Below are 57,047 nucleotides of genomic sequence, written 5' to 3'. Positions count from 1 at the left end.
CGATATGGCCGGGCGTGAGCCGGGTAAGCCCAAATAGGTTAAACCAGCCAGCTCTTGGGATTGGGAATCGGGCGTTTGTGGAAGACGTGGTTGAAGCCCACGGTGCAACGCCCCACGATCCACAGGAACAGGGCGAAGACGAGGATCAGCACGATACCGCCCAGCACCACGCTCGACATCACCGGTGAGGTCAGCAGCACAACCAGCGGCACAAAGGCCCCGATGCCCACCCAGAAGGTCCTTTTCTGAAAGGCATAGTGGGTTTTCAGCCAGTCGGGGGCGTCGTCCTGAAACAAATAGATCAGGGTGATGGCGAGGACGCCCGAAATGCCACCGACGATCAGGAAAAACAGCAGCAGATAGTTGACGATTGGGATGATCGTCGTGTCGCTGAGTTTGGTGCGGGTGGCGGGCGTGTTCATAAGTGGTCCAGATCGAGTTCGGGTACCAGAACAAGCACGTCCGTCACCCCGATATCAAGCCCCATCTGCGACAAAAGCGTCGTAATCTGTCCGCGGTGGTGGGTTTGGTGATTGAACACGTGGCTCAGCACCAGCCCCAGCGGTTTAGTATGGGCGTCGCCATTGACGCGGCGATAGGTCAGAGGCATGTCGAGATCGGCCTCGCTCAGGCCCTCGATATAGCTCAGCCACAGATCATCCAGTTCCCTGCGCACCGGCGCGAAGGCGCTCAGTTCGCTATACAGCGTATCATTCAGGCCCGTGGGTTGCGGCAGGGCCTTGGCGGCCGACAGCGCGGCACCCGTCGCATGGCCCCTCAAACGGCCCATCCACAGCAGGTCCGCCACGATCAGGTGGTTGAGCGTCCCCCAAACCGAACCGAAAAAGGCCCCTGTATCGGCGTGGAAATCGGCGTCGGGATGCGCGGCCATCACCTCCAGCAGTTTGGCGTTCATCCACTGGTTATAGCGGGCCATCAGGCCCAGATGCGCCAGATGGCTCATTTGCGCATCACCACGGTGCAGCCGGAGCGGTCGGCATCGGCCAGGGCTTCGGGTTTGGAGATGCGGATACGCACCTCTTCGGCCTGCGGCAGGGCCAGTACGGCCTCGGCCAGGTCCTCGGCCAGGGTTTCGACCAGCTTGATATGGCCGCGCGCGATCAGGTCACGCGCCAGATTGCCGACCATTTCGTAGTTCAGCGTGTCTTTCAGGCCCTTGATCTCATGCAGGCCGATGCGGATATCGGCGTCGATGATCAGGGGTTGGGTGCGGCCGTGTTCGTAGTCATAGACGCCAATGGCGGCCTCGACTTTCAGGCCTTCGACAAAGACGTGGCGGCTGATCAGAGGCATGGGTCGCTCTTTTTCTGCCAATCTTCAGGCGGCAGGAGATCGTTGATCGACAGATCGGCCCGATGGCACCAGTCGGCCAGATGCGGGCCGTGGCTAAGGTCTTCGGGCGTCAGTATGACCGTATTGGTCGGGGTTTCTTCGATTTCAAAGCGCACGCACGCAAAATCCGGCACGTGGGCGGACAAGATGGCGTTCAGCTTGTGATAGAGGGCGAGTGCTACGGCTTCGGTCGTCGGATCGCCCGGAATGATCAGCAGACGCGGCAGAAGATCGGGCTCATGCGCCTGAAAAAAGCCGATCAGCGGGTCATCGGCCCCCAGTTGAAAGGCGTGATCCAGAGCGTCATCGACAAAGCGGTGCCAGTCGCGCTTGAGCGCATCAAAACTCTGGGCGTAGTTGGATTGCCCCCACTTCACCGTATCCGGCGATTTGGCCTTCAGCGTCACGCGCACGAATTCATTATGCCCATGCGGGGTCGCGCACTTCGACGAACGGTCGGCGCGCAAACGGTGAGCCATGGAAAAACGACGGGTGAACTGAATCTGCACGGACAGGGGCCTTTTCTTGTGCGGCAGCTAAAAGCGCAAAAGCCCGCGTGAGTCAAATCACGCGCAGTGTCTGGGGGGCTTGGCCACGAAAAACACGAAAATCGCGAAAAGCGTAACATCGGGCGGTGCTTGCCCGAAGGGCTGTTAGCCTCGTTTGTGAGCGACTATCAAGGACGCTTCGCGCAAGGCTTCAATATAACGGATTTCGTGCTTTTCGTGTTTTTCGTGGCTAAAACCTGCGGCCAAATCTTACCAAGCGCCGATCTTGGCATCCTGACGGTGATGATCCTCTTCGGCCAGCAGGCGGATGGCCTCCAGCGCCGCCATGCAGCCCATACCGGCCGCCGTGACCGCCTGACGGTAGACGTCGTCCGTCACATCGCCCGCCGCAAAGACGCCCTTGATGGCGGTTTTCGGCGTGCCGGGTTCGACCTTCAGATAGCCGCCGGCATTGGTTTCAAGCTGCCCCTGGAACAGTTGCGACGACGGCGCGTGTCCGATGGCGATAAACACGCCGTCGAGCGGCAGTTCGTGGGTATCGCCCGTATGGACGTTTTTCAGGCGCACGCCGGTGACGCTGGCCCCGCCGAATTCATTGGTTTCGCCCAGAATTTCGTCAATGGCCGAATTCCACACCGGCTGAATCTTCGGCTCGGCATACATGCGCTCGGCCAGAATCTTTTCCGAACGCACCGAGTCGCGGCGGTGGATCAGATAGACCTTTGAGGCGAACTTGGTGAGGAACAGGGCCTCTTCGACCGCCGTATTGCCGCCGCCGACCACGGCCACCGTCTTGTTGCGGTAGAAGAAGCCGTCACAGGTGGCGCAGGCCGACACACCGAAGCCCTGATAGGTCTTTTCCGACTCAAGGCCCAGCCACTTGGCCTGAGCGCCGGTCGAAATGATGACGGTTTCGGCCAGATAGACGTTCCCGGCATCGGTTTCGAGGCGGAAGGGCCGCTGGCTGAGGTCGGCCTTGACCACGATGTCGGTGATGACCTCGGTGCCCATATGTTCGGCCTGCGCCTTCATCTGATCCATCAGCCACGGGCCCTGAATGACCTCGGCAAAGCCCGGATAGTTTTCGACGTCCGTGGTGATGGTGAGCTGACCACCCGTCTGCGGGCCGGTGAACACCACCGGGTGCAGCAGGCCCCGCGCGGCATAGATGGCCGCTGTCCAGCCCGCCGGGCCGGAACCGATGATGGCGCAACGAACAGTACGGGGCGTGGTCATGGCAGATTCGATTCTATCTTGGGGTAAACTGGCCCCTTAGATAATGACCGGCCGCGGCCTTGTCATCCCTCCGTTAAGGGCTGTTAACGTTTTTCGTCGGGATGCGTTTGATTATAGAGCGCCAGTACGGCCTCGGCGGCGCGCTGCGTCTCGTTCAGCGGCGTATATTTCCACGTCCGCAGCTCACCCGACCACGGCCGCGCGGCGCCGTATTCCTGAAGCCCCTGATGGAAGCGCCCGAACTTGGTCCCACTGCTGCGCGCATCCATGGGCAGGACGTGCACCGGCTTGCCCGTGGCGGCGGCTTCGGTGGCCATATTCACCGAATCCTCGGTGACGAGGATGTGGTCGGCGGCGTTAAGGAAGGCGAAATAGGGATTGTCGCCCTTGCCGTCATAGATGATGCCGTCGAGGTCTTTCAGTCCCTCGGTCAGGATGGCGCGGGCGGCTTCGGGGGTGCGGCGCGACACGCTGAGCAGCAGGGTGGCCTTCTTGCCTTTGACCGCGGCGCGAATCTGCTGGACGAGGGTTTCGGCGCGCGCCGGCGATATGTCGTGGCTTTTGGAGCGCCCGCCGATCAGGGCGGCGATAAACGGGCCGCTGAACTTCGACAGGCTTTCAGCCCACGGGGCGGCCTCACGGCTGAGGCGTTCCGGCGTGACGCGATGGGTGGAGCCCAGAAGCGGTAGCACATTGTCGCCCTTCACCTCGTCGTGCTTCGGTGCAATGACCATGTCGAAGCGGGCGGACGGCAGGCGGGGGTCCTGAAGCTGCACCACCAGCGTCTTGCCCTGAGAGCGGCGGCGCATGCGCAGCGAATGGGCCAGGGTGGCGCGTCCGGCGGCGATCCAGATGTCGGGATAGGGCGGGCCAATGAGGTCGGAATCGCGCTTCAGCATCACATCGGGCCACAGACGCAGCGCTGTGGGCCAGCGGTCGAACAGACGGCGATAGCGGATATGGCGCACGACGATCTGGGTCGGGGTGAGGGCGGCAATGGCTTCGGCCAGCCCCAGAACCTGATTGTGGATACCGGCGCGACCGTCCGACACCGCCCAGACGATCAGCGGGCGGTCCGAGGGAATCTTCAGCGACTCTTCGGTTGTGACGGGTGCATTGAGCACAGCGGACACCTTCCTCGCCAAAGGCGAGGTATGAAAAAAGCCAAAGACTTGCGACGGGCCGTCCCGAGCAAGTCTTTGACCTTATTGAGTGCCATCATCCGGCAGGCGCAGCCTGTCGGATGATGAGAGCTAGATCCACTCGACCTTGAGGATTTCGTAGGCCTTGACGCCGGCGGGGGTGTTGACCTCCACCACATCGCCCACTTCCTTGCCGATCATGGCGCGCGACAAAGGCGAGCTGAGCGAGATACGGCCCGCCTTGACGTCGGCTTCGTGCTCGCCCACGACCTGATAGCGGCCTTCTTCCTCAGTGTCCTCATCGACCACGGTGACGGTCGCGCCGAACTTGATCTGATTGCCGGACAGCTTCGAAACGTCGATCACCTGGGCGCGGCTGATCTTGTCCTCGATCTCGGCGATCTGACCTTCGATCCAGCCCTGACGTTCCTTAGCCGCGTGATATTCGGCGTTTTCCGACAGGTCACCATGCGAACGCGCTTCGGCAATCGCCGCAATAACGGCGGGACGTTCCACCGATTTCAAACGCTTGAGTTCGTCGTCAAGGCTTTGGTAGCCCGCGACGGTCATCGGCACTTTTTCCATGTGCGATTGTTTCTGAAACGCCCTGAGTGAAAGACAATAGAGCCGACGACGGTCGAGGGCGCCTGCGACCGGCCGGAAAACCTGTGTTGGAACTTAAGCCGCGCGCCGGACGCTATTTGCAGAGCACCCTTGCAGGACGGGGCACGCTTCATAGCGCAAAACGCGCGAAAAAACAAACTGTGTTTCAGATAGGCACTCAAGAGGCGGTAAACAGCCCCAGTTGAGAAATTTTCAGTCGCTTCATACCCTGCGGGATCGGCTCTGCCGGGGGCGCCTGATCTTTGATGACAAAGCGGACCTGTAGCGGTCCCCGCGTGCCTGAGGTCACCGGAAGAGGTACGGTGATCTCTTTGACCTTTTTTGACATTTCATAATCCTGAGCCACCTGTCCGTTGATCAGTACCGACACGCGTGCCGGGCGGGCGGTATTCAGGGTGAACCGCAGTTCTGAGCCGGGGGCAATGGTCACTGAGTCGGGTAGGGTCAGACTGGCTTCGGCCCCACGGGTCCAGACACCGCCTTCTTCGCCCAGAGCCCAGTCGCCATCCAGCAGGCAGGCGGCGGGCTTGTCGCGCGCCACAGGCTGCATGACGTTTTGCGGGAAGGGATGCGGGGCCGGGACGCGCCCAATCGAGGCATCCGCTCTGACGGGTGGCAGGAACCAGATGCCGTCAAGCTCTCGCAACTGCCCCCTCAGCGAAGGGTGCGGCAGGCAGGGATTGATATACACATAGAGCTGGTCCGGATGTCGCACGCCCTGCAAAAAGTGCTGGTAATCCGAAAACTCCAGAGCTTCCTGTTTGGGGTTCGGGCGTGCCGCGTACATGGTATTGATGGGCACCTTAGCTGAAACGGCGCGATAGGTCATTTCATAGAAGACGGGCTGATTGGCCAGGGCATTGGGGGGGACGAAATTGACCTGCGAACTGGCGGCGATCAGTTGGCTCCATTGCGGGCTTTGGGCGACCTTGACAACGGCGCGGTCCGAGGCCCGCGCGGTCAGACTCTTGACATGGCTGGAGAAGGCGCCGAGGTCCATAAGCTGAAGCCCGACGATCACCCCCAGCCACAGGTTACGTCTGGGGGTGCGATAGATAACCAGCAAGCTCAGGAATACCAGCGTATAAGCCACCGGCCAGAACAGGCGGCCTGAGGCGCGGATCACGCCAGCCACGGAGAGGGCTGCCTCCGGCAAGGGGATATCGATCAGGGTCTTGCCGAAAATCTGGATCTTGGTCGAGATGGCCAGCACGGTGAGTAAAATCAGTACCCATTTGAGTCCACGCGCCCGCTCGAAGGCCTGTGTGGTCACTTCGCGCGTATCGCGCTCGTCGCTTGCCGCCTCTGGCTGTGGTTGCGGCTGAGGGCTCAGCTTGCGGGCGCGGCGGGTCAGCCACCACGCGGCGCCGATCAGCACCAGTACGCCTGCTCCCAGATACTGGAAGCCCTCAAAGGCCTGACGGGGCTCCTGCTTCGGTAAAAAGGACAGGAAGGACGGCAGACCGGACGGATTGAACGGTCCGTCCAGCCCCATGGAATAGATACCGAAGCCATCACCCGCCGGGCTGGTTCCGGAAAACGCGCCCCCCGCCCACAGGGCTATCAGACACAGTGTGGCACTGATACCCGCAGCGCCGGCCAGCCCGATCAGGGCCTTCGGGTCGCGCGTGCGGCGGATAGTCTGTAAGGCCTGCCACTGATCGGCGGCCCAGATAAACAGGCACATGATCAGCAGATAGGGATGGATCAGCGAGGCTAGGGTCAGGTTGGCGGCCCAGCCTATGGCCTTGCCGCGAGGGGTTTCGACCGCGAAGAAGATGTATAGCGACCACAGGATCAGCCAGTGCGCAAACAGCGTGTCGTGCCCGATGCGGTTATACAGTGTGGGCAGCAGGCACAGAAGCAGGGCACCGCCCAGAGCGCTCCACGCCGTCGGTGCGTAGCGTTCCATCAGACGCAGGGCAAAGACGTACTGCAAACACAGGCACAGCAGGAACCACAGTCCAATGAACTGAAAATTCGCCGGCAAAAGCGGGCTGATCAGCTTCAGAGGCAGTGAAAGGAGCGGGTTGGAGTCGGTGTAAAGCACACTCAGACCGGTGGGGTGCGCCAGAAGGTCCTGATGGTTGAAGCCATCTGCCCCGTTACGATAGGCGTGCCAGCCGAGAAAATGCTGTGCCCAGTCGCCGTGCATCACCCAGCCGATATTGGTCGGGTCCACAATCGCCGGGTTAAAAAAGGCCAGAAACAGCAGAACGGGCGCGCCAAACAGTGCCAAACGATAATGGGTGCGTTGTGTCGTGTCTGGCATATGCCTCTCTCGGTCTGTCAACGGGAGGCCATTGCACGCTTAGCAACGCGCGTAATGTCTTGTCAGTCCGGACATGACCGCCCCCTTCGGCACTGCACACCTTAAAGAGGGGTTTGGCTGAAAACAAGCACGGCAGTGCAAAAAAAGCCCGGCCGAAGCCGGGCTTTCAAGGAGACGATTAGGGTTTCTGAGGGGCCTGCTGGCCGGCGGTGACGCCGACCGGTTGGGCTTTGACCGCAGCTTGGGCTTCGGCGATTTTGGCCTTCTTCTCGGCCTCTTCCTTCTCACGCACAGCGGCGTCTTCGATGGTCAGGCGGAACAGCTTCATGCCCCACTGGCGTTCATCGTCGCCCTGACCCAGCTCCTTGAGCGACAGCGGGTCGCGCACGATGAAGGACACCTTCATGTCGGGGCGGTTGAACACCGACGGCGGCAGGGGAATATCCTGATAGGAGCGGATTTTTTCCAGCTCCATCGTGGCACGCTTGCGCCCATTGATCAGCACATCGACCGTCATCGGGCGGAAGAAGCTCTTGGCCACCAGCCGGATCGACGGCTTGACCGGGCGTTCGCCGCTTTCGAACTGCACCTCCTGAATGGGGATGACCAGCTCAGAACGTTTGCCCAGCGTCCATGCCCCGTCGGCCTCAGGCGCCGCCCAGTTCTTGTCGAGCAGGCACGAGCCCTGATTGAGATACCCAAAGCCCATGCGCGCCTTGATCGGCTTCCATTCGGGCAGGGCCAGCGGCAGGTTGCGCATTGACTGCGGCGGGATGATCCACACGCCGTCCACCTCACGCATCAGCGGCTGAAGATTGGCCGGGGCGATGCACTGGTTGAGGAAGACGTACAGGTTGTCGTTATTGATAGTGCCGTTGAGATAGGCTTCGCGGCCTTTCAGCTCGATGGCGCGCTGTTCATAGTTTTCGCGCGCCATATACATGGTGTTGACGTAGCGCTGCTTCGACACAGCGCGCCAGGCGATTTCATAGAACAGCTTGTCGTTCAGGTGCACCTGCGCCGGATAGAAGTCTACGCCCTTCGCTCCGGAAATCAGCTTGTCCCACATTGGATCCGGGGCCTGATCGAAGATGACCGGGCTGGTGGCCAGTTCGGTCTGTTTGCGCATGGCGGCGATAAAGCCCTGAAGGTCGATCAGTTGCACGATAATGACCAGCGGCAGAGCCACCTTCATCACCTTGGGCCGCGACTTATAGACAATGACCAGCGCGATCAGGATCAGGGTGTAGGCGATGGGCCAGAAGAAGCGGCCGGAAGCCCGCAGTACCGCCAGCTTATCCAGCAGGTATTTCGGCAGCGGCAGCTTGAACAACACGATGTCGTAGAACTGCACATGGTGCGAAACGGCGATGACGAACAGGCAGATAAAGGGGATGATCAGCGGCTTGGCGCTATCGATAAAGGGACGCGCCTGACGGGCCGAGAAGGTTATCTGATAGAGCAGAAGCGCCCCCAGCAGCAGGCCCAGAATGCCGAGGCCCATATACTGATAGCCCTCGAAATACTGCCCCATGTCCTGCGGGTGGGCCTTGATGAAGAAGGAGAAGTCGGGCTGAACCGGGTTGAACGGCGCATCCAGTCCCATCGAGTAGAAGCCGAAGCCGCGCGCCTGCGCCGATGAGCCCGAATAGGCCCCTGAGATGCCAAGCGTAATAAACGGGCAGATAAACACCAGCGCTGCATCGCGCAGGATCAGCAGCACCCGCTTGCGGTCCATGGCCTTCGCCGCCGGCACGAAAATGCGCAACACGTCTGCGCCCCACACCGCGGCCATCATGAACAGCATGTAGGGGTGCAGGAAGCCGGTCAGGCCCAGCGCCGTCGCGTACCAGATGTTCTTTTTGCGCTCATCCTTGACGTTGAAGAAGATCCACAGCGTCCACAGGATAAGAAAGTGCGCCACCAGCGTGTCGTGGCGCATCCGGTAATAGAGGGCGGGCAGCAGCGACATGATGATCGCCCCGGCCAGAGCCGACCACGGCCCCGGCGCGTGCGGGCGCACCAGCTTCCACGCAAAGAAGAACTGCATCACCACGCACAGCAGGAACCACGGCCCGATGAACTGGAAATTATCGGGCAGGAGCGGACTGAGTGCCTTGAAGATAAAGGAAAAGAACGGATTGGAGTCCGTGTAGATGATACTGACGCCCGTCGGCCACGCCAGCAGGTTCTGATAGTTGAACGGCCACGCCCACGGCACGTTGCGGAAGGCGTGCCAGCCCAGCACGTGCTGCCCCCAGTCCTCATCCAGCAGCCAGCCGATGCGGGTCGGGTCGAGGATCTCGATATGGAAGAACAGGCTGAACAGCAGGAACGGCGTTGCCACGATCAGCAGACGACGGGCCCAGGTCACAACATGCGGCAGGTAGGACGGGATACGAATGGGAGGGCTCTATCGATAAAGACGAGGATAGGGTCAGTTCTGGTGCGGCGCATCATAGCGAAAACGCCGCACATCACAAGTTGCGTGATCAAGCCCTAAAAATAGGCAAATTTCGGGCACGATCCCGCAAAATTGTTTCCGTTTCCTGTCGTACACGGATGCGTGTCCGATTGACAGAAGGGCGTTCCGGTCGTTTCCTGACACGCGGGAGGATGTGACCATGACTGTGAACCAGGGTTTGCGTTTGCCGCTGATGGCTGTGGGGATCATGCTGCTGCTGACGGCCTGTGCAACGCAGGGGGCGGCACCCGAACCGTCCGTGCCGGGCTTCTGGATGGGGCTGATCCACGGGGCCATCGCGCCCTTTGCCCTGATCGGGCATATTTTCGATCACAGCATCCGCATCTATGCCGTGCCCAATTCGGGCGGCTGGTACGATTTCGGCTTCCTGCTGGGCCTGTCCTTTATCTGGGGCGGCGGCAGTGCCGGGGCCGCCAGTCGCCGAAGCAAGGCCGACTAAGTATTGCCGGATTTGCAGAAAACCATTTTGCGAAACCGGCGGCAGGACGGAAAATAAGAAAGATTTTCTCGACCTTCGGGGGGATCATCTTTCTTGAAGAGGACCCGTCATGCCCGTTGACCTGCCCCCGGCTACGCCTTTGATGCCCGCTGAGATCGCGGCCCTGCCGCAGCGTCTGCCGTTGTGGACGCGCGAGGCGGGGGACAAGGCCATAGAGCGCCATCTGCGCTTTGCGGATTTCACCGCGGCATTTGGTTTTATGAGCGCTGTGGCTCAGGCGGCGGAGGGTCTGGACCACCATCCGGAATGGTCCAATGTCTATAACCGCGTGTCGATCCGCCTGACGACCCACGACACGGGCGGGCTCAGCGATCGCGATGTGGCGCTGGCCGAAGCGATCGACGCCGCAGCCACCCGTTTTAACGCGGCTAGAGCGAGGTAAGGGATGGATACGCAAACACAGCCTGCGCGCCACGGTATTGTCGGTGGCTATGTGCCTGACCGTCCCGACTGGACCATCCCGCAAAACTGGGACGCCTATACGCCGAGCGAGCACGCCACCTGGCGCACCCTGTTCGAGCGGCAGATGCAGACCATCCGCGGTCGGGCCTGCGCCGAATATATGGACGGCCTGAGCCAGTTGCCGATCACAGCCGAAGCCATCCCCGATTTCGACGCCCTGAGCGAGGTCCTCTACCGCCGCACCGGCTGGACGGTGGTGGCCGTGCCCGGCATGGTGCCCAATGACGTCTTTTTCGACCATCTGGCCAACCGGCGCTTCCCGGCGGGGCAGTTTATCCGCGACGGGCGCGAACTGGACTATCTGGTCGAGCCCGATGTTTTTCATGACCTGTTCGGCCATGTGCCGATGATGATGAATCCGGTCATGGCCGACTTCATGCAGGCCTATGGCGAAGGCGGGTTGCGCGCCGAAAAGCTGGGCGTGCTCGACCGGCTGGCGCGGCTCTACTGGTACACGGTGGAGTTCGGACTGGTCGAAGAGGGTGGCGGCGTGCGCATCTTCGGTGCCGGCATATTGTCGTCCTTTACCGAGACGCAGTTTGCGCTGGAAAGCCCGTCCCCGAACCGTATCGGCTTCGATCTGGAGCGCGTCATGCGCACCGTCTATCGCATCGACGATTTTCAGGAGGGTTATTTCGTCCTGCCGTCGATAGATACGCTTCTGGGGCTGGCGCAAAAGGACTTCGGGCCGATCTATGAGGCGCTGGCCGGGCTGCCCGACCTGACGCCGGGCCGCATCGAAGCCACCGACCGCGTATTTCACCGCGGCACGGGCGACTATCACCGATAGAGCCTCCCCCTATAGCGGAATGATTTCTTTTAAATCATTCCGCTCAAGCCGCCATTGAGGCGGCGGCCAAGGTGGCGAAGCCACCGCCCGGCGAGGGGCTAAACAAAAATCCAGATCATTATGTTTCCACCAGAAATCATAATGATCTAGGATCAGGGTAGGCGCTTTTCCGTTTATTTCCGCTGATCGGCGGAGGTATCGCGGGCGGTTTTGAACTCCGAGGTGGCGCGCCATTGCGGCCATTCGCGCGAATGGGCCAGCTTCGCCCCGATTTGGTAATAAAGCGTCACGTCCTCGACCATGCCCGCCATATCCCAGTCCGCCGACCATTCGTCATCGGCCTGATGGTAGCGCTTGTCGCGGTAGTCGGCTTCCTTGGCCGTGCCCGCTGCGATGCCGCCCTTGATCAGGTCCTTGCCCCCCTTGGCATAGAGCATGGGCACGCCGCGTTTGACGAAGGGGAAGTGGTCCGAACGGAAGAAGTACCCCGCTTCGGGTTTTTCGTCGGGCGACAGGATACGGTTCTGCGCCCTAGCGAAGGTGCCGAGATCGTCCTCCAGCGACGACTGACCATTGCCGACCACCACGATGTTTTTCGTCGCGCCAAACACATTGAGCGCGTCCATATTGATGCCCGCCACCGTCTTTTCCAGCGGATAGACCGGGTTTGAGGCGTAGTATTCCGAGCCCAGAAGGCCGCTTTCTTCGCCGGTAAAAGCGATCATCACCACGCTGCGGTCGGGTTTGGGGGCCTTGCCAAAGGCACGCGCCAGCTCCAGCAGGGCCGCAATCCCGGTGCCATTATCGACCGCACCATTGAAGATCTTATCGCCATTGGCGTCGGGGGCCCCGATGCCGATATGGTCCCAGTGTCCACCATAGACGACCGTCTCATCCGGGTGTTTCGTGCCGGGCAGGCGCGCGATGACATTGTGCGAGACGATTTCCTTCGCTGTCACCTGATAGCCGCCGCTGAGCGTGGTCTTCAGGTCCACCGGCCGGAAGTCTTTGGTGCGCGCCGCGACCTTCAGCGCCGCCAGGTCAAGGCCTGCCTGAGCAAACAGGCTCTGTGCCGTTTCGGCCGACAGCCAGCCTTCGAGGCCGGTAAACTGTTTTGACGGGTCAGGGCGCACGATGTCGAACTGCGGCCCGGTCCACGAATTTTTCACCGTGCCCCAGCCATAGGAGGCCGCCGCCGTGTCGTGGATGATCAGCACGCCCGCCGCACCGTGCCGGGCGGCCTCTTCGTACTTGTAGGTCCAGCGTCCGTAATAGGTCATTGCCTTGCCGCCGAAGGTGTTGGCCTCAGGCGCATAAAAGTCCGGATCGTTGATCAGCACGACCACGATCTTGCCCTTCACATCGACGCCCTTGAAATCGTCCCAGCCGCGTTCCGGGGCCGTGACGCCATAGCCGACAAAGACCAGCGGCGTGTCCTTGAAACTGACATCCCCCAGCGCGCCGCGCGTCGAAACCACGATGTCCGTGCCCGGCGTCAGCGCCGTCGCCTTGCCGCCGCTGCTGAGCGAGAGGGTGGGGTTTTGTACCGTGAACTGGCGCAGCTTTACGGCCTGCGTCCACTGACCGTCTGGGCCGCCCGGTTGAAAGCCCGCCGCGGCAAAACCCTTCGATAGATAGTCGATCACCTTGGGTTCGGCGGGCGTGTTGATGCCACGGCCTTCGAAGCTGTCGTCAGACAAGGCCTTAACATCGGCGGACATGCGCGCACCGGAAATCTCAGGCGTCTTGGGGGCGGCCAGCGCCGGAACGGACAAGGTGAGGGCCAGCAGGCTGGCGGCCATAACGGGTCGGAAAGACATGCGGGGCTCCTTCGGGGATCAGTTTCAAATGAAGCTAAATCCCTCAGAGCCGGTGTCAAGATCATGTCCGGTTTATGGCGGCTTTCGCTTTCCTGACTGCATCTTTATCCGTTAGCGGCCCATTGTGAGGTTCTGCGGACGGATCGTCCCACGCCTTATTCTTTTCCGACCTGTGATTTTCAGCAGCCTTCCGGCGGTATTTTGCGCCGGAGCCGATCCGCCGACGCTGGTTTTTTTCGCGAAGGGTTCGCCATGCTTCAGGATAAGCATTTTGCCGTCGAAACCGAGGCCCACAGCCTTGATGATATTCTCAGCCGTGCCCGTCTCAAACCCGAAGCGGGCCTGTCGCGCGTCGCCGTGCTCGGCAATTTCCCGCCGCGTCAGTGCGGTCTGGCCACCTTTACCCGCGATATCTATAAATGCCTGCACGAAGCCCTGCCGTCGGCGCGCTTTGAGGTGATCGCCATGGACGATCACGCCGGGCCCTATGCCTACCCGCCCGAAGTGACGCGCCACCTGCCGCAGGACGACGCAGCGGCCTATCGGCAACTGGCCGCCGATCTCACTGCCGCCCGCATGCAGGTGCTGTTCGTGCAGCACGAATACGGCATTTTCGGCGGCCCGTCCGGCGCACACCTGCTGGAATGCCTTGAGCGCGTCGATATGCCGGTCATCACCACCCTGCACACGGTGCTCGAAACCCCCAATGCGGATCAGCGCCGCGTGATGGACGGGCTGATCCGCCTGTCTTCGACCCTGATCACCATGGCCCATAAGGGCGCGGACATCCTCAAGCGCGTCTATGGCGTGCCGGACTCGCAGATATTGGTGGTGCCGCACGGGGCCCCGGCACGGGCCTTGCGCCCCACGGCTGACTTCAAGGCCGGGCTGGACGCCGAAGGGCGGCGGGTGCTGTCCACCTTCGGGCTGCTGTCGCCAAATAAAGGGATCGAGACGATCATCGAAGCCCTGCCGGCCATTTCCGAGGCCTGCCCCGACGTGCTGTACTTTGTCGTGGGGGCCACCCACCCCAATCTGATCCTGCATGAGGGCGAAGCCTACCGCGAGCGTCTGATGGCGCGCGCTGAGGCGCTGGGCGTCGAAGACCATATCCGCTTCATCAACCGCTTCATGTCCGATGACGACCTTATCGACGTGCTTCAGGCCACCGACGTCTATGTGACGCCCTATCTGACCGAAACGCAGATCACGTCGGGCACGCTGAGCTATGCGCTGGCCGTGGGCAAGCCGGTAGTCTCGGCGCCTTACTGGCACGCGGTTGAGGCTCTGGCCGACGGGGTGGGTGTCGTTTGCCCCTTCCGTGACAGCGCGGCCTTTGCCGAGGCGATTATCGACCTTTTGACCGATGAAGCCAAACGGGAAGCCATGAGCGAACGCGCCTATGAGGCCGCCCTGCCGTCGCGCTGGAGCGCGGTGGCCGCCGCCTATACCGGGCGCGCCCGCGCCGACATCACGACGAAGGGCAGGGTGCTGTCTGTGGTCCCGTCTATCGGATCGGCCCCGGCCTGGCGCGCCGTTTTGCGGCTGTCGGACGATTGCGGCATGGCCCAGCACAGCCGCTACCGCCTGCCCGATCGCGCGCATGGCTATTGCACCGACGACAATGCCCGCGCCCTGATGCTGATGGCGCGGCGGGCGAAGTTCGAGCGCTTTGACGAGCAGCGCACAGACCTCGCCTACCGCTATGCGGGCTTTGTCAACCACGCCTGGAACCCTGAGATGGGGCGTTTTCGCAACTTTATGAGCTTTGCCCGGCAGTGGCTGGACGAGGGCGGGTCGGACGATTGCTGCGCCCGTGCCTTTGAGGCCCTGATCGAGGTGGTGCGTTCTCCCCTGCCGGACGATCTGCGGCAGTGGGCGCGTGAACTTAGCCAGCGCGTCCTGCCGCACGTCGCCGACTGGCCGTCGCAGCGCGCCCGCGCCGTGAGCCTGCGCGCGCTGGATGCCGCGGTCGATCATGTGGGCGAGGCGGCGGAGGTCCTGCGGTTGATGGAGGTGCTGGCCGAACCGCTGCACGCCGCCTATTGCCACAACGCCCCGGCGCATGGGTGGTTTGAGCCCGCCCTGTCCTACGACAATGCGCGCCTCCCCGAAGGTCTGTTGCTGGCCGGGAAGCGCCTCGGCAATGCCCGGATGGTCCAAAATGCCCTGAGCGCCAGCGTGCGCATCATGGCCCTGCAAACCGCTGAGGCCGGTCATTTCCGCCCTATCCCGACCCGCAGTTTCGCCGCCGGGCAATCGCACGCCGGCGGGCGGGAAGCCCTGTTCGATCAGCAGCCGCTGGAGGCGCAGGCCTCCATCGAAGCCTGCCTGACGGCATGGCGCGTGACGGGCGAAGCGAGCTGGAAGGCGCAGGCCTTGCGCGTCTGGCAATGGTTCCGCGGTGACAATGATCACGGCCTCAGCCTGATGAGCGAGGACGGCGGCTGCTGCGACGGTCTTACGTTGCATGGGCTCAACGAAAATCAGGGGGCGGAGTCGGTGCTGGCCTTGCACCTGAGCTGGTGCGCCCTGAAAGATGCCGGTCTTTAATTTGCTTTATCGCGCATTTGGGTCCGAAAACCGCTTCACACTTTTCGGAATGCGCTTTTGACAGTGTGCCTATGAAAGAGATCAAGTACAGCGACATCGTGCTGCGCGCCGACCCTGAGCGCGTCGTGCTACGCCCCTTCACCATTTCGGTGGAACCCTACAATACGGCTTTGGGGACCATGTCGCGGGCCGAGCGCATCTGCCGCTCGCTCCTTAAGTTGACGCACGAGGAATGTTGCGCCGAACTCGACAGCGTCAGCCGCGATTTCAGTGGTCGCCACCTACAGGCGCGCGCCATCTTCCTCGATCGTTTCAGGGCGATAAAGGCGATGATCGGCCGTGGCATCGACGGCATGGACGAGATCGACGAAGACCATGCGGCGCTGATCGGGGCCTATTTCTGTCAGGAATATTCCTTCGAAGCGGCGGCGATCATGAACCCGTCCGTCGTTGTCCACCCCGAACAGACACATGTGCCGCAAGGGGCGGTGCGTTTCCTGATGTCGGTGCGCACGGTCGGGGAGGGGCATATCTCGACCATCTCCTTCCGCGAAGGCGTGTTCCATGCCGACGGCGCGGTCGATCTTGAGCCCGACTCCGACTTTATCGTCGCCGCCAAACCGGCGCAGGGGGCGACCGACGGGCCCGTCACCCTGATGCGGCATAAGGCCTGTTCCGTGTCGGGCACGGTCATTTTTCCGGTAACTCGTGCCCAGTCGAACGGCCTCGAAGACCTGCGTCTGGTGCAGTTTACGGAAGACGACGGCGACACCACCTATCTTGGGACCTACACCGCCTATTCGGGGCGTGAAATCGGCTGCGAACTGTTCGAAACCGAGGATTTTGATACCATCTATCTGGCCCCGTTGCGCGGGCTGGCGGCGACGCACAAGGGGCTGGCCCTGTTCCCGCGCCGCATCAACGGCCGCTATGCGGCCATCGGGCGGCTGGACCACGAGAGCCTGTTCTATCTCGAAAGCGAAGACCGCATGGTGTGGAACTATGGCGACCGCATCGTCTCGCCCAAACACCCGTGGGAAATGGTGCAGATGGGCAATTGCGGCTCGCCTATTGAGCTGGACGCCGGGTGGCTGGTCTTTACCCACGGCGTCGGGGCGATGCGCCGCTACTGTCTGGGGGCGGTGCTGCTCGACAAGGCCGATCCGCGTCAGGTGATCGGCCGGTCGCGCACGCCCATTCTGGCCCCCGGCGAAGACACGCGGGAAGGCTATGTGCCCAATGTCGTCTATAGCTGCGGTGCGCTGAAACACGGCGACTGGATCCTGCTGCCCTATGGCGTGGCCGATTCCTCGATCCGCTTCGCCTCGCTGCACGTCGATGACATCCTTCAGCACCTGCGGCCCTTCTGATGGACGGCAGCCTGCCCGTCATGGAGGCTGCGGCGGACGCTGCGGAACAGGCGAAGGCCTGTGGCCTGCGCTACGTTAATGACCGGCGACCCGGCTTTACGCGCCGGCGCTATGGTCGCCGCTTCGTCTATTTCGACACCAGGGGTGTCCGGATCGACGACGAAAAGGCGCGCGCCCGCATCGACCGGCTGGCCATTCCCCCGGCGTGGAAAGACGTATGGATTTGCCCCTTCGCCAATGGCCATGTTCAGGCGACCGGCACGGACGCCAAAGGCCGCAAGCAGTACCGCTATCACGCCGACTGGCGCAGCGTGCGCGACGCCACCAAGTTCAGCCATATCCTGCGCTTCGGCGAAGTGCTGCCGCGCATCCGCGCTGCTGTGCGCGCCGACATGGCCAGACGGAGCTTAAGCCGTGAAAAGGTGCTGGCCACCGTCGTTTATCTGCTGGAAAAGACGCTGATCCGCGTCGGCAATGACGAATATGCCCGCACCAACAAATCCTATGGCCTGACGACGCTGAAGGACGAGCATGTTTCGGTCGAAGGCCAGAGCGTGCGTTTTCGCTTTATGGGCAAGTCGGGCAAGGCGTGGAACCTCAAACTAAGCGACCGCCGTGCTGCCGCCGTCATCCGCCGCCTTCAGGACCTGGGCGAGCAGGAATTGTTCGCCTGGGTCGATGAGGCCGGGCGGGTGCACGATGTCACCTCGTCGGACGTCAATGCCTATCTGAAAGAGATCAGCGGCGAGGTCGTCACCGCCAAGGACTTCCGCACCTTTACGGGGACGGTGCTGGCGGCGCTGGCGCTTCAGGCCTTTGATGCCTTTGAGACCCAGACAGAGGCCAAGCGCAATCTCAAGGCCGCCATCGAAGACGTGGCGCGTCGGCTCGGCAATACGCCCGCCGTCTGCCGCAAGGGCTATGTGCATCCGGAGGTGATCAGCGCCTATCTGGACGGGGCTTTGAGCCAGCAGATTGTGGACGAGATCGACGCCGAACTGAGCGAGGCGGCGGAACTGGACCCCGATGAGGTGATGGTACTCGGCTTCCTGAAAAAGCGCCTGAAGGCTTAGGCCCGGATATCGGCCAGCAGGCGGCTGAGGCTGTCGAGATTGACCGGCTTGGTCAGGTGGTGGTTGAAGCCCGCCTCAAACGCCGCCTGACGGTCGCTGTCCTGCCCCCAGCCGGTCTGGGCGATCACCACCGTGTCCTGCAATTGCGGCCGTTTGCGCAGTTCGCGGCAGACCTCATAGCCATTCATGCCGGGCATACCGATATCGAGCAGGATGACGTCCGGCGTCTCGCTGTCGGCGGCGGCCAGAGCCGCGGCCCCATCGTGCACGGTGCGCGTATGGTGGCCGATCAGGTCGAGCATCCAGCTGGTCGTTTCGGCCGATTCGCGGTTGTCATCGACCACCAGCACGTTCAGTGACCGCGCCGCCTGCGCCTCAGTCAGACCGTCCGCCGTGGCGTGCGGCGCGTCTGCCAGAGGCAAACGCAGTTCAAAGGTCGAGCCCCTGTTGGCTCCGGCGCTTTCGGCATGGATCGAGCCGCCATGCAGGGCCACCAGCTTTTGCGCCAGCGCCAGACCGATCCCCAGCCCGCCCTGCGCGCGGTGGATGTTGCGGTCCACCTGCGTGAACAGTTCAAACACCTTGGGCAGCATGTCGGCGTCGATGCCCAGCCCGGTATCGCTCACGCGGATCACGGCCTGCGCGCCATCGCGGCGCAGGCTGAGGCCGATGCGACCGCGTTCGGGCGTATATTTGGCGGCATTGTTGAGCAGGTTGGCGACGATCTGCGCCAGCCGCGTCAGGTCGCCATCGACCCACAACTCCTCCGCCGGAAGATCGAGCGTAAAGGCGTGCCCGGCGAGGTCGATGACGGGACGCGCGGTTTCCACCGCCGCCTCGACCACCGAACGCATCGTCAGGTGATCGCGCTTCAACTCTATCTTGCCCTGACTGACGCGCGACACGTCCAGCAGATCATCGACAAGGCGCACCAGATGCGTCATCTGACGGTCCATCATGTCGCGTACCTGCGCCGCCATCGGGCTGTCCGGAGCCATGCGCAGAATCTGGAGCCCGTTGCGGATCGGGGCCATCGGATTGCGCAGTTCGTGCGCCAGGGTGGCCAGGAAGACGTCCTTGCGGTGATCGGCCTCGCGCAGGGCCTCGGCCGCGCGCTGAATCTCGTCCCGCTGGGCCTGAAGCGCGTCGCGCTGATGCGCGATCTGACGACGCTGGGCGTAGAGTTCGACGAAGACCTCGACCTTGGATTTGAGGATATCGCCGTCGATAGGCTTTTGCAGGAAATCGACGGCCCCGGCCTCATAGCCGCGGAAACGGCGATCGCGGTCGGTGGTCCCGGCGGTCAGGAAGATGATGGGGATGCGCCGCGTGCGTTCGGCACCGCGCAGGGTTTCGGCCAGCTCAAAGCCGTCCATCTCCGGCATCTGCACGTCGAGCAGGGCCAGCGCCACCTCCTGCCGCAGCAGGATTTCCAGCGCCTCAACGCCTGAGCGCGCCTTGAGGATGGTCAGGCCGTCACGGCGCAAAAGGGCTTCGAGCGCCAGCAGGTTTTCTTCGAGATCATCGACCAGCAGGATGGGGGCGGGCGTGTTCATCAGGCGGCCTCCACCAGTAGTTCGGCGGCCAAGTCCTCAAGCGGGCACACCTCCGCCGCCGGGCACAGGGACAGGGCGGTTTCCGGCATCAGGCGCGCATAGGCCGTCTCCGGCGACTGGATCAGGCCACGCCCGCCCTGCGCCATAACGGCGCGCAGGCCCTCCGCGCCATCCTCATTGGCGCCGGTCAGGATGACACCGGTCAGACCTGGCCCATAGGCATCCGCGGCCGTTTCAAACAGCACGTCGATCGACGGGCGCGAAAACCATACCGGCGCTTCGTTCGATAGGGCAACGGTGAAGTCGGTTTCGACCATGAGGTGATAATCCGGCGGGGCGAAGTAGATGGTGCCAGCATCAATTGGGGCCTTATCTTCGGCTTCGACAACCTTCATGAGGCATTTGTCCCTGAACAGGTCGGCCAGAACGCTGTGCCGGTTCGACGGCAGGTGGATGACCACCAAAACCGGGCAATGGTCGGGCGGCAGGTGCGGCAGGACGGCCGACAGGGCTTCTACGCCGCCGGCCGAAGCCCCTATGACTACCGCTTTGCGGGGAAGGGTGCTCATGCGGCCTCCCGCTTCTGATAGAGGCGTTCATCGCGGGCAAATTCGTCGAATGTGGCGTGATGATCGGTGAAGCGCAGCGTTTCCTTGGCCCCCAGCCCCAGAAAGCCCTTGCGCGACAAAGAGTCGGCAAACAGGGCCACGGCGCGGTTTTGAAGGTCCCGGTTGAAATAGATCAGCACATTGCGGCACGACACAAACTGCGTTTCGGCAAACACGGCGTCCGTGACCAGCGAATGGTCGGAAAACACCACGTGCTTACGCAAAGATTTGTCGAAGGTGGCCGCGCCATAGGCGGCGGTGTAGTAGTCCGACAAAGAGGTCTTGCCGCCCGACAGGCGGTGGTTTTCGGTAAACAGACGCATCCGGTCGAGATCATAGACCCCGGCCTCGGCCTTGCGCAGCGAGTCCTGATTGATGTCGGTGGCGTAGAAGAGGGTGCGCTCTTCAAGGCCTTCTTCTCGGAACAGAATGGCGAAGGAATAAAGTTCCTCACCGGTCGAACAGCCGGCGATCCACACCTTCAAAGAGGGGTAGGTTTTAAGGTGCGGCACCACCTTTTCGCGGATGGCGCGGAAATAGGCCGGGTCGCGAAACAGCTCCGATACCTGCACCGTCAGATAGCTCATCAGGGCCCCCAGCATGGCCTCATCGTGCAGGACCATGTCCTGAAGCATCGAAATCGAGCGGCAGCCGAAATGGTCGCGCGCCTGCAACAGGCGGCGTTTGATCGAGGCCATGGCGTAGCCTCTGAAATCATAGTGATATTTGAGATATATCGCCTCAAGGAAAAGGCGGACTTCTATATCCTCGATCTTGTTATGCACAACACGTCACGCACGCCAGCCGCTAAAAGGAAAGTCACTCTAGGGTTATCGCGTATAAAAATAAAATCAGTAACTGCATCGGCAACAAATTAGGTTGAACCGTTAGTTACCTCGGTACCCAGACGCGCACCAGCGACACCAGCTTTTCGACATCCAGCGGTTTGGCCATATAGTCATTGGCCCCTGCGTCGAGGCAGCGTTCCTGATCGTCCTTCATCGCCTTGGCGGTCAGCATGATAACGGGCAGCTTCTTCCATTCCGGCCGCTTGCGGATCTCGCGCGTGGCGGTCAGGCCGTCCATTTCCGGCATCATGACGTCCATCAGAACCAGGTCGATGGCGGTGTCGGCTGAGGCCTGCGCCACCTCCAGCGCGTCGAGCGCTTCGCGGCCATTGCGGGCGATCTGGACGATGGCCCCCAGAGGCTCGAAGATGTTGGTGACGGCATAGACGTTGCGCACATCGTCTTCGACGACCAGCAGACGCCGCCCTTCCAGCATGTTGTCGCGCCCCTTGGCCCGGTGCAGCATCTTCTGCTGTTCGGGAGACAGGTCCGACACCATCTGATGCAGGAACAGGGTCACTTCGTCGAGCAGGCGCTCCGGCGACTTGGCCCCCTTGATGATGATGGACTTGGAATAGCGGCGCAGCTTCTGTTCGTCCGCCGCCGAGATGTCGCGGCCCGTATAGACGATGACCGGGGGGAAGGCGTAGTCCTGCTCAGTCGAAAGCGTTTCCAGCAGCGAATAGCCGCTGGCATCGGGCAGGCTTAAGTCCAGCACCATGCAGTCATAGGTCTGCGCCTTCAGTTCCGCCAGACACTCTGCCGCCGTGCCGACGGCTACCGTCTCCACGTCCTGCGTCTTCAACAGCGCCATCACCGAATCGCGCTGCACGGCGTCGTCTTCGACGATCAGTACACGGCGCATCCGCTTTTCGAGACGCGTCTCAAGCTGGGTGAAGGCTTCGACCAGCTCGTCGCGCTTGACGGGTTTCAGCATGTAGCCGATGGCCCCCATCGACAGGGCGGCGTGCATGTAATCATTGGCCGACACGACGTGCACGGGGATGTGCCGCGTCTTTGGGTCGCGCTTGAGACGGTCGAGCACCGACAGGCCGGAATGATCGGGCAGGCCGAGATCCAGCACCACGGCGGAGGGCACGTACTGACGCACCATCAGCATGGCGTCTTCGGCCGTGCTGGCGATCAGGCATTGAAAGCCCAGATCCTGCGCCAGTTCGTAGAGGATGCGCGCAAAGGACGGGTCGTCCTCGACGGCCAGCAGCAGGCGCTTGTCGCCGCTGAGGCGGTCGCGGTCGTCAGGAACACGCGTGCGGGTCGGCAGGATCGGGGCCGCCGGTGTATCCGCAAAGGTTTCGATGATCTGCGGTTCAGGGCTGCGCGGCGTTTCGCGTGGGGCGACCTGCTGCGGGTCATAGATCAGCGGCAGGATAAGGGTAAAGGTCGAGCCTTCGCCGGGTTCGCTTTTCAGCTCGATATGCCCGCCCAGCAGGCGCGACAGTTCGCGCGAAATCGACAGGCCCAGACCCGTGCCGCCGTACTTGCGCGAAATGGTCGAATCCGCCTGCCGGAAGGCTTCGAAAATGCTCTGTTGCTGCTCGGCGGAAATGCCGATGCCCGTATCGCTGACGGCAAAGTGGACCTTGTTATCAGCCGCTGACATGCGCAGCACCACCGAACCGCTTTCGGTGAATTTCAGGGCGTTGGACAACAGGTTTTTCAGTACCTGCTCCAGACGCTGACGGTCGGAATCGAACAGGTCGGGCAGGGTTTCATCGGCTTCGACGCGGAAGGTCAGGCCCTTTTCGCCGGCCAGAGGCTCGAACATGCGCGTCATATCGCTGGCCAGACGGCGGAAGGAGACGGGCTCGGCATTGATGTCCATCTGACCCGCCTCGATCTTCGACAGGTCCAGAATGTCGTTGATCAAGGCCAGAAGGTCGTTGCCCGACGACTGGATGGTGCGGGCGAATTTGACCTGCTCTTCGCTTAGATTGCCGTCGCGGTTGTCGGCCAGCAGCTTGGCCAGAATCAGCGACGAATTGAGCGGCGTACGCAGTTCGTGGCTCATATTGGCCAGAAAATCCGACTTGTAACGGCTGGCCTGTTCCAACTCCTGCGCCTTCAGCGCGATGTCGGCGGCGCTGCGGTTCAGGTCGTCCTTCTGCTGCTCCAGTACGCGCGCCTGCTCGGACAGTTGCACATTGGTCTGCTCCAGCTCGGCCTGTTGCTGCTCCAGACGCAAATGCGATTCCTTGAGCGCGCGGCTCTGTTCCTCAAGTTCTTCGTTATTGACGCGCAACTCCTCGGCCTGGGTCTGAAGCTCCTCGGATTGCCGCTGGGTTTCTTCCAGCAGGTTCTGCTGCGTGGCGCGGTAATTGGCCGAACGCACGGCAACGCTGATGATGTCGGAAGAACGCTCAAGCAAGGTCATCGTGGCCGGATCGACCGTGGCCATAAAGCCCAGCTCGATCACGGCATCAACCTGCGCGTCCGTGGCGGCGGGGGCCACGACCACGTGGCGCGGCTGCCATTGCCCCAGCGCCGTGCCGACGCTCAGCAGGGGGGCGGGCAGGTCGGACAGGACGGCGATCTTGCCTTCGGCCGCCACCTGACCCACCACGCCCTCATTGAGTTTGAGCGTCAGGGGCAGGGCGGTCTCGGCGGGCACACCGTGCGTGGCGGCCTGTTTCAGTATGCCGCCGTCGCGCGCATAGAAGGCGGCACTCTGGGCGCCCAGATAGTCGCACAGGAAGGACAGGGCGCGCTTACCCACCTCATCGAGCGCCGGATCGCCCGACAGGGCGGCCCCCAGACCCACCTCGCCATTGGACAGCCAGTTTTGCAGGGCCTGTCTTTCGGTCGAACGGCGCACAATGACGGCGATGATCACGGTCAGGATAATGCCCAGAATGGCGGTCGCCGTGGTGGACAGGATGGCCGTATTGAAGGCTTCGGCGCGTTGACGGATACCCGCCTGACGCCGCGCGTTTTCCGCGGCCTCAATCTCTTTGATCTCGCGGCGAATGATGTCCATATGGTTCTTGCCGAGGTGGCGGCTGACCTCGGCTGCAGCCGCCTCCATCCCCTGGGTGCGGCGGATGTCGATCGTGCGATGCAGTTCCGCCATCTTGAGATTGATGCGTTCTTCGATGGCATCGACTTGTGGCTTCAGCTCGGGCGACTGGGCCAGCAGCGTTTGCAGGACCTTCGCGCGCTCCTTGAGGACGAAGGTGGCGTTATCATAGGGCACCAGATAGGCCTCGTCGCCCGTGATGATATAGCCACGCTGCCCCGTTTCGGCGTCGGTCAGGGTGGCGATCAGTTCGCTCAGGCCCAGTATGGTCTTGTGCGTCTCGGTCACCTCTTCGCTGTTTTTCCGCAGCGTGCTGATATTGGTGTAGGAGATGAAGCCGCTGATCAGGAAGAAGGCGGCAACGAAGATCAGTGACAACAGCACGCCCAGACTGCTGCCGGCGGCATGGCTTTTTCCGGGAAACAGAAAGACCTTCAAAGCGTGAAGCGGACCATTCGAAGACATAAGCAGGCGGCCTTGGGGTAAGCGTGGAGGATCAGACGCGCATGTCCGCCGCAATGGCGTTCAGCACGGATTCGAGGGTCTGAAGATCGACCGGCTTGGTCAGGTGGTGGACGAAGCCGGCCTCTGCCGACTGTTCTCGGTGCTCACGCTCGTCCCAGCCGGTCTGCGCCACGAAGATGGCGTTGGCGTGGGCGGGCTTCTGACGCATTTCACGGCACAGGTCATAGCCGCTCATGCCCGGCAGGCCGATATCCATCATCACCACGTCAGGGGCATAGGCTTCACCCTCGGTCAGCGCCGCCTGCGGCGTCAGGCTGATGCGATAGTCATAGCCCAGCATCTCGATGATCCAGCCGGTCGTCTGGGCCAGAGCTTCGTTATCCTCGACGATCAAAATCTTCATATGTGTCTCTGAGGCTTACAGGGAGCGTCGTCTGAGGGCCGCCGCAAAGGCGGGTGGCCTGTGCCAAAAGTCGGCACGGTACGCGGAAAGCGGCCGACGCTGGCTGCGCCGTCCGGCAAAACAATAGGTCCTTTTTTATGGCAAGGCAACCGAAAGCCGTTGTGTTTTGAAATATAGAAACAATGACGGTGGGTAAAAATGATATAGATTGACGTTTACGGATTATTTATATTCCTATTTCAGATAAAATTCAAAATTAAATTCAGCTATTATCAATTTTTATTGTTTAGAAGTAACGAGAATAAATTTAATTAATTTCGATAAAAGCAACTATCTATACTAATAGAATTGTTTTCTGGCTTCGTTTATTGAAAATATTTTAAGATTCGCTCCTAGCCCTTCAATAGGTGCTGGGTGGGTCAGAAGCCGGAAAGGTGTCTTCGACCATGGTATCTACCTGATCTTCGCCCAGATTATCGCGCACGGCGCGGTCTTCGCGCTGACAGCGTTTCAATGAGCGTGTCGGGTGCAGGAAACCGTCACAGAAAGCCCTGACAATGCGTATGGTCTGGATCATGGGTCACCTCCGTTGAAGCCCGACCCTAACCCCGCACGGGTAAAGACGAGAGAGGCAAGGGCCGTCGCCACGCAAAGAGGGAATAAGCGTGATCCTTGATATTGGGCCGCGTTTGCCATAGATGCAGGCCCCTATACCAAGGGTCATTGGAAATGACGCTTGGTATTCGTGTCTTCAACGGCCGGGTGCGGTCAGCACCTTCGGACGTTGGCATTATTCAGTACAAGGGATTCCCCATGAACGCGCTCGCTGAGGTCAATTCGTCACGCCTGTCGGAGGTCAACGCCTTTGTCGCGCGTTACCGCCGTGAGCGCGCGGCCGCGGCTTCGGTGGCTTTTGAGGCCTATCCCCTGCCGCAACTGGAAAAGCGCATCACCGACGCCCTGTCGGCCAAGGTGGGCTATGCGCTCGATATCAAGTTCGATCTGATCGACCGCGCCAAGATGGGCGGTGATATTGCCCTGCGCTTTCCGCAACTGCTGAAGGACGGCGGACCGAAGGGCTTTATGGCCAACCACCTGCCGTGGATCGTGGACATCCTCAACGGGCCGGACTTTGCTGACGCCATTGCCAAACTCGAAACCAAGGGCATGTATATCAACCTGACCCTGTCGGACGGCTGGATGCTCAGCGGGGCACAGGCCGTGACCGCGATTGGCGCGCATTTCGGCGATTCCGACGCGCTCAAGGGGCGTTCGGCGGTGGTCGATTATTCGTCACCCAATGTCGCCAAGACGCTGCACGCCGGGCATATCCGCTCGACCATTGTGGGGCACGTGCTGTCGAACCTGTGGGAGCGGTCGGGGGCGGATACCTTTCGCGTCAACCATATCAATGACTTCGGCGGTTTCGGTTTCATGCTGGAAGGCTATCGCCGGTTTGGCTCGGTCTTCCCGGCGGATTTCGGGGATAACGACAAGCTGCTGGAAATCTACAAGATCCGTCGCTCGGTCGAACGCATCCTCGAAGGCGGCAAGTCGCCCGATGAATGGGACGCCGAAGACGCCGCCATTGCCGGGCGGTATTTCCCTGATGCGAAAAATCTCGAACTCTTGAAATATGCCTTCACCGACTATGTGGCGGCCTCGGATGCGCGCTTCCGGGCGCTGGAGCAGGGCGACGCCGAAGAGGTCGCCCTGTGGATTGACATGGTCAAGTGGAGCCTTCAGTCGTTTGAAGGTTTCTACGACGCCTTGAACATCCATTTCGACCTCGTCCTGGGCGAAAGCTTCTACTATCAGGCGGGCGACGCCGTGGTCGAAGCGGCGCTGGCGTCGGGTAAGGCTGTGGTGTTCAGTGAGGCCGATGCCGAAGCCGCCATCGCCATCGAAGAGGCGCGTTTTGCCGCCGGCGACATCGGGGAAATCGAACGCGACACCCTCATAAAGTCGATCCGCAAGGATATCGGCGCGGCGGTGGTCCTGCTCGATAATAATGAGCGCTTCGTGGTGCGTCGTGCCGACGGGCAGAGCATCTATTCGACGCGCGATATGGGCGCCATCCAACTGCGCGCGCAGATGTTCGACCCCACCGACGTCTTTTACGTTGTGGGTCAGGAGCAGCAGGTGCACTTCAACCGCCTGTTCCGCTCGGCCTATGCGACGGGGATTGCCGATGCCGCAAAGACTGCGTTTCAGCACGTCTATTTCGGCTTCTATGTCGATGCGAAGACCGGCAAGAAGCTGTCGTCGCGTCAGTCGGTCTCAAACGTCATCGGGCTGTTGTCGGCGGCGCAGGTCTATTTCCGTAACCGCCTGTCTGACCGGGTGGATTCGGATGAGGCCGAACTGAGCCGCGCGGCGCAGGAACTGGCCATCGGCTCCATCGTGTTTAATGACCTCAAGCAGGACCTGAAAGGCGCGGTGGAAATCGATGCCTCAGATATGGATGCCACCATCGCCGGGTTTGAACGCTCAGGCGGGGCCTACGTCGTTTATGCGGCGTGTCGGGCGCGCAGCATTTTGCGCAAAAACGGCGGTGGCACGGCGAATATCGACGGTGTGACCTATGAGATCGACGCGCAGGAAGCCGACCTGCTCCTGAAGGTGCAGCAGATCCCGCAGAAGGTGGTGGCCGCGGCCAAAGCGGCCAATCCGTCGCTGCTGGTGCGTCACCTGATGGACGTCGCGGCGATCTACAATTCTTACTACACCCGCGTGCCGGTGATCAGCGACGGCGTGGCCAACCCGGCGCGCCTGATCATCACGCAAGCCGTTCAGGTGGCCCTGACCCGTGCCCTGTCGATCTGCCATATCGAGTGCCCGGAAGCGATCTGATCGCGCTTGTTTGCAATTTTTGAGTGTGGCACTCTCTTCAAAAAGGAGGGGGTATGCTCAGACGTTATCTTTTGGCAGTGTTGTTTGTTTGGGCAGGCGGTGCTTCAGCACAGCCGCCTCAGGCCGAGCATATCAATCCTGATTTGTTTAAGCCTCAGTTGACCGATGTCGGTGGCGGTCGCAGGCTGCACATGGCCTGTGAGGGGGGCGGTTATCCGACCGTCGTCTTTCAGCAGGGCGGAGAAGGGGCCATTCCGAACTGGCGACAGGTTCAGCCGGTCATCGCCAAACTAACGCGGACCTGCGTTTATGATCGCGCTGGCTTCGGCCTCAGCGATGCGCCCGACGGACCTGTGACCGGCACGGCAACGACGGATGATTTGCGCGCGCTTCTTAAGGCGAGAGGCGAAACCCTGCCCGTGGTGTTCGCTGGGCATTCCATTGGCGGTTTCTATGCGACTCTCTACGCCAATCGCTTTCCGCAAGACGTCGCGGGTATGGTGCTGGTCGATCCGGGGTTCGCAATGCAGAATAATCCCACCCATCCAGAAGACCGAAAACTATTGCTTGCCAGCTTGGATAGAGGCAATCAGGAATTGGCCGATTGTGCGAAAAAAGCCCGTGAGGGACAGCTTTCAAATGATGACCTCAAGGGGTGTTTCAAGCTGCCGGGTGGTTGGTCGGACTTTGAACGTACCTACATGTTGCAGGCATTGATCAGGGCCGCTTGGTATGAAGCTGAGCTTAGCCAGTCCTTAAATTATTTTCCTTCTGCGCAAGCGCCAGAGAGCGTGATATGGCGGGAGGAGCGGTTAACGCGAAGACATTACGGAGACACCCCCCTCATTGTCTTGTCCGGAGGCAGGCTCTATCGTGACGTGTCTCAGACGGATCGGGGTTTTGCGGAGTTTAGTGCTGACTGGCGCAAGGGGCACGAACTTCTGGCCAATCGTTCCAACCGCGGCGAGTTTCACTATCTTCCCGATGCAGGACATTTCATCCAGCGCAACCGACCGGATGTAGTTATCGACGCCATTACGCGCGTGGTCGAAACTGTGCGGGCCGAGCGCAAGGCGCAATAAAAAAGCCGCCGGAGTAAATCCGGCGGCTTTTTAGGCCGTAAACTCATAAAACGGGTTTTCAATCTGTCTTACGCGTGATTCAAGGCTTCCATTGATTTGGAGGCCTTTTTGATGACCCGTCGCCGCTATGAGCTGACCGAGACAGAATGGGAAATTATTTCGCCGCTACTGCCGAACAAGCCTCGCGGCGTCCCTCGTGTTGATGATCGCCGCGTCATCAACGGCATCTTATGGAGGTTTCGGGCAGGCTCGCCATGGGCGGATATTCCGGAGCGGTACGGGCCTTCGACCACCTGCTATAATCGCTTCGTCCGGTGGCGCAAAGCTGGCGTTTGGGATCGGATTTTAGCAGATATATCAAAGGCCTTTGACGGCGATATCATCATGATTGACTCCTCCTGCGTCCGCGTGCACCAACATGGTGCGACGGCAAAAAAGGGGGCCTTGACGATGGCTGCATGGGACGTTCCCGTGGCGGGTTGACGACCAAGATCCATGCCGTCGTCGATGCCGAAGGGCGACCTATCGCCCTCGAACTGACTGCCGGGCAGGCTCATGATAGCCAAATGGCTTTGACCATGCTGAGCGCCATGAGGGAAGGCACCATTGTGCTGGGCGACAAAGCTTACGACACAAACGCCTTGCGTGCTGCCGCCAGCGAAAAGAAGGCCTGGGCCAATATCCCGGCCAAGAGCAATCGAAAGGACGGTTTTGCCTTCAGTGGCTGGGTCTATAGGCAAAGAAATCTGGTCGAACGCTTCTTCAATAAGCTCAAGCAGTTCCGGGGAATTGCCACGCGATATGACAAAAATCCCCTCAACTTCCTAGGCGCCGTCAAGATCGTAGCCTCTCGCATCTGGATCAGAGCGTTATGAGTCTACGGCCTAGTGTGCGGGTGGCAGGCTCTAAGCAGCGATTACGTCGGCCGGGGCCGTGCTGCGGATCAGGTGATCAAAGGCCGACAGCGAGGCCTTGGAGCCTTCGCCCATGGCGATGATGATCTGCTTATACGGCACGGTGGTGCAGTCGCCCGCCGCGAAGACGCCCGGCAGTGAGGTTTCGCCCTTGGCATTGACCTCGACCTCGCCATGCTTCGACAGGGCCAGCGTCCCTTTCAGCCATTCGGTGTTGGGCACCAGACCGATCTGCACAAAGATGCCTTCCAGTTCGATATCGTGCGTCACGTCGTGCAGGCGGTCCTTATAGCTCAAGCCCGTCACCTTGCTGCCGTCGCCCTTGACCTCGGTCGTCTGGGCATTGGTCAACACCTTGATGTTCGGCAGGCTGTAGAGCTTGCGTTGCAGAACCGCGTCGGCGCGCAGTTCGGCCGCGAACTCCAGCAGGGTCACCTCGGCAACGATGCCGGCCAGATCAATGGCCGCTTCGACGCCCGAATTGCCGCCACCGATGACCGCCACGCGCTTGCCCTTGAACAGCGGGCCGTCGCAGTGCGGGCAGTAGGCCACGCCCTTGTTCTTGTACTCGGTTTCGCCGGGCACATTCATGTTGCGCCAGCGGGCCCCGGTCGAAAGGATGACGGTGCGCGACTTCACCGAAGCCCCGCTTTGCAGCCTGACCTCGATCAGGCCGCCGGGGGTCGCCGCCGGGATCAGTTGCGTCGCGGTCTGGAGGTTCATGATATCGACCTCATAGTCCTTGACGTGCTGCTCCAGCGCGGTGGCGAGCTTCGGGCCTTCGGTGTGCGGCACCGAGATGAAGTTCTCGATATCCATGGTGTCGAGCACCTGACCGCCGAAGCGTTCGGCCACGACGCCAGTGCGGATGCCTTTGCGCGCCGCGTAGATGGCGGCCGAGGCTCCGGCGGGGCCACCGCCGACGACCAGCACGTCGAATTCCGACTTGGCGCTGATCTTTTCGGCTTCACGCGATTGCGCACCGGTGTCGAGCTTGGCCAGAATCTGCTCCAGACCCATGCGGCCCTGACCGAAGGGCTGACCGTTCAGCAGGATGGTCGGCACGGCCATGACCTGACGCTGCTCGACCTCGTCCTTGAACAGGGCGCCGTCGATGGCGACGTGTGTGATCTTGGGGTTCAGGACGCTCATCAGGCTCAGCGCCTGCACCACGTCGGGGCAGTTCTGGCACGACAGGGAGAAGTAGGTTTCAAAGCGCAGTTCGCCGTCGATATCGAGCGCCTTGACCTGCTCGATTACTTCGGCCTCAACCTTGGGCGGGTGGCCGCCAACCCACAGGAGCGCCAGCACCAGCGAAGTGAACTCATGGCCCATGGGCAGGCCGGCAAAGGTCACGGCGACCTCCGGGCTGCCGCTGCGCACGATGTCGAACGACGGCACGCGCTCACCGCCAGACGAGACGGTCAGGGTCACCTTGGGCGAGGCGGCCACGATGTCTTCGAGCAGATCGACCAGTTCACGCGACTTGGGCTGATCATCGGTGTGCGCCACCAGTTCGATCGGCGTGCGCAGGTTTTCGAGATAGGCCTTCAGTTGGGCCTTCATGCCGTCGTCAAGCATGGCGTACTCCGTATATTGTCGTGAAAATCATTGTCTATATGCGGGCTCCGCAAAGCCCGGATATGGAAAATAATGCTGGCGCAGGCCCTGTGAGGGTACCTTGGGGGGACATGGGGGGAGGCGGGCCTCCCCCCATGCGCGGAGTTAGATCTTCCCAACGAGGTCCAGCGACGGGGCCAGGGTCTTTTCACCCTCTTCCCACTTGGCCGGGCAGACTTCGCCGGGGTGCGACGCGACGTATTGAGCCGCCTTCACCTTACGGAACAGTTCGGTGGCGTTGCGGCCCACGCCTTCCGAGGTGATTTCCATGAACTGGATGATGCCTTCCGGATCGACGAGGAAGGTGGCGCGGTCGGCCAGGCCGACGCCCGGACGCATCACGTCGAAATTGTTGGTGATGGTGCCCGACTGGTCGCCGACCATGTAGTAGTTGATCTTGCCGATGGCGGGTGAGGTGTCGTGCCAGGCCTTGTGCGAGAAGTGCGTGTCGGTCGAGACCGAATAGACTTCGACGTTCAGCTTTTGCAGGTCGGGATAGATACCGGCCAGGTCTTCCAGCTCGGTCGGGCAGACGAAGGTGAAGTCGGCCGGGTAGAAGAAGAAGATCGACCACTTGCCCTTGGTGTCGGCATCCGAAATATCAACGAACTTGCCTTCCTTGTACGCGGTGGCTTTGAAGGGCTTGATCGGGGTATTGATGAGGGCCATTGGGGAAATCCTTTCATGAAATGGACGATGCTGTATTCCCCATTTCGGCGCACAAGACAAATCTATAATATTTATAGTCTGGATAAATTTAAATTATGGGCGGCTGTAATCTGGCGTCAGGCGCCTAGTCCGTGTGGCGCATTTGTGGCAATAAGGCCACGAGCTTGTCCTCTTTGAAAAAATATGTAAAAGATCGATAGCGCGGACAGCGTTGTCATGTTAGCGCTATCGCACAATAAGCGACTCAAGTCGCAAACAGGGAAAAACGCGTAGGGTTTCAAACCTTGCCGATAACTGAGCCGGTCCTGCCCCAAAGGCGGAGTCGCGCCGCTATGTGTCACTCAGTACCGTGTTTCGACCGCAAAAGGGAAACCCGACGGCGAATTCATGCACTCAAAAAGCGTTTTTATTAGTAAAAAAGATCCAACTTCTGGGAGGAAATCATGACTTCACCGATTAACGGTGTGTCTTCGCGTGGCGCGCGCCGCGTGATCCGTAACATGGTCCTGTGCAGCGCGTCGGGTATGGCGATGCTGGCCGGTGCCGCCTACGCACAGGACGCTGCGCCGGCTTCGGGCGACAATATCGAAACCGTGGTCATCACGGGTGTGCGTGGCTCGCTGCAACGTTCGATGAATATCAAGCGCAACGCCACGGGTGTGGTGGATGCCATCACGTCGGAAGACATCGGTAAGTATCCGGACACCAACCTGGCCGAATCGGTTCAGCGCATTCCGGGCGTGTCGATCGACCGCACCAACGGCGAAGGTTCGACCGTAACGGTGCGCGGCTTTGGTCCGGGCTTCAACCTTGTGACCCTGAACGGCCGCGTCATGCCGGCGGCGCAAATCAACGCCGTGGGTTCGGGTAACGGCACCGCCGGCGGTGGTTCGCGTAACTTTGACTTCTCCAGCATCGCTTCGGATGGCGTGTCGGGCTTTGAAGTCTACAAGACCGGTAAGGCCAATGTCGCTTCGGGCGGTATCGGCGCGACGCTGAACATCAAGACCCTGCGTCCGATTGGCAAGGCCGGGGCTTCGGGCTCGATCTCGGCCAAGGCGGTGCACGGTGAAAACCTGATCGACGGCAAGGACTGGACGCCGGAAATCGCGGGTACCTACAAGTGGACCAACGAAGACAACACCTTCGGCGTGGCCCTGTTCGGTCAGTTTGCTGAAAAGGACGTCGCGACCCGTCAGGCGACCCAGAACAGCTGGAACCTTGACACCCGCGACCAGTTCTACAGCCCGTCGAGCGGTCGTCTGCGTTATGCTTCCAACCAGACCACGCTGCTGACGCAAATCACCAATGCGCCGCCCGCCGGTGCGCTGGTTGCCTACCCGAACGACAGCCGTTACGCCCTGTCCGAAACGCACAATGAGCGCAGCAACCTTGTGGCTACGGCGCAATGGCGTCCGGTCGAAAACTGGCTGTTCACGGCGGATGCCCTGTACGTCAAGAACGAAGCGACCGAACTGCGCGCCGAACAGACCAACTGGTTCAACCGTCCGTTCGATCAGATCATCTTCGAAAAGGGCGCTTCGGGCATCTATAATGCCGTCTTCCTGCAGGAAAACCTGTCGGGCGTGAAGGACATCGGCTTCGAACAGCAACTGGTCAGCCTCAAGAGCACCCTGAAGTCGCTGGGCTTTAATGCCAAGTGGGACATCAATGACAAGATGAGCCTGACCTTCGACGCGCATTCGTCCGAAGGCGAGGTTCTGCCGAACAACCCGGATGGTTCGACCACGGTTGCCATCTCCATCGGTGCGCCGGTCATTTCGTCGCACTCGGTGGACTTCCGCAGCGACATTCCGCTCCAGAAGTACACCATCAATGACGCGCTGCGCGGCAATAACAATGGCCGTCTGGATGCCGGCGATCTGGGCTCTCAGGTTGGTCGTACCTGGACCAATAGCCAGACCAACAAGATCGACGAATTCAAGGTCGATTTTGCCTATGACTTCGACGGTGAAAGCCGCTTCGACGGGGGTATCGACCTGCTGAAGTCGGAAATGACGACGACGACGGGTTCGACCTATCAGGCGCTGGGTGACTGGGGTATCTCGCGTCCGGGTGACGTGGCGCAATACGCACCGGGCATGATCACCACCTATGATCTGGGTGGCCTGTTCCAGGACTTCACGCCGGGTCAGTCGAATGTCGCTTTCCGTGGCAACGCGCTCGACATCTACCGCGCTCTGGCCAAGGGCTACAACCAGTCGCTGCCGACCACCTCTTTGACGGCCAACACCATCGAAGAAGAAATCAAGGCGATCTATGGTCAGTTGACCCTGAAGGGCGACTTCCTGGGCAAGCCGGTCGGCATCGTGGCCGGTCTGCGCTATGAAAAGACCAATGTCACGGCTTCGGCCCTGCAAAGCGTCCCGACGGCCATCCGCTGGACCGCTGACAACGACTTCGCCACCGATTTCGGCACCGGCGTCGCCACGCTCAGCAGCCAGGCGGACTACGACAACTGGCTGCCGAACCTCGACATCTCGTGGAATGTGCGTGATGACGTGACGGTGCGGGCGTCCTACTCCAAGACCATCGCGCGTGCGGCCTATGGCAACATGTTCGCCACGACGACGGTCAACACGCCGCCGCGTCCGACCGCCAACGGCACCAACCCGACCGCCTCTTCGGGCAACCCGGCCCTGCTGCCGCTGGAATCGTCGAACATCGACTTCTCGGCGGAATGGTACTACGGCCCGGCCAACTACGTGTCGCTCGGCTTCTACAACAAGGACGTGGCCAACTTCATCGGCACCGGCCGTGTAACGCAGAACCTGTTCAGCCTGCGTGACCCGACCGCCGCTACGGCAGGCTCGCGCTCCGGTACGGCCAAGACCGCGCTGGGCGAACTGGGTCAGTCGCCGACCGACGTCAACCTGTTCACCATGACCGCCCTGGTCATCAAGAACAACGGCAACACCACGGCGGCCAAGAACGAGTACACGGCCAACTCGACCAACGGTAACCTCAATCAGGCTTTCGTGGATCAGATCCTCGCCGCCTATGACATCACCGCCAATTCGAGCGATCCGCTGTTCAACTTCGACACCGCCATTCCGGTCAATAACAAGACCGCGAACATTCACGGTTTCGAACTGGCCTTCCAGCACTTCTTCGGTGATAGCGGCTGGGGTGTGTCGGGCAGCATGACGACGGTTGAAGGCGACATCGGCTTCGACAATTCGGCGGCGCCGGGTACGCTTCAGTTCCCACTGCTGGGTCTGTCGGATACCTACAACGTCACCCTGATCTACGATAAGGGTCCGCTGTCGGGTCGTCTGGCCTATAACTGGCGCGACAAGTACATCGCCAACACCAATGTTGGCGCGCAGGGTGACCCGCAGTACTTCGAAGCCTTCGGCGTTCTGGACGCTTCGGTCAACTACTCTGTGACGCCGAACATTCAGATCACCTTCGAAGGTCTGAACCTGACCAAGGAGCACATCCGTCAGTACGGACGTGACACCTCCAACATCTACTTCGCTCAGGAACTGGATACCCGTTATCAGATCGGTGTCCGCTACAAGTTCTGATCCTTTAGTAGAGTGTAAAGGGGAAGGGCCGCGGGCAACCGCGGCCCTTCCTGCCTTCTGCCTGTCTTGCCGTTTGAGACAGGTGGGGTAAGTTCTCCGTGTCTCTGTGAAAGTTGTTCCATGCCCAACGCCGTCCTTCTCGATAATGTTCAGCATCACGACCTGAGGGTCATCGGCGGTCACGGCCCGGCGTTTGGCGACGCGGTGAATGAAATTCCCGTCTTTGCTCCCGAATTTGCTGAGCTTCAGCGCGACTATCCGCTCTATTTCCGTCAGACGGAAAAGGGCGGCTTTCAGACCTATGCCCTGCTGGGCCTCGATAAGGACGAAAACCTCTTTCTGGCAGACGGTCAGTGGCAGGCACGCCACGTCCCGGCCATGAGCCATCGCGGTCCGTTCCTGATCGGCATGAATGACGATCAGCCCATGCTTATGGTCGATTTGGATCACCCGCGCCTCAGCCGCAGCGAGGGCGAACCCGTCTTCCTGCCGCACGGCGGCAACGCGCCGGCTCTGGAGCGCCATATGCGCGCGCTGCGCACCATCCATCAGGGTGTCGAACTCAATGCGCCGATGTTCGCGGCGTTTCAGGCCGAAGGCCTGATCGCACCGGTCGAAATCGCCATCCGCCTCGACGACACCACCGAATACAAGATCCCGGACCTTTTCTCGATTAGTCAGGAGGCCTTGTCGCAGCTCAGCGGGGAGGCGCTGGAGCGGCTGAACCGCGCCGGTTTTCTGGCGCTGGCCTTTCAGGTTGCGGGCTCCATGGGCAATATGGCCCGCATTATTGAGCTGAAGAGCCGTAAGCGGGCCGCGCTCTGATGGCTGAGATTACCCGCCGTACCGAGGTCGTGACCGGTATTGCGCCGGACGCTATTCCGTTTGACGAACTGATGGCCGCGCAAAAGCCGGTCATCCTCAAGGGCGTGGCGCGCGACTGGCCTCTGGTGCGTGAGGGCTTGAACAATGCGGCGGCGGCCATGGATCATCTGCGCGGCTTTTATCAGGGGCGGCCGGTGACCGCCTATACGGGCGCGCCGGAGATTGGCGGCCGCTTCTTCTATCGCGACGATATGGCGGGGCTCAATTTCACCGCCGCGCGCACCGACCTCAGCGCGTTTCTCGAAGAGGTGGCGGCGCATCTCGACGACCCTGCGCCGCCGTCCTTCTATATCGGCTCGACCGATCTGGGTCTGTACCTGCCGGGCCTGCGTGAGGCGGGCAATGACCTGAGCCTGAACCATCCCATGTTTGTGGCCAATCCGCCTTTGGCCAGTATCTGGATCGGCAACCGCACCACGGCGACCTGCCATTTCGACATGTCGCACAATATCGCCGTCTGCGTCGCCGGGCAGCGGCGCTTTACCCTGTTCCCGCCGGATCAGGTCGCCAACCTCTATCCCGGCCCGCTGGAGCCGACGCCCGGCGGTCAGGTGGTCAGTCTGGTCGATTTCCGTGATCCCGACTATGATCGTTTTCCGCGCTTCCGCGAGGCCGAAGCCGCCGGTCAGGTGGCCGATATGGAAGCGGGCGATGTCCTGTTTTATCCGGCCCTGTGGTGGCACCACGTTGAGGCGCTGGCACCGTTCAACATTCTGGTGAACTACTGGTGGAACACGTCACCGGCCTTTATGGACACGCCGATGAACACCCTGCTGCACGGCCTCTTGAGCCTGCGCGACCGGCCCCAGCCGGAAAAGGACGCCTGGAAGGCCCTGTTCGACTATTATATCTTCGGCCCCGCCGAGCAGGCGGGCGCCCACATCCCCGAAGCGGCGCGCGGTGCGCTGGGGACGCTGAACGATATGACGGCCAGACGCCTGCGGGCGCAACTGCTGCAAAAATTGAATCGCTGAGGGAAGAGACATGCAACCGGTCAAAAAGATAGTCATTGCCGGCGGCGGCACGGCCGGATGGTGCGCCGCAGCGGCCCTGTCGAAGCTGCTGGGGACCCTGATCGACATCACCCTGATCGAGTCGGAAGAGATCGGCATTGTCGGGGTGGGCGAAGCGACCATCCCCACGGCGCGCACCTTCCATCACTTTTTGGGTATAGATGAACGCGCCTTCCTCAAGGCGACCAATGCCACCTATAAGCTGGGTATCGCCTTTGAAAACTGGGCGCGCGATGGCGACCGCTACATCCACTCCTTCGGTGAGATCGGCAAATCCAACTGGATGGCCCCGTTCCATCACGTGTGGATGGCGGCGCGCGACAAGGGCTTTGGCGGCGATCTCGGCGACTATTGCTTCGAGTTGCGGGCGGCGGAAGAGGGCAAGTTCTTCACCTCGGACACGGCGCGCATCAACTACGCCTATCATTTCGACGCCGTGCTTTATGGGCGGTTCCTGAGGCAGTTCAGCGAAGCGCACGGGGCCAGGCGCATCGAAGGCCGCATCCGTGAGGTGCGTCAGGACGCCGACACCGGCTTTATCACGGCGCTGGCGCTGGAGTCGGGTGAGGTCATCGACGGCGACCTGTTTATCGACTGTACGGGCTTTAAGGGGCTCCTGATCGAAGAGACTCTGAAGACCGGTTTTGAGGACTGGAGCCACTGGCTGCCCACCGACCGGGCGCTGGCTGTGCAGACGGCACCGTCCGGGCGGCTCGATCCCTATACGCGCGCCATTGCACACGGCGAAGGCTGGCGCTGGCGCATCCCGCTACAAAACCGCGTCGGCAACGGGCTGGTCTATGCCAGCGGGCACCTGACGGACGAAGTGGCGCGCGAACGCCTGCTGTCGCTGGTCGATGGCGAGCCCCTGACCGAGCCGCGCCTGATCCGCTACCGCACCGGGCGGCGCAAGAAGATATGGAACAAGAACTGCCTGACGGTCGGCCTGTCGAGCGGTTTTATCGAGCCGCTGGAATCGACCAGCATCCACCTGTTCCAGATCGCCGTGACGCGCCTGATCCAGATGTTCCCCTTCGGCGGCATCACCGAGGCGGTCAGCGACCACTATAATGAGATTGCGCGCCGTGAAATCGAGAAGGTGCGCGACTTCGTGATCCTGCATTACAAGCTGACCCAACGCGACGACACGGCCTTCTGGCGCGAACGGCGCGAGATGAGCGTGCCCGACAGCCTGACCGAGCGGCTGGAGATGTTCCGCGAACACGGCCACGCCTGGCAGGCGGCCGATGACCTGTTCCGCGTCGATTCGTGGGTGCAGGTGCTGCTGGGCCAAAGGCTTGAGCCGCAATCACACCACGCCATTGGCCAACTGATGAGCGAGGCGCAACTGCGTCAGGCGCTGGATGGCCTGAAGACGAATATCGCCCGCACGGTCGAGGCCATGCCGACGCACGAGGCCTTCCTCAAAAGCTATCTGGCGGCGTGATTTGTGAGGCGGCGGATAACCCGACGCCCGCCGGCGGTAAGCGCGGCGGGCGTAAGGTCAGACAAGAAATGGTGGAGCTAAGCGGATTCGAACCGCTGGCCTCCTCATTGCGAACGAGGCGCTCTACCAACTGAGCTATAGCCCCATTCCTTGTGGAAGGCGTCTTTTAATCGAACGCCTGAGACTGTCAAGACGGGTTTGACTTGTTATAGCGGCCCGGACCGTTATATCTACAAAAGACTGAGTGGTCTTTCGCTTTTGGGAGTCTTTATGACCGGTTTCATCGTTATCGTCCTGGGTGGTCTTCTGTCCTTCGCCATGTGGACCATCATCATCAGCGCGATTTTGAGCTGGCTCGTGGCGTTTAATGTCATCAATACGCGCAATCCGGGCGTTTATCGTATTCTGGATATGCTGGACCGCCTGACCTATCCGATTCTGGAGCCTTTCCGTCGTATTATCCCCAATCTGGGCGGTATCGACATCAGCCCGATCATTGCCATTCTGATCATTCAGGGCCTGCAACATCTGCTGCGCAATGTGGTGGCACCGAACCTCTACATGCTGATCGGCTAATGGCCCGGCTGGTCGTGCGGCTGACGCCCAAGGCGGCAGCGGATCGCGTCGATGGCTGGGACAGGGATGAGCAGGGGCGGCCCTATCTCAAGGTGCGCGTCACTGCGGCACCGATAGAAGGGCGCGCCAATGAGGCGCTGATCGCTTTTCTGGCCAAGCGGTTAAAGCTGCCCAAATCACGCCTGTCTCTGCTGGCCGGAGATACATCGCGCCTCAAGCAGATCGAGGTCGAGGGTCTGGACGAGGCGGCGTTGAAGGCGGCCCTGACATAACAAAACCCCGCCGGTGTGCTCCGGCGGGGTTTGATCTTTGCAAATGTCCGGGGCGCTTATGCTGCGACCCCAGAGAGGAATGATTTCTACAGGAATCATTCCTCTCAAGCCGCCATTGAGGCGGCGGCCAAGGTGGCGGAGCCACCGCCCGGCGAGGGGCTAAAAAAGCTAGATCATTATGTTTCTACCAGAAATCATAATGATCTAGCCGCGTGGATTTGCGCCACAATCGCCTTGGTCACTTCCGAACCGGCCAGCGTGCCGCCCAGATCGCGGGTCAGTTGCCCGGCCTTGATCACCGCGTCGATGGCGGCGTCCAGCGCGTCGGCTTCGGCGCTCAGATTGAGCGAGAAGCGCAGCATCATGGCCACGGACTTCAGCGTACCGATGGGGTTGGCGAGGTCCTTGCCCGCAATGTCCGGGGCCGAGCCGTGGATCGGCTCATAGAGGCCTTTACCGGAGCCCAGCGAGGCCGAGCCCAGCAGACCAATCGACCCCGGCAGCACCGAGGCGAGGTCGGACAGGATGTCGCCGAACATGTTTTCGGTGACGATCACGTCAAACGACTTCGGACGGGTGACAAGGTGCATGGCCATCGAATCGACCAGAGCGTGCTCCAGCTCGACATCCGCATATTCCGCCTTGTGCAGTTTGATGACCGTTTCGCGCCACAGACGCGAGGTTTCGATAACATTGGCCTTATCGACCGAGGTGACCTTATTGCGGCGCTTGCGGGCGGCTTCAAAAGCGACGCGGGCGACGCGCTCGATTTCTTCGACCGTATAGACGCATTCATCGACGGCGCGGTCTTCGGTGCGGGTCTGCTTGCCGAAATAGAGGCCGCCGGTCAGTTCGCGCACGATCAGCATGTCGGCCCCTGACACGATCTCTTCTTTCAGCGGTGAGCGGAAGGCCTGCGAGGCCGGGACGTCCATCGGGCGCAGATTGGCGAACAGGCCCATCGACTTGCGCACAGCCAGAAGGCCCTGTTCCGGGCGCTTGGGTTGCAGGTCCCACTTCGGACCGCCCACGGCCCCCAGCAGCACTGCATCGGCGGCCAGACAGGCGGCGTCGGTATCGGCGGGGTAGGGGTCGTTGCGCTCATCAATGGCGATGCCGCCGATCAGCTTTTCTTCGAAGTTGAAGGTGTGGCCATAGACCTCACCGATGGCCTTCAGCGCGGACACGCCCGCGGCGGCGACTTCGGGACCGATGCCGTCACCCGGCAGCACAACGATGTTGAAGGTGGACATTTAAGCGCTTTCCAAAAAGTGGGACGCACTTTTTGGACTCAAAAGCGCGACCAGTAAAAAATTGAATTCAAGGCCGAAGGTTTTGAATTCAAGCGGCCTTTCCGTTTGTTTTTTCGTAGGCTTCGATTTCCGGCAGGCGCTTCAACAGCCAGCCCATGGCATCGACGCCTTCCAGCAGGCATTGGCGCGCGAAGGCCTCGACCTGGAAAGTGACGGTGGTGCCGTCTTCCAGCGTCAGGGTGCAGGATTCGAGGTCGATGGTGACGCGCTGCTGCGGGTTTTGCGTCAGCTTGTCGTGGATTTCGGGCGACACCACGACCGGCAACAGGCCGTTTTTCAGGCTGTTCGACTTGAAGATGTCGGCGATCTCGGTCGAGATGACGGCCTTGAAGCCATAATCCATCAGCGCCCAAGGGGCGTGTTCGCGCGACGAGCCGCAGCCAAGATTGTTGCCGGCGACCAGCACGCGGTGCTCGGTCGGGTCGATCTCGTTCAGGATGTGCGGCTTGTTCGAGCCGTCGGCATTGTAGCGCCAGTCGTTGAAGGCGACCTTGCCCAGACCGGCCTTGGTGGTCGTGGTCAGGAAGCGCGCCGGAATGATCTGGTCGGTGTCGATATTGGCTTCCGGCAGGACGACGATGCGTGAGGAGAAGCTGTTGACGGGTTCTTGGTTGGACATTGGGTTCTCTTTTTCCCGTCCTCCCCCGCTGTGCAGGGGAGGCGAAAAGTTAGGCGCTTTCAAGCTGCATGAATTGACGGGGATCGGCCACATGACCGGCAATGGCCGAGGCCGCAGCGGTCGCCGGCGAGGCCAGAACCGTGCGCGAACCGGGGCCCTGACGGCCTTCGAAATTGCGGTTCGAGGTCGAAACGGCCAGTTGCCCCGGCAGCACGAAGTCGCCGTTCATGGCGATGCACATCGAGCAGCCTGGCAGACGCCATTCGGCACCGGCTTCGAGGAAGATCTGATGCAGGCCTTCCTTTTCGGCTTCGACGCGCACCCATTCCGAACCCGGCACGATCAGGGCGCGCACGCCCGGCGCCACCTTGCGGCCCTTCATGATGGCGGCGGCGGCGCGCAGGTCGGCCATGCGGCCATTGGTGCACGAACCGATGAAGACCACATCGACCTTCTCCACCTCGCGGGCCTCGCCGCCGGTGAAGCCCATATATTTCAGCGCGCGTTCTTCGTCTTCATTGGCGGCCACGGGCACGCCCTTGACGATGGGCGCACCCTGATCGGGCGAGGTGCCCCAGGTGGCCATCGGCTCAATCGCCGAACCGTCGATGGTGATTTCCTTATCAAACACGGCGCCGTCGTCGGACTTCAGCGTCAGCCAATGAGCGGCGGCTTCGTCAAAGGCCGCGCCTTGCGGCACGTATTCGCGGCCGCGCAGCCACTCGACCGTCTTCTGGTCAGGGGCGATCATGCCGCAGCGGGCACCCGCTTCGATCGACAGGTTACAGACCGTCATGCGGCCTTCCATGTCGAGCGCTTCGATGACCGGCCCGGCATATTCGAGCGCGTAGCCCGTGCCGCCGGAGAAGCCCAGCGTGTTGATGACGGTCAGCGCCACGTCCTTGCCCGTCACACCCGGTTGCAGCGCGCCGGTGATGTTGATGCGCATGGTCTTGGGCTTACGCTGAGCGAGGCACTGGGTGGCCAGAACGTGGCCGACTTCCGAGGTGCCGATACCGAAGGCGATGCAGCCAAAGGCGCCGTGGGTCGAGGTGTGCGAGTCGCCGCAAACGACCGTAAAGCCCGGCTGGGTCAGGCCCATTTCCGGCCCGATGACGTGGACGACGCCGCGGTTTTCGGCCTCATAGCCGAACAGGCGCAGACCGTTTTTGGCGGCATTGGCCTCAAGCGTTTCGACCTGCTTTTTGGCCTGCGCCGTCACATAGGGGCGGTTGCCATCGGCATCGGGGGCCAGTGTCGGGATCGAGTGATCGAGCGTGGCAAAGGTGCGATCGGGACGACGGACCTTCAGGCCGCGCGCATCCAGCTCGGAAAAGGCCTGAGGGCTGGTCACCTCATGAACCAGATGCAGGTCGATGTAGAGGACGGCGGGCTTGTCCGCGCCTTCTTCCTCAACGATGTGGCGTTCCCACACCTTCTCGAACAATGATTTGGGTTTTGACATGATGGTCGTCCTAGAGCCTCAGTTACATGCGTCTTTCGCGGGACCTGCAAAGCCCCCACCACCGCATCTCAGCTACGCTTCGTGCGGTCCCCCTCCCCAAGCGAGTTGGGGAGGTATGATCGGGTCATGTTCATACCTCCCCGGCGTGCGGGGGAGGGGGACCATCAAGCCCGCAGGGCGCAGATGGTGGTGGGGGCCTTTTCGATACCGGAAAGGCGATTTTAGTTAAGCTGGCGTCTTGGCATCGACATAGTCGAGCCAGCCCCAGCGGTCTTCGGTGGTTCCATTAAACAGGCCGTGGAAACGGGCCTGCAGCAGCTTGGTGATCGGGCCGGGGCCGTTTTCACGGGTCGGAATGTCGTCGATGGTGCGGATCGGCGTGATTTCCGCCGCCGTACCGGTCATGAACACTTCGTCGGCGAGGTAGAGCATTTCGCGCGGCAGGTCCTGCTCGATGATCTCGATGCCCTCTTCGCGGGCGAGTGTCAGCACGGTGTTGCGCGTGATACCGCCCAGGATCGAGGCCGAGACCGGCGGGGTGTAGATCTTGCCGCCCATCATCAGGAACAGGTTCTCACCGGCCCCTTCCGACAGACGCCCATCGACGCCGAGGCCCAGACCTTCGACATAGCCCTTCGAGCGCGCTTCGCGGCCGATCAGGTAGGACGACAGATAGTTGCCGCCGGCCTTGGCCATGACGGGGATGGTGTTCGGCGCGGCGCGGTTCCACGAGGAGACGATGACATCGACGCCCTTGGTCAGGCCTTCGTCGCCCAGATAGGCGCCCCACGGGAAGGCGGCGATGGCGACATCGACGCGGACGTTTTCCGGCTTCGGCGTCACGCCCATGCCGCATTCGCCCAAGAAGGCGATCGGACGCAGATAGGCGGATTTCAGGCCGTTGACGCGCAGGGTTTCCTTACAGGCGTCGTTGATCTGTTGCAGCGTGTAGGGGACCGGCATGTGATAGATGCGGGCCGAATCGAGCAGGCGCTGGGTGTGTTCGGTGAGGCGGAACACCGCCGGGCCCTTCGGCGTGTCGTAGGCGCGCACACCCTCGAACACCGAGGTGCCATAGTGCAGGGCGTGGGTCATGACGTGGACCTTGGTGTCCTCCCACGCCTTGAGTTCACCGTTGAACCAGATTTTTTCAGCGAGCGGTTTCATGTTGTTTCTCAGAATTCAGGTTTGAGGCATGAGTCTTCCGGTCGTGCAGGAAGACGTATTTTTCAAAAGCGTCGCACATGGCGCGAAGCCCGGCCCATACAGGGTCGGGGCCGCGACCACGGCCCCGGTATGCCTCACCCTTAATCTGTAAACTGATTTCTGCAAAGGCCCCGCCGTCGAAGGTGAACCCCGACTGGATGATTTCGCAGTCATTGACGCGCGCCTCGATCTGATAGGCGTCCACCAGAGCGCGGAACCCGGCCTCAAAGGCATTGAGCCCCGTGGCCGTCACTTTCAACGGTTCGCCGTTGTCGCGGAACAGGTCGAGCGTGATCGTGACGAAGTCCTTGGTGACTTCGCTCGACACCTTGAACAGGCGCGCATCGTCCTTGTCGGCATTGTCGCGCGTGAGCAGCGACATCAGCTCGAACTCGTCGATTTCACCGATTTCATCGGCCCGGCGCTTGAAGGCGGCGAACAGGTCTCCCAGCGACAGCTCATCAAGGTCGAAGCCCAGCGCCGCCGCCTGCTTGGCGATGGCGTGGCGGCCCGAATGCTTGCCCAGCACCAGATTGGACTTTTCCGCCCCGACGTCTTCCGGGCGCATGATCTCATAGGTGCGTGCATCGGTCAGCATACCGTGCTGATGGATGCCCGATTCGTGGGCGAAGGCGTTGCGGCCGACGACCGCCTTGTTGCGCATGACGATGGTGCCGGTGGCGCGCGACAGGAGGTGGCTGGCCTTGCTCAGCAGCGGCGTATGGATGCCGGTGTGCAGCTTGAACAGCTCAGGCCGCGTGCGCAGCGCCATGACGACCTCTTCCAGCGCCGCATTGCCCGCGCGCTCGCCGATGCCGTTGATGGTCACTTCGATCTGACGCGCCCCGGCTTCGAGGGCGGCCAGCGTATTGGCAACGCCCAGCCCCAGATCGTCGTGATTGTGCGCCGACAGGATGACCTGCGGATGGTCCTTGAGGGCGGCCTTCAGGTCGCTGAAGATCTGATAGATTTCCTTCGGCGTGGTGTAGCCGACCGTGTCCGGAATATTCAGCGTGCGCGCCCCGGCCTCGGCCGCGGCGATACAGACCTCGTGCAGGAAGTCCTGTTCGGTACGGATGGCGTCTTCGGGCGAGAACTCGACCTCATCAAAAATGGTCGAGGCGTAGCTGACGGCCTTGTGGGCGATTTCAACCACCTGCTCGCGCGTCTTCTTCAGCTTGGCCGCGCGATGGATGGGCGAGGTGGCGAGGAAGATGTGGCAGCGCTTGCGCTTGGCGGGCAGCAGCGCGCGGGCGGCGGCGTCGATGTCGGATTCCAGCGCGCGCGACAGTGAGCAGAAGGTGGGGCCGACCACTTCGCGGGCAATGGTGCGGATGGCTTCCTCATCGCCGGGCGATGAGGCGGCAAAACCGGCTTCGATGACGTCCACGCCCAGGTCCTTGAGCGTGTGGGCCAGCATCAGCTTATCCTTGACGCCTAACGAAAAGCCGGGGGCCTGTTCGCCGTCACGCAGGGTGGTGTCAAAGACGATGACGCGGTTGGGGTCGTTGGGGACGATGGCATTCATGATGGAACTCAGGCGCTCAGTTTTTCGGCGTTAGGGCGGACAGTTTGCGCCCGTTCCGGCGCCTGCTCAAGCCGCTTGATGCCATAGAGGCGGTCGATTTGCAGCCCCAGAATGTCGATATTGCGGCCCGCATCGCGCGGACGCACGCTGACGCTGAGGCCGCGCGTGTCGGGGCCCAGATCGTACAGGTCGATCTCATCAATGTGGAAGCCGCGACGCTCGATCAGGCCCAGCACCCGCAGGAGCGTGCCTTCCAGACGGTCGATCTCAATATGAATCGATTGGCTCATCCCAGCGCTCCTCCATCATTTCCGCGTTCGACGCGCCCGGCGGCACCAGCGGCCAGACGTTTTCGCGCGGGTCGATCAACACATGCAGCAGGGTCGGGGCGTCGGCGGCCAGAAGCCGGTCGATGGCACCTTCGACCTCGTGGCGCTGGGTGATGCGGAACGCACTCAGGCCAAACGCCTTGGCGACCTCGACAAAGTCCGGATTGTCGGACAGGTCGATTTCGCTGTAATTTTCTTCGTAGAACAGTTCCTGCCACTGACGCACCAGCCCCAGCGACGAGTTGTCGAGCAGGACGATCTTCAGATTGATGCCGTAGCGCCGCAGCGTCGCCATCTCCTGAATATTCATCATGAAGCTGCCGTCGCCGGAGACGGTGACGACGTGGTGGTCGGGCAGGCCCAGCTTGGCCCCCATGCCGGCGGGCAGGCCATAGCCCATCGCGCCAGAGCCGCCGGAGGTCAGGTGGGCGCGGTTCTGCTCAAACTCGCAATGCTGCGCCACCCACATCTGGTGCTGACCCACATCGCAGGCGACGATAAACTTTTTACCCGCCTTTTCCGACAGGGATTTCAGCAGGGCCGGGGCATAGACGCCCTTGCCCGGCGCGTCGTACTTGAAGCGGTGCTGCCACTTGTTGGCCCTGTTGAGCTTCACCCAGTCCGAAATGTCGGGCATGGTCGGGCGCAGGGCGGGCAGGGCCAGTTTGAGGTCACCCAGAATGGCCACATCGGCGCGGCGGTTCTTGTGGAACTCGGCCGGGTCGATGTCGAAGTGGATGACCTTGGCGTGCGGGGCAAAGGCCGACAGCTTACCCGTGGCGCGGTCGTCGAAACGCGCGCCGACGGCGATCAGCAGATCGGTTTCCTGCACGGCCATGTTCCCGGCGCGGGTGCCGTGCATCCCCAGCATCCCCAGATGCAGGTCGTGATAGGTCGAAACCGTCCCCAACCCCTTCAGGGTCGAAACGAAGGGTATGCCGGTGCGCTCGACAAAGTCGCGCATCTCGGCATCGGCATCGGCCATGTGCACGCCGCCGCCGATGTACAGCAGCGGCTTCTTCGCCTGTTCGATCAGGGCTTTCGCGGCCTCAATGGAGTCGGCCTTCGGCGCGGCCGGCATCCAGGCGGGCAGTTCGCCCATTTCCGAGGCTTCGACAAAGCTGGCGGCGACGTCCTTCGGAATGTCAACCAGCACCGGGCCGGGGCGGCCTTCCTTGGCGATGGCAAAGGCGCGGGCGAGGATGGCCGGGATTTGCGCGGCGTCGCGCACCAGCCACGAGTGTTTGACGACCGGCAGGGTCAGGCCCAGAAAGTCCACTTCCTGAAAGCCATCGGTGCCCATCAGGTGCGTGGCGACCTGACCGGTGATGAAAACAACGGGGACCGAGTCCATATAGGCATTGGCGATGCCGGTAATCAGATTGGTTGCGCCGGGGCCGGAGGTGGCCATGCAGACGCCGACGCGGCCCGTGGCGCGCGCATAGGAATCAGCGGCGAACGACGCCCCCTGTTCGTGGCGCACCAGAATGTGACGCAGGCCCGATCCGGCCAGCGCGTCATAGATCGGCATGATGGCGCCGCCCGGATAGCCGAACAGCACGTCTACGCCCAGCGCCTTCAGCGTTGAGATGACGAGTTGCGCGCCGGTCGGTTTATTGGTGGGCATATCGTTGTCCTCACATGAATTTCGCAAGCGAAATCCACATGTCTTCTCGGTGTGGAGAAAAATCGCCTTGGGCCACGAAAGTTATAGCGGCCTTTGGATATTTTTCGCTTTTTTAACTGGCTCAATTCCGGCGAAGCCGGAACTGAGCCTCAGAAAGCCAAGGATGGGCGAAGAACCGCTTCGAGCCCTTCCTTGACCGTTCAGGTATCCACCTCTTTTTTTCGGCTTGCCGGGAAAAAGAGGTGAGGCAATTAGCCGTTACCCTTTTGGTTCAGCCACGACATGCGCGAACGCAGGTCACGACCGACGGTTTCGATCGGATGCTCAAGGTCCTGACGCATCAGGGCGTTGTAGCGCGGACGACCGGCCATGTTTTCGAGTATCCAGTCGCGCGCGAAGTCACCCGACTGAATGTCGTTGAGCACTTCTTCCATGCGCTCACGGGTTTCTTCGTTGATGATGCGCGGGCCCGAGACGAGATCGCCGTACTTGCAGGTCTCCGACACGAAGGAGTGCATCTTTTCGAGGCCGCCTTCATACAGCAGATCGACGATCAGCTTCAGTTCGTGCAGCACTTCAAAATAGGCGATTTCCGGACGGTAACCGGCATTGGTCAGGGTCTCAAAGCCCATCAGGATCAGTTCCGACGTACCGCCGCACAGAACGGCCTGTTCGCCGAACAGGTCGGTTTCGGTTTCTTCGCGGAACGAGGTTTCGATCACGCCGCCGACGGTGCCGCCGATGCCGCGGGCATAGCCCAGCGCCTTGCGCGCCGCCTGACCGGTGACGTCACGATCCACAGCGAACAGCGACGGCACGCCGCGGCCGCGTTGATATTCACGACGCACCAGATCGCCCGGACCCTTCGGCGCGACCAGGATGACGTCTAGGTCTTCACGGGCGGTGACGCGGCCATAGAGGACCGAGAAGCCGTGCGCGAACAGGAGCGCCGCACCCTTGGGGGCGTAGGGCTCGATGTCGTTCTTGTAGATGTCGGCGTGCGACATATCGGGCGTCAGAAGCGCGATGATGGTGGCGTCCTTAACCGCGTCCTTGATTTCCGCCGTGGCGAGGCCGTCGGCCGTCGCCTTGGTGTGACCCGCACCGCCAGCGCGCACGCCGACGATCACGTCAGCGCCCGACTCTTTCAGGTTCTGGGCGTGGGCGCGGCCTTGCGAACCGTAGCCGATAATGGCGATGCGTTCGCCCTTCAGGCTGTCCGGCGAAACGTCGTCATTGGTATAGATTTTCACTTGGGAGGCTCCATTGAGTGCCGGCTTTGCCGGTCGCTTTGAAAGGAAAAAGGAAAGGGTGATCAGGCCTGAGCGGCATCGGCTTCGGCCAACATTTTAAGTGGGTCTGGCCTCGGCATCTGCCTCGGCCATCAGGGCAGCGTACTTGCCCATCGGGGCAAAGCCGTTCTTGACCTTTGCACCGCGCGGCCCATCCGCCCGGCGCGCTACCATGTCGGCGTCGATGTCGAGGCGGCGGTTTTTGATGTCGATGGTGATGGTGTCGAAATTCTGGACGTAGCGGATCGCCTTGCCGACGTGGCCGATGACGATGCCTTCCGAAGCCGCCGCAAAACGCCCATTGGAGATCAGGCTGATGTCGCGCAGACCGGCCTCGGCGATCGCCCCGAAGATGGCTGTCATTTCCGCCTCGTCCGCCGCCGCGATGACGATGGCCTCACCGTGGGCGACGCGGCCTTGCTGAATGGCGGCAATGGCATCGGATTCCATGGCGAAGACGCGGGCGCGGGCTTCGTGCGGGTCGCGCTCAAAACCGCCACCGGTCATCACGCAGCCTTCCGGCGACAGCGAGCCGTGCAGAATCACGAAGTTCGAGGCGGGTAAGGCGGCCGGGTCGATGATGCGAGCGTGAGCGTTCATGGCGAAATCTCGGTTTCAGGGGTTTACGCGGGATACTGAGGTTGGTCAGGCAGCAGGCATGTACAAAAAAGCCCGCTCTGGTCAGGGAGCGGGAGGATGGTTATTCCTCGTCAGGCGGGTTTCAGACCTGCGCTACCACTCCGTGATCATAGGGCGTACAAGTACGCCTACGATGAGTAGGTTAATCAGGGCTACGATAATGGCGGACGCAGCAGCGGACAGGTTCAGGGCAGCGCCTTGAACGTCCATGCGGGCAGCGATGGCAATAGCCTTGCGCACCTTAAGCGTCTCCATTCGGCGGGCCACCATGGCCGCGTCGTGAGATCATATAGACTGAAACCTTTACCGATTGCAAAGGCAAAATTGAAAAAAAATTTCTTTAGCGGGCGAATGGCGGAATTTATCAGGTGAAACTTGATGAAAAAGAGCTATATTTTGAAAATATTTTTTCGGTATGCGGTTTCTGTGAAAAAATTGCCCCACAACCGCCGCGCTTTGCGCAACAGTTTCGCAGGAGCAAAAAAATCCCCGATGCGTCTGCGAAGGTTTGCGGGTGCCTGAGGTGCTGTTGCAATTCGCCTTGTTCGTTTTATATGGCCGCACGTCGCAATATATCTTGTGGCCATTCTCCCCAGCATTGCCCCTGAGGTTCCCATGCCCGCCTATCGCTCACGCACCACGACTTTCGGCCGCAATATGGCGGGCGCACGGGCGCTATGGCGGGCGACCGGCATGACCGATGCCGACTTCTCCAAGCCGATCATCGCCGTGGTCAATTCCTTCACGCAGTTCGTGCCGGGTCACGTCCATCTGAAGGACCTGGGCCAGATGGTGGCGCGCGAAATCGAAAAGGCCGGCGGCGTCGCCAAGGAATTCAACACCATTGCCGTCGATGACGGCATCGCCATGGGCCACGGCGGGATGCTTTATTCGCTGCCGTCGCGCGACCTGATCGCCGACAGCGTCGAATATATGGTCAATGCCCACTGCGCCGACGCCATGGTCTGCATCAGTAACTGCGACAAGATCACGCCGGGGATGCTGATGGCCGCCATGCGCCTCAACATCCCCTGCATCTTCGTGTCCGGCGGGCCGATGGAAGCCGGTAAGGTGGTGTGGCCGGACAAGGACGGCGTGCAGCGCACCCACGCGCTCGATCTGGTCGATGCCATGGTGCAGGCCGCCGACGATTCGATCTCCGATGAACAGGTCAAGGCCGTCGAAGAGGCCGCCTGCCCGACCTGCGGTTCCTGTTCCGGCATGTTCACCGCCAATTCGATGAACTGCCTGACCGAGGCCCTGGGTCTGTCTTTGCCGGGTAATGGCACGACCCTGGCCACCCATGCGGATCGCAAGGCCCTGTTTTGCGAAGCCGGGCGTCTGATCGTCGAAAACACCCGCCGTTATTATGAGACGGACGACGCTTCGGTCCTGCCGCGCTCGATCGCCACCTTTGAGGCCTTCGAAAACGCCATCCGCCTCGACATCGCCATGGGCGGTTCGACCAATACCGTGCTGCACCTGCTGGCGGCGGCGCAGGAGGCGGGCGTCAACTTCACCATGCAGGATATCGACCGCCTGTCGCGCACCACGCCGTGCCTGTGTAAGGTGGCCCCGGCGACCTCCAGCGTGCATATCGAAGACGTGCACCGCGCCGGCGGCATTGTCGGCATTCTGGGCGAACTCCACCGCGGCGGCATGTTGCACGGTGAAGTGCCGACCGTGCACGCCCCGACGCTCGCTTCGGCCATCGCCCACTGGGACATCAAGCAATCGAACGATGAGCGCGTGGCCACCTTCTTCAAGGCGGCACCGGGCGGGGTGCGCACGACGGTCGCCTTCTCTCAGGAACGCCGCTGGGACGAGCTGGACTCAAACCGTCAGACGGGCGTCATCCGCTCGGTTGAGCACGCCTTTACCAAGGATGGCGGTCTGGCCGTGCTGTACGGCAATATCGCCGAAAACGGCTGCATCGTGAAAACGGCCGGTGTTGATGAGGAAATCTGGCGCTTCACGGGCAAGGCGCGTGTGTTTGAGTCGCAGGAAGACGCCACGCACGGCATCCTCAACAATCAGGTGCAGCCCGGCGAAGTGGTCGTCATCCGCTATGAGGGGCCGCGCGGCGGGCCGGGGATGCAGGAAATGCTCTACCCCACCTCCTACCTGAAATCGAAGGGTCTGGGCAAGACATGCGCGCTCCTGACCGACGGGCGTTTCTCCGGCGGGACGTCGGGCCTGTCGATTGGCCACGCATCACCCGAAGCGGCGCAGGGCGGTCTGATCGCGCTGGTCGAAGACGGCGACACTATCGAAATCAACATCCCGGAACGCACGATCAAGCTGGCGGTTTCCGATGCCGTGATCGCCGAGCGTCGCGCGAAGGAAGAAGCCCGTGGCAAGGATGCCTACACGCCGAAAAACCGCGAGCGATACGTCTCGGCGGCGCTTCAGGCCTATGCTGCCATGGTCACCAGCGCCGATACCGGCGCGGTGCGCGATGTGAGTTTGCTGCGGAAGTAAGCGATGAGCTTTCGCCGCCCAACTGCGGAAGAAAAGTCTATGCTGGCTGAGCTATATACGCTGGCTGGTTGTCCACACTCTGATGCTCTGGATGATATATGGGTAGAGCCTATGTCCGATGGCGGAATGGGTGGCCTCCGTTTGTCTTTAAGACTTCCGCAAGTGCCGGACAGAAAATTCACAAACCAGATCAGCGCACTATCTTTCTCTGATGCTGACGGTACGGCTGTTTCGGCTGTTTTGAACGTCGATCAGTTTGGCGAACTGTTTGAATTGGATATGTGGAAGGTCGATTTTTCACCTCTCCAAAGATGGCCTGAATTTTAGTCTCTTTCTATTGAGAGAGAGGATATTGTTTTTCATTCCCAATTCATCTGCGCCATCGTATCGTTAACCAAAGCCATGGGGAGCGCGAAGATGGACAGGCGTTTTGTGATAGCGGCACTGATTTCGGCAGGGTGGACCACGCAGGCCGCCGCCGAAAGCGATCTGTCGAAGGTGATCAAGGCCGTGACGGCCTCCAAAGGCGGGCTGACCGCTTCGCAGGCCGACAGTGGCCTGCGCGAAGCCCTGTCGCTGGGGGCCGCCGCCGCGGTGACGCGGGTGGCGAGGACCGACGGCTACTGGGGCGACAGCCTGATCCGCATTCCGCTGCCCGACACCCTGTCGAAGGTGCAAAGGACGCTGAAACCGCTGGGCCTGTCCGGGGCGCTGGACGATGTGCACCTGAAGATGAACCGTGCTGCCGAAACCGCCGCCCCGGTGGCCAAGGGGCTGTTTATTGATGCCATCAAGGCCCTGACCATTCAGGACGCCATCGGTATCGTCAAGGGCGGGCCAACCTCCGGCACGCAGTATCTGCAAAAGGCGACGACGCCGCGCCTGACCACCCTGTTCACGCCACCGATAGAAACCGCCTTGCAGGAGACGGGCGCGGTGCAGGCGCTGGACCGCGCCATCAAGCGCAACGGGCTGAATGGCTATATCAAGAAAGAGCCGAAGGTCTATTTAAGCGAATTCGCCGTGGGTAAGGCGCTGGGCGGCCTGTTCCACTATGTCGGCACCGAAGAGACGGCCATCCGCACCGATCCGGCCAAACGCACCAGCGCCATTCTCAAGGCTGTGTTCGGATAGCCGCGTTCGCGCAATTAAGATGGCACAATTGACGATTGAACTTGACGCAAATTGCGCGAAGTTCATTATCGCGCGCAGGATTTGCGGTCCTTGCGCCGTATCAAACGCAGATAACCAAGGGCCGTCCAAGGTCTGTCACAGGGAAAGAGGGGGAAGACGATGCGTCAGGGCATTGCGAAATTTCACGCCGGTATGTGTGCGCTGGTTCTTGTGGCCGCACCTTTAAGCACATGGGCCCAGACGACAGAGAAGCCGGCGCAAACCCCGGCCCCGGCTGCCAGTGAGAGCGCGAATAACGTCACCGACGTCACCGTCTTCCTCAAAAGAAAGAGCAGCGTCCCTGAGCAGAATATGCGCATCGATACACGCAGCGCCTCCTCGTGCGGGTTTATCGGCAGCGACGGCAGCTCGGACTACATCGCCGACTATATCCGCGAAACGACCGGCACCTACGATATCAACGACCCCAATAATTTCAGCGAAAACAGCCCCTTGGGCGACGCGTCGCGGGAGAGCAGTGGAACGGGCTTCTTTGACCGTCAGGACCGTGGCACAGATGAGTCGGGGGCGGAGACGGGCACAGGGGGCTGTACCGATACGGATCGTCGTTTTGCTGCCGGTCGCGCCACCATTCTGCGCCGGGACAAGACCATCTATCAGGCCTTCGATTTCTTCGATCAGAAGAAGTACCCCGAAGCGCTGGCCATGTTCAAAACCGCCTATAACAAGATTGGTTATGAGGACGCGGCCTTCTATATCGCCCGCATGTATCTCGAAGGGCTCGGCACGCCCAAAAGCCCCAAGGACGCCATTTTCTGGTTCCGCAAGGTCGCCGAACAGCCGGTAAACATGCGCCGGCCGCATCCGTTTGACCCCAAAAATCCGGACTATATGGAGACGCGGGCCGAAGCCACCATGACGCTGGCCAAGATTTATCTGACCGGCTTCGGCGTGCCGCGCGATCCGAAAGAGGCGCTGAAATGGTTCGAAAAGGCCGCCTCCATCGGTTTCATCCCGGCCTCGAAAATCGTCGGCGACATCTACTACTACGGCAATGGCGTGCCGAAGGATCTAAACAAGGCCTATAAGAACTACAGCGAAGCCGCAAAGTACGGCTATGCCCCGGCGCAATACGCCGTGGGGCAGATTCTCGAATACGGCGAAGGCAATATCAAGGCCGATTCCAATACGGCGCTGGGCTGGTTCCGTGAAGCGGCCAAGGCGAATCATCCGGGCGCTATGTACAAGATCGCGGTGGCCTACGACAGCGGCGAAGGCGTCGCGGCCGACCCGCAAAAGGCGCTGGTCTTCTATAAGGAGGCGGCGGTCGGCGGCAATCCTGACGCTCAGAACGCCATCGGCACCTACTTCTATCAGGGCGGCCTCTTGCCCAAGGACGATGTGGCGGCGCGTCAGTGGTTCGAAGTCGCCGCGCGTAATGGACAAGCGGACGCGGCCTTTAACCTGGCCGTAATGTACACCAAGGGCGAGGGCGGTCCGAAGGATCTGGTCAAGGCTTATGTGTGGTTTATGGCCGCGCGCGTGCATGGGCATGAAAACGCCACAACGGCGCTCAAGTCGATCCAGTCTCAGATGACCGATGCCGAGAAGGCCGAGGTAGCAAAGCTGTTTGCGCCCAAAAGCTAGTCAGGCGACGATCGGGCTGATAGAGACAGGGACATGCGCGTCATGTCCCTTTTTCTGTGCCTGCCGCTGGTGCTGACCTCCGCGTCGGCGCGGGAAGCCCCCTTGCCGCCGGACAGGGCCTTTGCGTTCAGTTGGCAACGGCACGGCGATCAGGTGCGGCTGAACTGGCGGATGCCGAAGGGCTATTATCTCTATCGCGCCCATATCGAAGCGAAGGACGCCAGCGGGCGTTCGTTGCCCGTTAAAACGCCTGCCGGGCGGATCAAACCCGACCCGACCTTCGGGCCGACCGAGGTCTATTACGGTACGGCGCGGGCCTCGTTCCGCCATGCCGGGCCGGTTCGGCTCACCTATCGCGGCTGTCAGGAAGACGGCCTGTGCTATATCCCCATTACCGTTGTCATACCCGCCCTTCAGGAGCGTCCGCGTCCATGATTTCCCGTCGTCATCTGCTGGCCGCCGCCCCGGCGCTTCTGGCGGCCCCCGCCTTTGCGCAAGAGCCGGCGCCTGTGCCGAAGCTGCCTGAGGTGCACTATGATCCGCTGGTGCCCGTGCTGGGCAATCCGCAGGGCGATGTGACCATCGTCGAATATTTCGATTATCAGTGCGGCGTCTGTAAGCGGATGCACCCGCTGCTGCTCGATGTGGTGGCAAAAGACGGTCAGATCCGGCTGGTCATGCGCGACTGGATCATCTTCGGCGAAGGCTCGCACTACGCGGCGCAGGTGGCCCTGGGGGCGCAGGCGCTGGGGCGGTATCTCGACGTGCATCTGGCGCTGATGGCGACGGGCAGTCAGTTGAGCAAAGGCGATGTGTTTGCCGCCCTGTCTGCGACCGGTCTGACGCCGGCGGCGGCGCTGGCCGCCTATCGCGAAAAGGCCGAGGCCTATGAGGCGCTTTTGCTGCGCAATGACGCGCAGGCCATGGGCTTTGGTTTTCGGGGCACACCCTCCTTCGTGGTCGGCAATGCCGTCTATCCGGGCGCGTTCCAGAGCCGCGAGGACATGGTTCAGGCGGTGGCCGAAGCCCGCGCCCGTCAGAGACCCAGCGCGGGATAATACCATGTGTGGACGGCCCGTAGAGTTCAAGAGGGGTATCGCAAGATTTTGACTTAGGTTCGAGTGCGCTCATGTGTCCGGCGTTTGATGCGGGTTGTGTCCGCTGGCCTAGATAGGATCCGCGAGCGATATCCAAACAAGGTGGCGACCTGTTGTCGGCCATTGGTATTAACGGATTTTTCGCTCGTCGGCTCGACCGATAGCCATCTTGTGCTTGCCCTTTTTGAACTCCCGGCAGACGCGCGGCTTAAGCGGTGACCGGCTGACGCCGGTACACCTCACCCCGCGACATCATGGCCCAGATAATGCGGGCCATCTTGTTGGCCAAAGCGACTGCGGCGAGTTTACGCGGCTTACGCTCCAGCAATTGTAACAGCCAGGCCGAGGCAGATTTTCTGCCCGGTTTGGCAAAGCGAATGACGGACATGGCGCCGACAACCAGCAACTGTCGCAATCTTTCATTTCCGGCCTTGCTGATTTTGCCGAGGCGCTGCTTGCCACCGGTTGAGTGCTCTTTGGGGGTTAACCCGATCCAGGCGGCGAAGTGACGGGCGCTGGTATAATTTTCTGGCTGGACCGTCAACGCGATTGTCATGGCTCCGACCGGACCAACACCCGGGATTTCCGATAGCAATTGGCTGATCGGGTTGGTCTTATGCAGAGCCAGCAGTTGCGCATCCAACGCCGCCACATGCTGGTTCAACGCCTCGATATGCGCTCCCATC

At 61.2% G+C, this 57,047-nt stretch carries 52 protein-coding genes and 1 tRNA gene (1 of these 53 running past the window's edge); 23 read left to right on the top strand and 30 right to left on the bottom strand.

Going from position 1 to position 57,047, the window contains the following annotated elements; translation table 11 throughout:
* On the top strand, positions 1-37 hold the end of the coding sequence (locus ACK8OE_RS13610) for a DUF3617 domain-containing protein (protein ID WP_410272955.1). Its footprint begins 581 nt before the window's first position; the window shows 37 of its 618 coding nt (coding positions 582-618); the start codon falls outside the window, past its left edge; the stop codon is at positions 35-37.
* 1 nt (position 38) lies between these two features.
* On the opposite strand, the gene ACK8OE_RS13605 is transcribed toward ACK8OE_RS13610, so the two are convergent.
* From ACK8OE_RS13605 to ACK8OE_RS13565, 9 genes are all read right to left on the bottom strand, one after another.
* Positions 39-422 (bottom strand): DUF4870 family protein, encoded by a 384-nt coding sequence (locus tag ACK8OE_RS13605; RefSeq protein WP_410272954.1) that lies wholly within the window; start codon positions 420-422, stop codon positions 39-41.
* Complete coding sequence (locus ACK8OE_RS13600; RefSeq protein ID WP_410272953.1) at positions 419-964, bottom strand: DinB family protein; 546 nt, start codon at positions 962-964, stop codon at positions 419-421. Before ACK8OE_RS13600 ends, ACK8OE_RS13605 begins: the two co-directional genes overlap by 4 nt.
* Complete coding sequence (gene folB, locus ACK8OE_RS13595; protein ID WP_126422759.1) at positions 961-1,314, bottom strand: dihydroneopterin aldolase; 354 nt, start codon at positions 1,312-1,314, stop codon at positions 961-963. The genes ACK8OE_RS13600 and folB overlap by 4 nt, the downstream gene beginning before the upstream one ends.
* Positions 1,305-1,862, bottom strand: a complete 558-nt coding sequence (locus tag ACK8OE_RS13590) for a 6-carboxytetrahydropterin synthase (protein ID WP_410272952.1) — start codon at positions 1,860-1,862, stop codon at positions 1,305-1,307. The genes folB and ACK8OE_RS13590 overlap by 10 nt, the downstream gene beginning before the upstream one ends.
* A 249-nt stretch (positions 1,863-2,111) precedes the next feature.
* Positions 2,112-3,098, bottom strand: a complete 987-nt coding sequence (trxB, locus tag ACK8OE_RS13585; protein ID WP_126422763.1) for a thioredoxin-disulfide reductase — start codon at positions 3,096-3,098, stop codon at positions 2,112-2,114.
* 83 nt (positions 3,099-3,181) lie between these two features.
* Positions 3,182-4,222, bottom strand: a complete 1,041-nt coding sequence (locus tag ACK8OE_RS13580) for a mitochondrial fission ELM1 family protein (RefSeq protein WP_410272951.1) — start codon at positions 4,220-4,222, stop codon at positions 3,182-3,184.
* A gap of 129 nt (positions 4,223-4,351) precedes the next feature.
* Positions 4,352-4,825, bottom strand: coding sequence for a transcription elongation factor GreA (greA, locus tag ACK8OE_RS13575; RefSeq protein WP_041658489.1), 474 nt, complete (start codon positions 4,823-4,825; stop codon positions 4,352-4,354).
* A 196-nt stretch (positions 4,826-5,021) separates the two neighbouring features.
* On the bottom strand, positions 5,022-7,136 hold the full coding sequence (locus tag ACK8OE_RS13570; RefSeq protein ID WP_410272950.1) for a DUF6311 domain-containing protein: 2,115 nt from the start codon (positions 7,134-7,136) through the stop codon (positions 5,022-5,024).
* Positions 7,137-7,314: 178 nt separating this feature from the next.
* Positions 7,315-9,510, bottom strand: coding sequence for a DUF6311 domain-containing protein (locus ACK8OE_RS13565; RefSeq protein ID WP_410272949.1), 2,196 nt, complete (start codon positions 9,508-9,510; stop codon positions 7,315-7,317).
* A gap of 250 nt (positions 9,511-9,760) precedes the next feature.
* Here ACK8OE_RS13565 and ACK8OE_RS13560 point away from each other — a divergent pair, with 250 nt between their 5' ends.
* The 3 genes from ACK8OE_RS13560 (at position 9,761) to phhA (ending at position 11,372) form a co-directional block, all read left to right on the top strand.
* Complete coding sequence (locus ACK8OE_RS13560) at positions 9,761-10,060, top strand: hypothetical protein (RefSeq protein WP_410272948.1); 300 nt, start codon at positions 9,761-9,763, stop codon at positions 10,058-10,060.
* Positions 10,061-10,169: 109 nt separating this feature from the next.
* Entirely contained in the window at positions 10,170-10,502 is a 333-nt protein-coding gene (locus ACK8OE_RS13555) for a 4a-hydroxytetrahydrobiopterin dehydratase (RefSeq protein ID WP_410272947.1), read from the top strand.
* Positions 10,503-10,505: 3 nt separating this feature from the next.
* The gene (gene phhA, locus ACK8OE_RS13550) at positions 10,506-11,372 is read left to right on the top strand and encodes a phenylalanine 4-monooxygenase (RefSeq protein ID WP_410272946.1); all 867 of its coding nucleotides are present in this window, start codon (positions 10,506-10,508) and stop codon (positions 11,370-11,372) included.
* A gap of 173 nt (positions 11,373-11,545) precedes the next feature.
* On the opposite strand, the gene ACK8OE_RS13545 is transcribed toward phhA, so the two are convergent.
* A complete protein-coding gene (locus ACK8OE_RS13545) occupies positions 11,546-13,192 on the bottom strand; it encodes a M28 family metallopeptidase (protein ID WP_410272945.1) in 1,647 nt (548 codons plus the stop codon).
* Positions 13,193-13,444: 252 nt separating this feature from the next.
* On the opposite strand from ACK8OE_RS13545, the gene ACK8OE_RS13540 reads away from it, so the two are divergent.
* The 3 genes from ACK8OE_RS13540 (at position 13,445) to ACK8OE_RS13530 (ending at position 18,188) form a co-directional block, all read left to right on the top strand.
* On the top strand, positions 13,445-15,745 hold the full coding sequence (locus ACK8OE_RS13540; RefSeq protein WP_410272944.1) for a glycosyltransferase: 2,301 nt from the start codon (positions 13,445-13,447) through the stop codon (positions 15,743-15,745).
* 71 nt (positions 15,746-15,816) lie between these two features.
* Entirely contained in the window at positions 15,817-17,115 is a 1,299-nt protein-coding gene (locus tag ACK8OE_RS13535) for a glycoside hydrolase family 130 protein (RefSeq protein WP_410272943.1), read from the top strand.
* Positions 17,115-18,188: a DNA topoisomerase IB gene (locus ACK8OE_RS13530; RefSeq protein ID WP_410272942.1), complete on the top strand. Its 1,074-nt coding sequence runs from the start codon at positions 17,115-17,117 to the stop codon at positions 18,186-18,188. The genes ACK8OE_RS13535 and ACK8OE_RS13530 overlap by 1 nt, the downstream gene beginning before the upstream one ends.
* Here ACK8OE_RS13530 and ACK8OE_RS13525 read toward each other — a convergent pair.
* The 6 genes from ACK8OE_RS13525 to ACK8OE_RS13500 form a co-directional block, all read right to left on the bottom strand.
* Positions 18,185-19,744: a response regulator gene (locus tag ACK8OE_RS13525; protein WP_410272941.1), complete on the bottom strand. Its 1,560-nt coding sequence runs from the start codon at positions 19,742-19,744 to the stop codon at positions 18,185-18,187. The genes ACK8OE_RS13530 and ACK8OE_RS13525 overlap by 4 nt on opposite strands.
* A complete protein-coding gene (locus tag ACK8OE_RS13520) occupies positions 19,744-20,313 on the bottom strand; it encodes a chemotaxis protein CheB (protein WP_410272940.1) in 570 nt (189 codons plus the stop codon). The genes ACK8OE_RS13525 and ACK8OE_RS13520 overlap by 1 nt, the downstream gene beginning before the upstream one ends.
* Entirely contained in the window at positions 20,310-21,137 is an 828-nt protein-coding gene (locus ACK8OE_RS13515; protein WP_410272939.1) for a CheR family methyltransferase, read from the bottom strand. The genes ACK8OE_RS13520 and ACK8OE_RS13515 overlap by 4 nt, the downstream gene beginning before the upstream one ends.
* 106 nt (positions 21,138-21,243) lie before the next feature.
* Positions 21,244-24,699, bottom strand: coding sequence for a response regulator (locus ACK8OE_RS13510; RefSeq protein WP_410272938.1), 3,456 nt, complete (start codon positions 24,697-24,699; stop codon positions 21,244-21,246).
* A gap of 31 nt (positions 24,700-24,730) precedes the next feature.
* Entirely contained in the window at positions 24,731-25,102 is a 372-nt protein-coding gene (locus ACK8OE_RS13505) for a response regulator (protein WP_290795494.1), read from the bottom strand.
* A gap of 400 nt (positions 25,103-25,502) precedes the next feature.
* On the bottom strand, positions 25,503-25,679 hold the full coding sequence (locus ACK8OE_RS13500; RefSeq protein WP_290795491.1) for a hypothetical protein: 177 nt from the start codon (positions 25,677-25,679) through the stop codon (positions 25,503-25,505).
* 236 nt (positions 25,680-25,915) lie between these two features.
* Between ACK8OE_RS13500 and argS the strand changes: the two genes are divergently transcribed.
* The 3 genes from argS to ACK8OE_RS13485 all read left to right on the top strand — a co-directional run bounded on the left by argS (position 25,916) and on the right by ACK8OE_RS13485 (position 29,912).
* Positions 25,916-27,955 (top strand): arginine--tRNA ligase, encoded by a 2,040-nt coding sequence (gene argS / locus ACK8OE_RS13495; protein ID WP_410272937.1) that lies wholly within the window; start codon positions 25,916-25,918, stop codon positions 27,953-27,955.
* Positions 27,956-28,008: 53 nt separating this feature from the next.
* A complete protein-coding gene (locus tag ACK8OE_RS13490) occupies positions 28,009-29,037 on the top strand; it encodes an alpha/beta hydrolase (RefSeq protein WP_410272936.1) in 1,029 nt (342 codons plus the stop codon).
* A 111-nt stretch (positions 29,038-29,148) separates the two neighbouring features.
* A protein-coding gene (locus tag ACK8OE_RS13485; protein WP_410272935.1) for an IS5 family transposase occupies positions 29,149-29,912 on the top strand; the annotation gives its coding sequence in 2 pieces (ribosomal slippage) (positions 29,149-29,467 and positions 29,467-29,912; 765 coding nt in all).
* A gap of 30 nt (positions 29,913-29,942) precedes the next feature.
* Here the strand turns inward: ACK8OE_RS13485 and ahpF are convergent.
* Both ahpF and ahpC read right to left on the bottom strand, forming a co-directional pair.
* Positions 29,943-31,532: an alkyl hydroperoxide reductase subunit F gene (gene ahpF / locus ACK8OE_RS13480; RefSeq protein WP_410272934.1), complete on the bottom strand. Its 1,590-nt coding sequence runs from the start codon at positions 31,530-31,532 to the stop codon at positions 29,943-29,945.
* A gap of 144 nt (positions 31,533-31,676) precedes the next feature.
* Positions 31,677-32,240: an alkyl hydroperoxide reductase subunit C gene (ahpC, locus tag ACK8OE_RS13475; RefSeq protein WP_013478220.1), complete on the bottom strand. Its 564-nt coding sequence runs from the start codon at positions 32,238-32,240 to the stop codon at positions 31,677-31,679.
* A gap of 443 nt (positions 32,241-32,683) precedes the next feature.
* Here ahpC and ACK8OE_RS13470 point away from each other — a divergent pair, with 443 nt between their 5' ends.
* The 4 genes from ACK8OE_RS13470 to ACK8OE_RS13455 all read left to right on the top strand — a co-directional run bounded on the left by ACK8OE_RS13470 (position 32,684) and on the right by ACK8OE_RS13455 (position 39,136).
* The gene (locus ACK8OE_RS13470) at positions 32,684-35,791 is read left to right on the top strand and encodes a TonB-dependent receptor (protein ID WP_290795485.1); all 3,108 of its coding nucleotides are present in this window, start codon (positions 32,684-32,686) and stop codon (positions 35,789-35,791) included.
* Between the two features lie 120 nt (positions 35,792-35,911).
* Positions 35,912-36,616 (top strand): SapC family protein, encoded by a 705-nt coding sequence (locus tag ACK8OE_RS13465; protein WP_410272933.1) that lies wholly within the window; start codon positions 35,912-35,914, stop codon positions 36,614-36,616.
* Positions 36,616-37,650 carry a cupin-like domain-containing protein gene (locus tag ACK8OE_RS13460; protein WP_410272932.1) on the top strand — a complete coding sequence of 345 codons (1,035 nt, stop codon included), beginning with the start codon at positions 36,616-36,618 and terminating at the stop codon, positions 37,648-37,650. Before ACK8OE_RS13465 ends, ACK8OE_RS13460 begins: the two co-directional genes overlap by 1 nt.
* A gap of 10 nt (positions 37,651-37,660) precedes the next feature.
* Positions 37,661-39,136, top strand: a complete 1,476-nt coding sequence (locus ACK8OE_RS13455) for a tryptophan halogenase family protein (protein WP_410272931.1) — start codon at positions 37,661-37,663, stop codon at positions 39,134-39,136.
* Positions 39,137-39,205: 69 nt separating this feature from the next.
* On the opposite strand, the gene ACK8OE_RS13450 is transcribed toward ACK8OE_RS13455, so the two are convergent.
* Positions 39,206-39,281, bottom strand: a tRNA-Ala gene (locus ACK8OE_RS13450).
* Positions 39,282-39,406: 125 nt separating this feature from the next.
* Here ACK8OE_RS13450 and ACK8OE_RS13445 point away from each other — a divergent pair.
* On the top strand, positions 39,407-39,712 hold the full coding sequence (locus tag ACK8OE_RS13445; RefSeq protein ID WP_290795476.1) for a YggT family protein: 306 nt from the start codon (positions 39,407-39,409) through the stop codon (positions 39,710-39,712).
* Entirely contained in the window at positions 39,712-39,984 is a 273-nt protein-coding gene (locus ACK8OE_RS13440) for a DUF167 domain-containing protein (RefSeq protein ID WP_410272930.1), read from the top strand. The genes ACK8OE_RS13445 and ACK8OE_RS13440 overlap by 1 nt, the downstream gene beginning before the upstream one ends.
* Before the next feature lie 194 nt (positions 39,985-40,178).
* On the opposite strand, the gene leuB is transcribed toward ACK8OE_RS13440, so the two are convergent.
* The 10 genes from leuB to ACK8OE_RS13390 form a co-directional block, all read right to left on the bottom strand.
* Positions 40,179-41,237 carry a 3-isopropylmalate dehydrogenase gene (gene leuB, locus ACK8OE_RS13435; protein WP_410272929.1) on the bottom strand — a complete coding sequence of 353 codons (1,059 nt, stop codon included), beginning with the start codon at positions 41,235-41,237 and terminating at the stop codon, positions 40,179-40,181.
* 88 nt (positions 41,238-41,325) lie between these two features.
* Positions 41,326-41,916 carry a 3-isopropylmalate dehydratase small subunit gene (leuD, locus tag ACK8OE_RS13430; protein ID WP_290795471.1) on the bottom strand — a complete coding sequence of 197 codons (591 nt, stop codon included), beginning with the start codon at positions 41,914-41,916 and terminating at the stop codon, positions 41,326-41,328.
* Between the two features lie 49 nt (positions 41,917-41,965).
* The gene (gene leuC, locus ACK8OE_RS13425) at positions 41,966-43,381 is read right to left on the bottom strand and encodes a 3-isopropylmalate dehydratase large subunit (RefSeq protein ID WP_410272928.1); all 1,416 of its coding nucleotides are present in this window, start codon (positions 43,379-43,381) and stop codon (positions 41,966-41,968) included.
* 225 nt (positions 43,382-43,606) lie between these two features.
* Positions 43,607-44,548 carry a branched-chain amino acid transaminase gene (locus tag ACK8OE_RS13420; protein WP_290795464.1) on the bottom strand — a complete coding sequence of 314 codons (942 nt, stop codon included), beginning with the start codon at positions 44,546-44,548 and terminating at the stop codon, positions 43,607-43,609.
* Positions 44,532-46,115 (bottom strand): 2-isopropylmalate synthase, encoded by a 1,584-nt coding sequence (locus tag ACK8OE_RS13415; RefSeq protein ID WP_126419456.1) that lies wholly within the window; start codon positions 46,113-46,115, stop codon positions 44,532-44,534. The genes ACK8OE_RS13420 and ACK8OE_RS13415 overlap by 17 nt, the downstream gene beginning before the upstream one ends.
* 8 nt (positions 46,116-46,123) lie before the next feature.
* On the bottom strand, positions 46,124-46,405 hold the full coding sequence (locus ACK8OE_RS13410; protein WP_272740755.1) for an ACT domain-containing protein: 282 nt from the start codon (positions 46,403-46,405) through the stop codon (positions 46,124-46,126).
* Positions 46,383-48,071 carry an acetolactate synthase 2 catalytic subunit gene (gene ilvG, locus ACK8OE_RS13405; protein WP_410272927.1) on the bottom strand — a complete coding sequence of 563 codons (1,689 nt, stop codon included), beginning with the start codon at positions 48,069-48,071 and terminating at the stop codon, positions 46,383-46,385. Before ilvG ends, ACK8OE_RS13410 begins: the two co-directional genes overlap by 23 nt.
* Before the next feature lie 251 nt (positions 48,072-48,322).
* A complete protein-coding gene (gene ilvC / locus ACK8OE_RS13400; RefSeq protein WP_013478234.1) occupies positions 48,323-49,324 on the bottom strand; it encodes a ketol-acid reductoisomerase in 1,002 nt (333 codons plus the stop codon).
* Positions 49,325-49,420: 96 nt separating this feature from the next.
* Complete coding sequence (locus tag ACK8OE_RS13395) at positions 49,421-49,963, bottom strand: dihydroxy-acid dehydratase (protein ID WP_410272926.1); 543 nt, start codon at positions 49,961-49,963, stop codon at positions 49,421-49,423.
* Between the two features lie 132 nt (positions 49,964-50,095).
* Positions 50,096-50,272 (bottom strand): hypothetical protein, encoded by a 177-nt coding sequence (locus ACK8OE_RS13390; protein WP_172961089.1) that lies wholly within the window; start codon positions 50,270-50,272, stop codon positions 50,096-50,098.
* A gap of 108 nt (positions 50,273-50,380) precedes the next feature.
* Between ACK8OE_RS13390 and ACK8OE_RS13385 the strand changes: the two genes are divergently transcribed.
* The 7 genes from ACK8OE_RS13385 (at position 50,381) to ACK8OE_RS13355 (ending at position 56,322) form a co-directional block, all read left to right on the top strand.
* Positions 50,381-50,524, top strand: a complete 144-nt coding sequence (locus ACK8OE_RS13385) for a hypothetical protein (protein ID WP_410272925.1) — start codon at positions 50,381-50,383, stop codon at positions 50,522-50,524.
* A 93-nt stretch (positions 50,525-50,617) separates the two neighbouring features.
* A complete protein-coding gene (gene ilvD, locus ACK8OE_RS13380; RefSeq protein ID WP_410272924.1) occupies positions 50,618-52,483 on the top strand; it encodes a dihydroxy-acid dehydratase in 1,866 nt (621 codons plus the stop codon).
* Positions 52,484-52,486: 3 nt separating this feature from the next.
* Positions 52,487-52,810: a DUF6984 family protein gene (locus tag ACK8OE_RS13375; protein WP_410272923.1), complete on the top strand. Its 324-nt coding sequence runs from the start codon at positions 52,487-52,489 to the stop codon at positions 52,808-52,810.
* A gap of 90 nt (positions 52,811-52,900) precedes the next feature.
* On the top strand, positions 52,901-53,617 hold the full coding sequence (locus tag ACK8OE_RS13370; protein ID WP_410272922.1) for a DUF4197 domain-containing protein: 717 nt from the start codon (positions 52,901-52,903) through the stop codon (positions 53,615-53,617).
* 159 nt (positions 53,618-53,776) lie between these two features.
* Positions 53,777-55,264, top strand: coding sequence for a tetratricopeptide repeat protein (locus ACK8OE_RS13365; protein ID WP_410272921.1), 1,488 nt, complete (start codon positions 53,777-53,779; stop codon positions 55,262-55,264).
* Positions 55,265-55,306: 42 nt separating this feature from the next.
* Positions 55,307-55,699, top strand: coding sequence for a protein-disulfide reductase DsbD N-terminal domain-containing protein (locus tag ACK8OE_RS13360; RefSeq protein ID WP_410272920.1), 393 nt, complete (start codon positions 55,307-55,309; stop codon positions 55,697-55,699).
* Entirely contained in the window at positions 55,696-56,322 is a 627-nt protein-coding gene (locus ACK8OE_RS13355; RefSeq protein ID WP_410272919.1) for a DsbA family protein, read from the top strand. Before ACK8OE_RS13360 ends, ACK8OE_RS13355 begins: the two co-directional genes overlap by 4 nt.
* A 247-nt stretch (positions 56,323-56,569) precedes the next feature.
* Here ACK8OE_RS13355 and ACK8OE_RS13350 read toward each other — a convergent pair.
* On the bottom strand, positions 56,570-57,047 hold a 478-nt coding region (locus tag ACK8OE_RS13350), incomplete at its 5' end, for an IS110 family transposase (RefSeq protein ID WP_410272918.1).

Origin of the sequence: Asticcacaulis sp. W401b (assembly GCF_046503825.1) — a bacterium.
In the GTDB taxonomy this organism is placed as follows: domain Bacteria; phylum Pseudomonadota; class Alphaproteobacteria; order Caulobacterales; family Caulobacteraceae; genus Asticcacaulis.
This window is presented reverse-complemented; position numbering and strand designations above follow the sequence as displayed.

What these genes read in the sequence shown, in the direction of transcription:
- ACK8OE_RS13605 (WP_410272954.1), bottom strand. Translation starts at nt 422, where the DNA reads ATGAACACGCCCGCCACCCGCACCAAACTCAGCGACACGACGATCATC.
- ACK8OE_RS13600 (WP_410272953.1), bottom strand. Translation starts at nt 964, where the DNA reads ATGAGCCATCTGGCGCATCTGGGCCTGATGGCCCGCTATAACCAGTGG.
- folB (WP_126422759.1), bottom strand. Translation starts at nt 1,314, where the DNA reads ATGCCTCTGATCAGCCGCCACGTCTTTGTCGAAGGCCTGAAAGTCGAG.
- trxB (WP_126422763.1), bottom strand. Translation starts at nt 3,098, where the DNA reads ATGACCACGCCCCGTACTGTTCGTTGCGCCATCATCGGTTCCGGCCCG.
- greA (WP_041658489.1), bottom strand. Translation starts at nt 4,825, where the DNA reads ATGGAAAAAGTGCCGATGACCGTCGCGGGCTACCAAAGCCTTGACGAC.
- ACK8OE_RS13570 (WP_410272950.1), bottom strand. Translation starts at nt 7,136, where the DNA reads ATGCCAGACACGACACAACGCACCCATTATCGTTTGGCACTGTTTGGC.
- ACK8OE_RS13560 (WP_410272948.1), top strand. Translation starts at nt 9,761, where the DNA reads ATGACTGTGAACCAGGGTTTGCGTTTGCCGCTGATGGCTGTGGGGATC.
- ACK8OE_RS13555 (WP_410272947.1), top strand. Translation starts at nt 10,170, where the DNA reads ATGCCCGTTGACCTGCCCCCGGCTACGCCTTTGATGCCCGCTGAGATC.
- phhA (WP_410272946.1), top strand. Translation starts at nt 10,506, where the DNA reads ATGGATACGCAAACACAGCCTGCGCGCCACGGTATTGTCGGTGGCTAT.
- ACK8OE_RS13545 (WP_410272945.1), bottom strand. Translation starts at nt 13,192, where the DNA reads ATGTCTTTCCGACCCGTTATGGCCGCCAGCCTGCTGGCCCTCACCTTG.
- ACK8OE_RS13540 (WP_410272944.1), top strand. Translation starts at nt 13,445, where the DNA reads ATGCTTCAGGATAAGCATTTTGCCGTCGAAACCGAGGCCCACAGCCTT.
- ACK8OE_RS13535 (WP_410272943.1), top strand. Translation starts at nt 15,817, where the DNA reads ATGAAAGAGATCAAGTACAGCGACATCGTGCTGCGCGCCGACCCTGAG.
- ACK8OE_RS13530 (WP_410272942.1), top strand. Translation starts at nt 17,115, where the DNA reads ATGGACGGCAGCCTGCCCGTCATGGAGGCTGCGGCGGACGCTGCGGAA.
- ACK8OE_RS13525 (WP_410272941.1), bottom strand. Translation starts at nt 19,744, where the DNA reads ATGAACACGCCCGCCCCCATCCTGCTGGTCGATGATCTCGAAGAAAAC.
- ACK8OE_RS13520 (WP_410272940.1), bottom strand. Translation starts at nt 20,313, where the DNA reads ATGAGCACCCTTCCCCGCAAAGCGGTAGTCATAGGGGCTTCGGCCGGC.
- ACK8OE_RS13510 (WP_410272938.1), bottom strand. Translation starts at nt 24,699, where the DNA reads ATGTCTTCGAATGGTCCGCTTCACGCTTTGAAGGTCTTTCTGTTTCCC.
- ACK8OE_RS13505 (WP_290795494.1), bottom strand. Translation starts at nt 25,102, where the DNA reads ATGAAGATTTTGATCGTCGAGGATAACGAAGCTCTGGCCCAGACGACC.
- ACK8OE_RS13500 (WP_290795491.1), bottom strand. Translation starts at nt 25,679, where the DNA reads ATGATCCAGACCATACGCATTGTCAGGGCTTTCTGTGACGGTTTCCTG.
- argS (WP_410272937.1), top strand. Translation starts at nt 25,916, where the DNA reads ATGAACGCGCTCGCTGAGGTCAATTCGTCACGCCTGTCGGAGGTCAAC.
- ACK8OE_RS13490 (WP_410272936.1), top strand. Translation starts at nt 28,009, where the DNA reads ATGCTCAGACGTTATCTTTTGGCAGTGTTGTTTGTTTGGGCAGGCGGT.
- ahpF (WP_410272934.1), bottom strand. Translation starts at nt 31,532, where the DNA reads ATGCTTGACGACGGCATGAAGGCCCAACTGAAGGCCTATCTCGAAAAC.
- ahpC (WP_013478220.1), bottom strand. Translation starts at nt 32,240, where the DNA reads ATGGCCCTCATCAATACCCCGATCAAGCCCTTCAAAGCCACCGCGTAC.
- ACK8OE_RS13470 (WP_290795485.1), top strand. Translation starts at nt 32,684, where the DNA reads ATGACTTCACCGATTAACGGTGTGTCTTCGCGTGGCGCGCGCCGCGTG.
- ACK8OE_RS13465 (WP_410272933.1), top strand. Translation starts at nt 35,912, where the DNA reads ATGCCCAACGCCGTCCTTCTCGATAATGTTCAGCATCACGACCTGAGG.
- ACK8OE_RS13460 (WP_410272932.1), top strand. Translation starts at nt 36,616, where the DNA reads ATGGCTGAGATTACCCGCCGTACCGAGGTCGTGACCGGTATTGCGCCG.
- ACK8OE_RS13455 (WP_410272931.1), top strand. Translation starts at nt 37,661, where the DNA reads ATGCAACCGGTCAAAAAGATAGTCATTGCCGGCGGCGGCACGGCCGGA.
- ACK8OE_RS13445 (WP_290795476.1), top strand. Translation starts at nt 39,407, where the DNA reads ATGACCGGTTTCATCGTTATCGTCCTGGGTGGTCTTCTGTCCTTCGCC.
- ACK8OE_RS13440 (WP_410272930.1), top strand. Translation starts at nt 39,712, where the DNA reads ATGGCCCGGCTGGTCGTGCGGCTGACGCCCAAGGCGGCAGCGGATCGC.
- leuB (WP_410272929.1), bottom strand. Translation starts at nt 41,237, where the DNA reads ATGTCCACCTTCAACATCGTTGTGCTGCCGGGTGACGGCATCGGTCCC.
- leuD (WP_290795471.1), bottom strand. Translation starts at nt 41,916, where the DNA reads ATGTCCAACCAAGAACCCGTCAACAGCTTCTCCTCACGCATCGTCGTC.
- leuC (WP_410272928.1), bottom strand. Translation starts at nt 43,381, where the DNA reads ATGTCAAAACCCAAATCATTGTTCGAGAAGGTGTGGGAACGCCACATC.
- ACK8OE_RS13420 (WP_290795464.1), bottom strand. Translation starts at nt 44,548, where the DNA reads ATGAAACCGCTCGCTGAAAAAATCTGGTTCAACGGTGAACTCAAGGCG.
- ACK8OE_RS13415 (WP_126419456.1), bottom strand. Translation starts at nt 46,115, where the DNA reads ATGAATGCCATCGTCCCCAACGACCCCAACCGCGTCATCGTCTTTGAC.
- ACK8OE_RS13410 (WP_272740755.1), bottom strand. Translation starts at nt 46,405, where the DNA reads ATGAGCCAATCGATTCATATTGAGATCGACCGTCTGGAAGGCACGCTC.
- ilvG (WP_410272927.1), bottom strand. Translation starts at nt 48,071, where the DNA reads ATGCCCACCAATAAACCGACCGGCGCGCAACTCGTCATCTCAACGCTG.
- ACK8OE_RS13395 (WP_410272926.1), bottom strand. Translation starts at nt 49,963, where the DNA reads ATGAACGCTCACGCTCGCATCATCGACCCGGCCGCCTTACCCGCCTCG.
- ACK8OE_RS13390 (WP_172961089.1), bottom strand. Translation starts at nt 50,272, where the DNA reads ATGGTGGCCCGCCGAATGGAGACGCTTAAGGTGCGCAAGGCTATTGCC.
- ACK8OE_RS13385 (WP_410272925.1), top strand. Translation starts at nt 50,381, where the DNA reads ATGAAAAAGAGCTATATTTTGAAAATATTTTTTCGGTATGCGGTTTCT.
- ilvD (WP_410272924.1), top strand. Translation starts at nt 50,618, where the DNA reads ATGCCCGCCTATCGCTCACGCACCACGACTTTCGGCCGCAATATGGCG.
- ACK8OE_RS13375 (WP_410272923.1), top strand. Translation starts at nt 52,487, where the DNA reads ATGAGCTTTCGCCGCCCAACTGCGGAAGAAAAGTCTATGCTGGCTGAG.
- ACK8OE_RS13370 (WP_410272922.1), top strand. Translation starts at nt 52,901, where the DNA reads ATGGACAGGCGTTTTGTGATAGCGGCACTGATTTCGGCAGGGTGGACC.
- ACK8OE_RS13365 (WP_410272921.1), top strand. Translation starts at nt 53,777, where the DNA reads ATGCGTCAGGGCATTGCGAAATTTCACGCCGGTATGTGTGCGCTGGTT.
- ACK8OE_RS13360 (WP_410272920.1), top strand. Translation starts at nt 55,307, where the DNA reads ATGTCCCTTTTTCTGTGCCTGCCGCTGGTGCTGACCTCCGCGTCGGCG.
- ACK8OE_RS13355 (WP_410272919.1), top strand. Translation starts at nt 55,696, where the DNA reads ATGATTTCCCGTCGTCATCTGCTGGCCGCCGCCCCGGCGCTTCTGGCG.